General features: G+C 58.5%; 51 protein-coding genes (2 of these 51 only partly in view). 28 read left to right on the forward strand and 23 right to left on the reverse strand.

Annotated features, from left to right (window positions below):
* From NTD87_RS05075 to NTD87_RS05105, 7 genes are all read left to right on the forward strand, one after another.
* Positions 1-9, forward strand: partial view of a SycD/LcrH family type III secretion system chaperone gene (locus NTD87_RS05075; RefSeq protein ID WP_262112313.1) — the final stretch only. Its footprint begins 558 nt before the window's first position; only the last 9 of its 567 coding nucleotides appear in the window; its start codon lies beyond the left edge, outside the window; it ends in the stop codon at positions 7-9.
* A 14-nt stretch (positions 10-23) separates the two neighbouring features.
* Positions 24-1,496, forward strand: coding sequence for a type III secretion system translocon subunit SctE (sctE, locus tag NTD87_RS05080; RefSeq protein ID WP_262112316.1), 1,473 nt, complete (start codon positions 24-26; stop codon positions 1,494-1,496).
* 69 nt (positions 1,497-1,565) lie between these two features.
* Entirely contained in the window at positions 1,566-2,099 is a 534-nt protein-coding gene (locus tag NTD87_RS05085; RefSeq protein ID WP_262112318.1) for a hypothetical protein, read from the forward strand.
* A gap of 1 nt (position 2,100) precedes the next feature.
* Positions 2,101-2,532 (forward strand): hypothetical protein, encoded by a 432-nt coding sequence (locus NTD87_RS05090; protein WP_262112320.1) that lies wholly within the window; start codon positions 2,101-2,103, stop codon positions 2,530-2,532.
* 154 nt (positions 2,533-2,686) lie between these two features.
* Positions 2,687-4,216 carry an autotransporter outer membrane beta-barrel domain-containing protein gene (locus NTD87_RS05095; RefSeq protein ID WP_262112321.1) on the forward strand — a complete coding sequence of 510 codons (1,530 nt, stop codon included), beginning with the start codon at positions 2,687-2,689 and terminating at the stop codon, positions 4,214-4,216.
* Between the two features lie 226 nt (positions 4,217-4,442).
* Positions 4,443-8,093 (forward strand): transporter substrate-binding domain-containing protein, encoded by a 3,651-nt coding sequence (locus tag NTD87_RS05100; RefSeq protein WP_262112322.1) that lies wholly within the window; start codon positions 4,443-4,445, stop codon positions 8,091-8,093.
* A 91-nt stretch (positions 8,094-8,184) separates the two neighbouring features.
* A complete protein-coding gene (locus NTD87_RS05105) occupies positions 8,185-9,390 on the forward strand; it encodes an EAL domain-containing protein (RefSeq protein ID WP_262112323.1) in 1,206 nt (401 codons plus the stop codon).
* Between the two features lie 39 nt (positions 9,391-9,429).
* On the opposite strand, the gene NTD87_RS05110 is transcribed toward NTD87_RS05105, so the two are convergent.
* Together NTD87_RS05110 and NTD87_RS05115 are read right to left on the reverse strand one after the other, a co-directional pair.
* On the reverse strand, positions 9,430-10,077 hold the full coding sequence (locus NTD87_RS05110; RefSeq protein ID WP_262112325.1) for a response regulator transcription factor: 648 nt from the start codon (positions 10,075-10,077) through the stop codon (positions 9,430-9,432).
* A 236-nt stretch (positions 10,078-10,313) separates the two neighbouring features.
* On the reverse strand, positions 10,314-10,697 hold the full coding sequence (locus NTD87_RS05115; RefSeq protein WP_262112326.1) for a hypothetical protein: 384 nt from the start codon (positions 10,695-10,697) through the stop codon (positions 10,314-10,316).
* A 665-nt stretch (positions 10,698-11,362) separates the two neighbouring features.
* Between NTD87_RS05115 and NTD87_RS05120 the strand changes: the two genes are divergently transcribed.
* The 4 genes from NTD87_RS05120 to NTD87_RS05135 all read left to right on the forward strand — a co-directional run bounded on the left by NTD87_RS05120 (position 11,363) and on the right by NTD87_RS05135 (position 17,094).
* Positions 11,363-13,318: a patatin-like phospholipase family protein gene (locus tag NTD87_RS05120; protein WP_315975275.1), complete on the forward strand. Its 1,956-nt coding sequence runs from the start codon at positions 11,363-11,365 to the stop codon at positions 13,316-13,318.
* A 6-nt stretch (positions 13,319-13,324) separates the two neighbouring features.
* Positions 13,325-13,690 carry a CesT family type III secretion system chaperone gene (locus tag NTD87_RS05125; RefSeq protein ID WP_262112330.1) on the forward strand — a complete coding sequence of 122 codons (366 nt, stop codon included), beginning with the start codon at positions 13,325-13,327 and terminating at the stop codon, positions 13,688-13,690.
* 260 nt (positions 13,691-13,950) lie between these two features.
* The gene (locus NTD87_RS05130; protein ID WP_262112332.1) at positions 13,951-15,990 is read left to right on the forward strand and encodes an NADPH-dependent 2,4-dienoyl-CoA reductase; all 2,040 of its coding nucleotides are present in this window, start codon (positions 13,951-13,953) and stop codon (positions 15,988-15,990) included.
* A gap of 174 nt (positions 15,991-16,164) precedes the next feature.
* Entirely contained in the window at positions 16,165-17,094 is a 930-nt protein-coding gene (locus tag NTD87_RS05135) for a 1-aminocyclopropane-1-carboxylate deaminase/D-cysteine desulfhydrase (RefSeq protein ID WP_262112334.1), read from the forward strand.
* Here the strand turns inward: NTD87_RS05135 and NTD87_RS05140 are convergent.
* The 3 genes from NTD87_RS05140 to NTD87_RS05150 form a co-directional block, all read right to left on the reverse strand.
* Positions 17,081-17,638 (reverse strand): cytochrome b, encoded by a 558-nt coding sequence (locus NTD87_RS05140; protein WP_262112336.1) that lies wholly within the window; start codon positions 17,636-17,638, stop codon positions 17,081-17,083. The genes NTD87_RS05135 and NTD87_RS05140 overlap by 14 nt on opposite strands.
* Positions 17,639-17,835: 197 nt before the next feature.
* On the reverse strand, positions 17,836-18,663 hold the full coding sequence (phnX, locus tag NTD87_RS05145) for a phosphonoacetaldehyde hydrolase (RefSeq protein ID WP_262112337.1): 828 nt from the start codon (positions 18,661-18,663) through the stop codon (positions 17,836-17,838).
* Positions 18,664-18,762: 99 nt separating this feature from the next.
* On the reverse strand, positions 18,763-19,872 hold the full coding sequence (locus tag NTD87_RS05150) for a 2-aminoethylphosphonate--pyruvate transaminase (RefSeq protein WP_262112338.1): 1,110 nt from the start codon (positions 19,870-19,872) through the stop codon (positions 18,763-18,765).
* A gap of 111 nt (positions 19,873-19,983) precedes the next feature.
* On the opposite strand from NTD87_RS05150, the gene NTD87_RS05155 reads away from it, so the two are divergent.
* On the forward strand, positions 19,984-20,850 hold the full coding sequence (locus NTD87_RS05155; RefSeq protein WP_262112339.1) for a LysR substrate-binding domain-containing protein: 867 nt from the start codon (positions 19,984-19,986) through the stop codon (positions 20,848-20,850).
* Positions 20,851-20,895: 45 nt separating this feature from the next.
* Here NTD87_RS05155 and NTD87_RS05160 read toward each other — a convergent pair whose 3' ends face one another.
* Positions 20,896-21,273 carry a DUF6124 family protein gene (locus tag NTD87_RS05160; protein WP_262112340.1) on the reverse strand — a complete coding sequence of 126 codons (378 nt, stop codon included), beginning with the start codon at positions 21,271-21,273 and terminating at the stop codon, positions 20,896-20,898.
* A gap of 525 nt (positions 21,274-21,798) precedes the next feature.
* Positions 21,799-23,580 (reverse strand): type VI secretion system Vgr family protein, encoded by a 1,782-nt coding sequence (locus tag NTD87_RS05165; protein ID WP_262112342.1) that lies wholly within the window; start codon positions 23,578-23,580, stop codon positions 21,799-21,801.
* Between the two features lie 218 nt (positions 23,581-23,798).
* Here NTD87_RS05165 and NTD87_RS05170 point away from each other — a divergent pair, with 218 nt between their 5' ends.
* Positions 23,799-24,503 carry a YebC/PmpR family DNA-binding transcriptional regulator gene (locus NTD87_RS05170; RefSeq protein ID WP_123426356.1) on the forward strand — a complete coding sequence of 235 codons (705 nt, stop codon included), beginning with the start codon at positions 23,799-23,801 and terminating at the stop codon, positions 24,501-24,503.
* Between the two features lie 123 nt (positions 24,504-24,626).
* Here NTD87_RS05170 and NTD87_RS05175 read toward each other — a convergent pair whose 3' ends face one another.
* Both NTD87_RS05175 and zapE read right to left on the reverse strand, forming a co-directional pair.
* A complete protein-coding gene (locus NTD87_RS05175; protein ID WP_262112345.1) occupies positions 24,627-25,952 on the reverse strand; it encodes a leucine-rich repeat-containing protein kinase family protein in 1,326 nt (441 codons plus the stop codon).
* An 87-nt stretch (positions 25,953-26,039) separates the two neighbouring features.
* Complete coding sequence (zapE, locus tag NTD87_RS05180) at positions 26,040-27,176, reverse strand: cell division protein ZapE (protein WP_262112346.1); 1,137 nt, start codon at positions 27,174-27,176, stop codon at positions 26,040-26,042.
* Between the two features lie 294 nt (positions 27,177-27,470).
* Here zapE and NTD87_RS05185 point away from each other — a divergent pair, with 294 nt between their 5' ends.
* The 7 genes from NTD87_RS05185 (at position 27,471) to NTD87_RS05215 (ending at position 33,979) form a co-directional block, all read left to right on the forward strand.
* Positions 27,471-27,998 (forward strand): spore coat U domain-containing protein, encoded by a 528-nt coding sequence (locus tag NTD87_RS05185; RefSeq protein WP_410017463.1) that lies wholly within the window; start codon positions 27,471-27,473, stop codon positions 27,996-27,998.
* Positions 27,999-28,104: 106 nt separating this feature from the next.
* Positions 28,105-28,641 (forward strand): spore coat U domain-containing protein, encoded by a 537-nt coding sequence (locus tag NTD87_RS05190; protein WP_262112347.1) that lies wholly within the window; start codon positions 28,105-28,107, stop codon positions 28,639-28,641.
* Positions 28,642-28,661: 20 nt separating this feature from the next.
* The gene (locus NTD87_RS05195; RefSeq protein WP_262112349.1) at positions 28,662-29,204 is read left to right on the forward strand and encodes a spore coat U domain-containing protein; all 543 of its coding nucleotides are present in this window, start codon (positions 28,662-28,664) and stop codon (positions 29,202-29,204) included.
* 5 nt (positions 29,205-29,209) lie between these two features.
* Complete coding sequence (locus NTD87_RS05200; RefSeq protein ID WP_262112350.1) at positions 29,210-29,710, forward strand: spore coat U domain-containing protein; 501 nt, start codon at positions 29,210-29,212, stop codon at positions 29,708-29,710.
* A 95-nt stretch (positions 29,711-29,805) separates the two neighbouring features.
* Positions 29,806-30,543 carry a molecular chaperone gene (locus NTD87_RS05205; RefSeq protein ID WP_315975278.1) on the forward strand — a complete coding sequence of 246 codons (738 nt, stop codon included), beginning with the start codon at positions 29,806-29,808 and terminating at the stop codon, positions 30,541-30,543.
* A gap of 89 nt (positions 30,544-30,632) precedes the next feature.
* Complete coding sequence (locus NTD87_RS05210; protein WP_262112416.1) at positions 30,633-32,990, forward strand: fimbria/pilus outer membrane usher protein; 2,358 nt, start codon at positions 30,633-30,635, stop codon at positions 32,988-32,990.
* Complete coding sequence (locus NTD87_RS05215) at positions 32,987-33,979, forward strand: spore coat protein U domain-containing protein (protein WP_262112352.1); 993 nt, start codon at positions 32,987-32,989, stop codon at positions 33,977-33,979. The genes NTD87_RS05210 and NTD87_RS05215 overlap by 4 nt, the downstream gene beginning before the upstream one ends.
* 34 nt (positions 33,980-34,013) lie before the next feature.
* Here NTD87_RS05215 and NTD87_RS05220 read toward each other — a convergent pair whose 3' ends face one another.
* On the reverse strand, positions 34,014-34,766 hold the full coding sequence (locus NTD87_RS05220) for an anti-sigma factor family protein (RefSeq protein WP_262112354.1): 753 nt from the start codon (positions 34,764-34,766) through the stop codon (positions 34,014-34,016).
* Positions 34,763-35,269, reverse strand: coding sequence for an RNA polymerase sigma factor (locus NTD87_RS05225; RefSeq protein WP_262112355.1), 507 nt, complete (start codon positions 35,267-35,269; stop codon positions 34,763-34,765). Before NTD87_RS05225 ends, NTD87_RS05220 begins: the two co-directional genes overlap by 4 nt.
* A gap of 158 nt (positions 35,270-35,427) precedes the next feature.
* Here NTD87_RS05225 and NTD87_RS05230 point away from each other — a divergent pair, with 158 nt between their 5' ends.
* Positions 35,428-36,519 (forward strand): catalase family peroxidase, encoded by a 1,092-nt coding sequence (locus NTD87_RS05230; protein ID WP_262112356.1) that lies wholly within the window; start codon positions 35,428-35,430, stop codon positions 36,517-36,519.
* The gene (locus tag NTD87_RS05235; RefSeq protein ID WP_262112358.1) at positions 36,516-37,058 is read left to right on the forward strand and encodes a cytochrome b; all 543 of its coding nucleotides are present in this window, start codon (positions 36,516-36,518) and stop codon (positions 37,056-37,058) included. Before NTD87_RS05230 ends, NTD87_RS05235 begins: the two co-directional genes overlap by 4 nt.
* On the opposite strand, the gene NTD87_RS05240 is transcribed toward NTD87_RS05235, so the two are convergent.
* Positions 37,052-38,266 carry an MFS transporter gene (locus NTD87_RS05240; RefSeq protein ID WP_262112360.1) on the reverse strand — a complete coding sequence of 405 codons (1,215 nt, stop codon included), beginning with the start codon at positions 38,264-38,266 and terminating at the stop codon, positions 37,052-37,054. The genes NTD87_RS05235 and NTD87_RS05240 overlap by 7 nt on opposite strands.
* Before the next feature lie 102 nt (positions 38,267-38,368).
* Here NTD87_RS05240 and NTD87_RS05245 point away from each other — a divergent pair, with 102 nt between their 5' ends.
* Positions 38,369-38,815 carry a winged helix-turn-helix transcriptional regulator gene (locus NTD87_RS05245; protein WP_262112362.1) on the forward strand — a complete coding sequence of 149 codons (447 nt, stop codon included), beginning with the start codon at positions 38,369-38,371 and terminating at the stop codon, positions 38,813-38,815.
* Positions 38,816-38,859: 44 nt separating this feature from the next.
* On the opposite strand, the gene NTD87_RS05250 is transcribed toward NTD87_RS05245, so the two are convergent.
* Positions 38,860-40,011 (reverse strand): M14-type cytosolic carboxypeptidase, encoded by a 1,152-nt coding sequence (locus NTD87_RS05250; RefSeq protein WP_262112364.1) that lies wholly within the window; start codon positions 40,009-40,011, stop codon positions 38,860-38,862.
* Between the two features lie 523 nt (positions 40,012-40,534).
* Positions 40,535-40,876 carry a DUF6124 family protein gene (locus NTD87_RS05255; protein WP_262112366.1) on the reverse strand — a complete coding sequence of 114 codons (342 nt, stop codon included), beginning with the start codon at positions 40,874-40,876 and terminating at the stop codon, positions 40,535-40,537.
* Between the two features lie 129 nt (positions 40,877-41,005).
* On the opposite strand from NTD87_RS05255, the gene NTD87_RS05260 reads away from it, so the two are divergent.
* A complete protein-coding gene (locus tag NTD87_RS05260) occupies positions 41,006-41,671 on the forward strand; it encodes a LexA family protein (protein WP_262112368.1) in 666 nt (221 codons plus the stop codon).
* 185 nt (positions 41,672-41,856) lie between these two features.
* Here the strand turns inward: NTD87_RS05260 and NTD87_RS05265 are convergent, their stop codons facing one another.
* The 4 genes from NTD87_RS05265 to NTD87_RS05280 are packed head-to-tail and all read right to left on the reverse strand — an operon-like array spanning position 41,857 to position 47,421.
* On the reverse strand, positions 41,857-43,806 hold the full coding sequence (locus tag NTD87_RS05265) for an acetyl/propionyl/methylcrotonyl-CoA carboxylase subunit alpha (RefSeq protein ID WP_262112370.1): 1,950 nt from the start codon (positions 43,804-43,806) through the stop codon (positions 41,857-41,859).
* On the reverse strand, positions 43,806-44,621 hold the full coding sequence (locus NTD87_RS05270) for a gamma-carboxygeranoyl-CoA hydratase (RefSeq protein WP_262112372.1): 816 nt from the start codon (positions 44,619-44,621) through the stop codon (positions 43,806-43,808). The genes NTD87_RS05265 and NTD87_RS05270 overlap by 1 nt, the downstream gene beginning before the upstream one ends.
* A 17-nt stretch (positions 44,622-44,638) precedes the next feature.
* The gene (locus NTD87_RS05275; RefSeq protein WP_262112373.1) at positions 44,639-46,246 is read right to left on the reverse strand and encodes a carboxyl transferase domain-containing protein; all 1,608 of its coding nucleotides are present in this window, start codon (positions 46,244-46,246) and stop codon (positions 44,639-44,641) included.
* Positions 46,247-46,257: 11 nt separating this feature from the next.
* Positions 46,258-47,421 carry an isovaleryl-CoA dehydrogenase gene (locus tag NTD87_RS05280; RefSeq protein WP_262112375.1) on the reverse strand — a complete coding sequence of 388 codons (1,164 nt, stop codon included), beginning with the start codon at positions 47,419-47,421 and terminating at the stop codon, positions 46,258-46,260.
* 250 nt (positions 47,422-47,671) lie between these two features.
* Here NTD87_RS05280 and NTD87_RS05285 point away from each other — a divergent pair, with 250 nt between their 5' ends.
* Positions 47,672-49,369 carry an AMP-binding protein gene (locus tag NTD87_RS05285; protein WP_262112377.1) on the forward strand — a complete coding sequence of 566 codons (1,698 nt, stop codon included), beginning with the start codon at positions 47,672-47,674 and terminating at the stop codon, positions 49,367-49,369.
* Between the two features lie 670 nt (positions 49,370-50,039).
* Here the strand turns inward: NTD87_RS05285 and NTD87_RS05290 are convergent.
* The 3 genes from NTD87_RS05290 to NTD87_RS05300 all read right to left on the reverse strand — a co-directional run bounded on the left by NTD87_RS05290 (position 50,040) and on the right by NTD87_RS05300 (position 52,536).
* Positions 50,040-50,939, reverse strand: coding sequence for a hydroxymethylglutaryl-CoA lyase (locus tag NTD87_RS05290; protein ID WP_262112379.1), 900 nt, complete (start codon positions 50,937-50,939; stop codon positions 50,040-50,042).
* 164 nt (positions 50,940-51,103) lie between these two features.
* Positions 51,104-51,502 carry a MerR family transcriptional regulator gene (locus NTD87_RS05295; protein WP_123426380.1) on the reverse strand — a complete coding sequence of 133 codons (399 nt, stop codon included), beginning with the start codon at positions 51,500-51,502 and terminating at the stop codon, positions 51,104-51,106.
* Between the two features lie 98 nt (positions 51,503-51,600).
* Positions 51,601-52,536, reverse strand: coding sequence for a LysR family transcriptional regulator (locus NTD87_RS05300; protein WP_262112381.1), 936 nt, complete (start codon positions 52,534-52,536; stop codon positions 51,601-51,603).
* Positions 52,537-52,712: 176 nt separating this feature from the next.
* Here NTD87_RS05300 and NTD87_RS05305 point away from each other — a divergent pair, with 176 nt between their 5' ends.
* On the forward strand, positions 52,713-53,942 hold the full coding sequence (locus NTD87_RS05305) for an acyl-CoA dehydrogenase (RefSeq protein ID WP_262112382.1): 1,230 nt from the start codon (positions 52,713-52,715) through the stop codon (positions 53,940-53,942).
* Between the two features lie 86 nt (positions 53,943-54,028).
* On the opposite strand, the gene ftrA is transcribed toward NTD87_RS05305, so the two are convergent.
* Positions 54,029-55,006 carry a transcriptional regulator FtrA gene (gene ftrA, locus NTD87_RS05310; protein ID WP_262112385.1) on the reverse strand — a complete coding sequence of 326 codons (978 nt, stop codon included), beginning with the start codon at positions 55,004-55,006 and terminating at the stop codon, positions 54,029-54,031.
* Between the two features lie 100 nt (positions 55,007-55,106).
* Between ftrA and NTD87_RS05315 the strand changes: the two genes are divergently transcribed.
* Positions 55,107-55,541, forward strand: a complete 435-nt coding sequence (locus NTD87_RS05315) for a rhodanese-like domain-containing protein (protein ID WP_262112387.1) — start codon at positions 55,107-55,109, stop codon at positions 55,539-55,541.
* Between the two features lie 167 nt (positions 55,542-55,708).
* Here NTD87_RS05315 and NTD87_RS05320 read toward each other — a convergent pair whose 3' ends face one another.
* Entirely contained in the window at positions 55,709-56,362 is a 654-nt protein-coding gene (locus tag NTD87_RS05320; protein ID WP_262112389.1) for a type 1 glutamine amidotransferase, read from the reverse strand.
* Between the two features lie 280 nt (positions 56,363-56,642).
* Here NTD87_RS05320 and NTD87_RS05325 point away from each other — a divergent pair, with 280 nt between their 5' ends.
* Positions 56,643-56,860: the 5' end (the start) of an ABC transporter substrate-binding protein gene (locus tag NTD87_RS05325; RefSeq protein WP_262112391.1), read on the forward strand. 562 nt of this gene lie beyond the right edge of the window; 218 of the gene's 780 nt are visible here — the first part of the coding sequence; the start codon lies at positions 56,643-56,645; the stop codon falls past the right edge of the window.

Raw genomic sequence — 56,860 nt, forward strand, 5'->3', positions numbered from 1 at the left:
TCAGCATGACCGTTACGTTGAATATGCGCCCACAGGCCGCGACACAAACCGAATCATTGCTCGCGCTGGACCCAAAAAGATCTGCCAGTGAGGTACGCGGTAGCGCCAGTGTTTTGCGTGGTACCTCGAATGTGTTCGGCGATGCTTTGAGTCAGCAGCATTCGCGGGTGAACACACCGCCCGCAGCGAAGCTGCTGGTCTCGCAACTTGAAGCAATGAAGGCCCTGGACCGGATCTTTGCGAACGTCGAAGTGAAGGGTGAAAACGGCGCTTCGGTCAGCCTGAAAGACATCGAAAAAATCCCTATGGATTCGATCATGCTGGCGTCGACGCTGCTTTCCAGCGAGATCCTGGGAAGTACCGCCGTGGCGAAGTCCAAAGCCATGGCGATCATGACCGACAAGCAGGAAAAAATTCGCCAGCAAGAAATTGTCGATTTTCGCGAGCAGATGGACAAAGCCATCGAGCAACAAGATAAAGCCAAGAAGGCCGGCATATTCGGGGTGATCTTTGATTGGATCATTGCCGCCGTCGAAGTCGTTTCGGGCATTGCAAAAATCGTCGGGGGCGCACTGACAGGCAATGTCATGCAGGTTGCCGGCGGCGCCATGGATCTGTTGGCAGGGGTTGCCGGTGTCGTCAAGGCGACAGCCAATACCCTGGCGCTGATTGACCCCGACAACGCCGAGAAATACAAGGCGGTCGCCGATGTGGCGGGAACCGTCCAGCTGAGTTTTGAGATCGCCGGTGCCGTCGTCGACGTGACGAGCGCTGCGCGCAATATGTTGGTGACCAAGGTGATCCCTAAAGTGGCGGGCACTGTAATGAAGGAGGGTGCCGAGCAAGCGCTGGTCGCCGGGATCAAGGCCGGTAGCAAGGGCGCGGTCGATCAGACGGCGAAGATGGTCGGCAAGGAAGTGGCGTCGCAGGTTTCGGGACAGATCGCCCAGAGTCTTGGCAAGGCGACGTTGGAGGCGTCCAAGACTGCGGGTAAAGAAGCGGCACAGAAAGCCGTGCAGCAGCTCGGTGTAAACCGAATGCTGGAAAAATTCTCCCAGGAAGCGATCGAACAGCTCGTGACGAAAGCAGTGAAGAAGGTTGGCCACGGCGCGATCGACAAGGGCGTTGAAATGACCGCCAAGGAAGTGACCAAGGCGGTGACCAAAGAGATCAATCGCGAAGTAATGCGGGTTGCGCTCAAGGCCTCGACTTACGCTGCGGTCAATATCACGCGTGGGGCTGTCGCCGGGGCCAGTCAGATCACCTCCGGAGCACTGGCTGTGGATCGCGCCAGATTACAGAAAGAGATCAGCCAGTTAATTCTCGATCAGCAATGGCTGCAGTCGTTTTTCGCTTTCTATAAAGAGGAGAAAGATGCCGCCATGAAGCGCATGGGCGAATTGATTGAGGGTCAGGGACAAGCGGTTCAAGAGGGTAGCAAGGTAATGGCTCAAGCCGGAGCGGTGCAGGTCCAGATCGCCTCGGCAATGGTTTGACATCAGGAGAAAAAAACGATGACTACAGTTAATAGCAAACCGTTGGTGGCGTCAGCGCCGATGCAGGACATGGGGATCACTCGGACTTCTGACACGGGTGATGGTGCTTTCTCGCGGATCAACGAAATCATCTTGCTGATGAAGAAAATGAATATCGAGATGCGCGATACCCTGCGCGGGTTTCACGACGATATGCAGCAAACTGCATTCGCGAAACAAATGACCTCGATGGAGACCAAGCAAGAGGCGATCGAGCTCACTTACAACGCGGCGATGACAAACGCAGTCAGTCAGATTGTGTCTGGGGTCGTCAGTTTTGGCGGTGCTCTGACGGGTAGCCAATTGGCCTCCTCGGCCACCACCGGATTGGGTAAAGCTACTGAAGGGGCTGGCGCAGTTGCGGCTGCGGGCACTAGCCGTGAGGCTCAGCAGGCACAGCTGTTGGGTGAGTTTCAGGCCAATGCCGCGGATAATTTCGCGAAAACCCTTGCGGCCACCGCTGACCGTGCTGCCGAGGCTTCACGTCAGTTGCGCGATGCAACGCGCGAGCTGGTCGGGCTCTATGAGCGCATGGCGAACGCAGTGCAAATGAGGGCGAGGTGACATGCAGGCACTTAAATCTGTTGATCCCGTCACGCAGTTTCTAAGGTCACAAGGCTTGCAACCAGAAGTCGCCTATTTTGAAAGCAGCGACTTCGTCATCGGCTGGCGGGTTTGCCTGGGTGATCTGGAACTGGTCTACCGGCTTGAAGAGGATACGTTGATCGTTTGCGATTTCACCGCCAAAGAGGGGGCTCAAGGGACGAGTGGAGCGGTCGCTCAGTTCGTCCATTTGATTCACCGGATCGAGCGCAACGTCCAGCAACTGCACGCGGTCCGAGGGATGTTCATTGAGAGCGTAGCGAACCCGGAGCTCAATCGGGTTCGTGAGCGGCTTGCCAGTGTTCTGGAGGCGAAAGGTGCGTCGTGGCAGGAGGTCGATGGCAAGCCCTGGCTGGTTTATCCGTTGATATCGAAGCGATCAGTGTCGGAGTAAGGGATCGGGTTTAGGGGTGGGGATATAAAATGCCTGCCCCTTTTTTTGTTCATAAAGTTATTCGCATTCGGACTTGTCTTAAGTTCATGCTGCCAGCTTTTCCCTATGATTCGGCCATCAGTTATTTTGTCTTGGCTAATTAGAGGGAAATACTTTGAAGTTCCGTAAAACACTGATCGCACTTTCCATTGTTACGATTTCGATGCCTGCTCTTGCTGCTTCTACTGGCTCGATAACCCCGGATGCTAAAGTGTGGACACAATATAGCCATGTTGAGTTGGCGCAGTTTCGTAAGCATAAATTCGAGCTGGATCAACACATTAAAAAGCTGAATAAAGACATCGGTAATAGCCTGCTTGGATCGTTACAAGCTAAGGAGCTGCTCCGGGCAAAAGCATTAACTGAAGTTCAGCGCAATAACATTGTAGACAAAATAAGATTTCTTGAAAACGCAAAGCGTGAGCACGCTGAGTTGAAGCAGGATATACAGATTCCAGTAGCTCCAGTGGTTCCGGTGGTTTCACTAGATCCTGTAGCTGCAGTAGACCTGGTAGTACCAGCAGAGCCGGTTACAGACAATATCAATAGCGAGCTAAGTCAGTTCCTGGCTGAAAATAAAGGCACCAATATCGGGGCCGCTGTGCGCGCATTGGCCCACGTGGCCGAAACTAACGATGAGGTGGCTGACGCGTTTGGACTACAGCTGGAAGGTAAAACCTCCGCCGAGATGACGGCTATCGCCAAGGAGCTGTTGCCAGAAGTGAATGGTGCAGCAGCTCTGGCGGCGATGTCGGTGCAAAAACTCACCAGCGGTGCGATTGGTGCCCGTAGCAGTGGTCTGCGCCGTGGTCTGTCTTCGGGCGAGGGTATGGGTGGAACCGGCGTTTGGGTACAAGCGCTCGGCAGCAAGGCTGACCAGAATCAGCGTGCCGGCATTGCCGGTTTCACGGCTGACAGCCGAGGCATTGCTGTTGGTGTCGATGGCAAGTTGGGCGAAGAGGTAACGCTTGGCCTGGCATTCAGCAGCGTAAACACCGATGTTAAAAGCGAAAATGGCAACTCCACCCATGTCAGTGGTCAGGCGCTGACCCTGTATGGTGGTTATGAACAGGACGCATTTTTCGCGGATGGCAGCATGACCTTGGGGCGTAACTCGAATGACTCCAAGCGCCATGTCGTGGGCAGCCTGGCAAAGGGCAGTTATGACAGTGACCTGTTTGGCTTGAATGTGATGGCAGGTTACGGTTTTGATCTGGCCCCCGGACTGACGCTCGAACCTCGCGTTGCTGGCCGCTACAGCCGGGTAGCGCTCAAGGGGTTCACGGAAAGGGGTGCACCGTTGGCGTTGAATACCGGGGGCCAGAACGTCGAAGCGTTGGAACTGGGGACCGGTGTTCGACTGCTGGGGAGCTTCGCACTGGGCCGGGGTACGCTTGAACCGCAAGTCACCGCGATGGCCTATCACGATTTTGCTGCCGATACCGCCAGTGTCAACTCCACCTATGTGGTCGGCGGTCCGTCATTTGTGACCACCGGTGCCCAGCAGGCGCGTAACAGCTATGAAGTGGGTATGGGCGTGGGCTACCGTCTGGGCGCGGTCAACTTGGGCTTGAGCTATGACTATCAGGCCAGGCAGGACTTCAAGGCCGACACTGTCCAGGCAAAGGTTCGTTACGACTTCTAAAGTAGTTTGCTCCTAGGTTTTGGCCCGCTTCGGCGGGCTTTTTTTCAGATTATCTTTATCTGTCATGCTGAACGTCGTGCCAGTTAAAATAGAAAAATGACCGGCGTGTTGCTCACCAATGCAAGTAAATGGCTTCAACTTTACTTCGATCGTATGAATATCAAGCACTTGTAGCCGCGATTCATGTTGTTTTTCCGGTCATTCGGGTGAAATTCAAGGGGGATCAATGAGCAGGTTGAACACGGAACGTTTGGTAGGCGGCCTGGTCCGAACGGTATTGACACTGCTATCGATCCTGAGTGGATTGCTCATGCCGTACGCCCATGGCAAGGAAGCGCAGCTTCTACTAAGGGCGCAAGCGTACCCTCATGTTGAGTACACGGTTTCCCTGAGTCCGGATGATTCGGCGTGGCTGAAACAGCGTGGTCAACTACGGGTCGGGGTGGTCGGGTCAGACTATGCGCCGATCGATAACGTCAATGATCTAGGAGAGTGGGAGGGTATAGGGGCGGACTATTTGGGGATCATGAGTCTGGCGCTTGGATCTGAAGTAGTGGTGAAGGGCTTTGAGTACCAGCGGGATGCCATCAAGGCATTGCAAGCGGGCAACATAGATATCTTGGCAACGACCACAGGATTCGAACGACAGTTCAAGGATCTTCGCTTTACCGAGCCGTATGTAAGAGAGCAGCCAGTGATGATTGGCAGGGCTGGTGATTCGACGCTGAACATCGATATGAATGGAAAGAAAATAGTCATCCTTGATGACTACGCTGACCTTGAAGTGGTTAAGGCTCATTATCCTCATAGTGAGATTTCCGTTGTTGATGATGTCTCCCAGGCTTTTGATCGACTGGCCGATGGGACAGTCGATGCACTGATCGACGATGAGATTTCGGCCAGTTTGTTTATTGCCAGCAACCCATTTCTGGATGTGCAGATAAAATGGGATGCGGATTTACCCGTGCAGGGTTTTGCTTTCGCCACTCGTGCCGCGGATGAGCGCTTGTTGACGTTACTCGATAGTGCGCTTGAGCGTATTCCCGACAGGGTCCGGCAAGACATTCTCCGGCAATGGACTTCGGGCGTTGGCTTGAAACTTTTGGATGACACGCTGAGCTTAAGTCAGCGAGAGTCCGCCTGGGTTAAAAACAATACCGTTGTACCGGTCGTAATATCAGAACACCCACCCTATGCTTATAAAGATGAGGCCGGACACTGGGTAGGCTTGCATATAGAAATATTGAATGCAATTACGCGAAAGACAGGGCTGCATTTTTCTTTCATTGAGGGCGTGTCTGTCAAACAACGTGAGGAACAGTTGCGTTCAGGCAAAGCCAAGATGGTGACCACATTTGTCTCCACGCCAGGACGTAAGAACTACCTGGACTTCAGTCACTCTTTCGGCTCGCAAGGTTGGATGTTTGTGGTGAGGGCTGATGAAAAAAGCCCGGTTGACCTGGCTGAGCTGATAGGCAAGCGAGTAGCGTTGTCAAAGGGGCATGCTCTTGAGGCGAGGATTCGCGAACACTTTCCGCAAATCACCTTGCTTCCCGTGCCGTCCACCCGGGACGGTATGGATATGGTTGCCCGAGGCCAGGCGGATGCAGTCATCAGTTCGCAGGGGCCGGCGTACTTCTTTGTCAATCGCTATTACAGGGGGCAGCTTAAAGTTGGGCGAAGTGTCGATATCAGGCCCGCCCCTTTGCAATTCGCGGTTGTAAAGGGTGAAGAAGAGTTATTGAGCATCTTGAATAAGTCGCTCGACTCATTGTCGATCACTGAACTACGTGCCATTCAGGTTAAATGGCTTAGCAAGGCCGGCATACTGTCTTCTGTCTGGCAAAGAATCCCTTTGTGGGTGTACCAGACAGCAGCCCTTGTGCTCCTGATGGCGCTGCTCTCCATACTTTGGAACAGGCGCTTGCAGTACCAGATCCGAGAGCGTCTCAAGGTCGAGTCCCGTTTACAGGATCAACTGGCCTTTCAACACTCCTTGCTTGATGGGATTCCCAATCCTGTTTATGTGAGAGATCGGGAAGGGTGCCTGCTCAGTTGTAATCGCAGTTATGAAGCCAGTCTCTCGATGTCTCTAAATGAACTATTGGGAACGCGAGTGCTTGACCTTGAGGCTCTGTCACCTGTGGCTGCTCAGCAGATACATGCGGACTACCTACGGTTACTGGAGCAGGGGGAGGAGCAATTCATCGACCGGCAACTGGAGTTGCATGGTGAAACCATTTTTACCTATCAATGGACGGTTCCGTTCTACAGTGCCGACGGACAGTTGCAAGGATTACTCGGCGGGTGGATCGATATTACCGAGCGTAAGCGACTCGAAATGGAGCTGCAGCAAGCACAAGTCAAGGCCGAACAGGCCAGTCGTGCAAAAAGCGATTTTCTGGCGACCATGAGCCATGAGATACGAACGCCGATGAATGCAATTATCGGTTTGCTGGAGCTGGAAATCGAGCAGGCCGCCGCTGAGGGTCACACGAGCTCAGAGTCTCTGCAGGTGGCACATGAGTCCGCCCAGACTCTGATCGGACTGATTGGTGACACTCTGGATATTGCCAAGATTGAAGCGGGGCATTTGGAGCTGACTCTCGTGCCGACGTCCTTGCAGCCTTTGATTGAAGGTGTAGTCAATATGTTTTCGGGCAAGGCGAAGCAAAAAACGCTCAAGCTCGAAATGCATTTTGCTACGGCAGCGAAAGGTTGGTATTTGCTTGACCCTCTGCGTTTGCGTCAGGTGCTGCATAACCTGGTGGGTAATGCCATCAAGTTTACCGAAGAAGGCTTTGTGCGGATTCGTCTGCAGATGCTGGCGTCGGAGGCCGGGCATTGTCGATTGAGTATGGCTGTCGAGGACAGTGGTATTGGCATTTCGACAGTCACTCAAGAAGAGATTTTCAAGCCCTTTGTCCAGGCCAGCCGGATGACTGCCCAGGAATATGGAGGGACTGGACTGGGGTTAAGCATCTCTCGTCATTTGATCGAGTTGATGGGGGGCAAGATACGAGTCCACAGTGAGCCGGGGTTAGGGACGCGGATTTTGATCGAATTGGAGCTTGAGCGTGTTTCTTCTCCAGGCCTGCTGTCTGGCGCGATCCCGGTACAGCGCCCAACTGTTCGGGGGCTGGATGTGCTCATTGCCGATGATTTTCCCGCCAATCGTCTGGTGCTGGCTCAGCAGCTCAAGTTCCTCGGGCATGACGTAACGGCCGTGGAGGACGGGGCCAAGGCCTTCGAGGCGTGGCTCCAGGGCGACTTCGATGTGGTGATAACCGATTGCAATATGCCCGTCATGAATGGCTACGTTCTGGCGCAAACCATCCGAAAGCGCGAGGGTGATGAACGCCGCGTGGGGCTTTGCCCTATCGTTGGTTTCACGGCTAACGCTTTGGCTGATGAAGAGTCCAGGTGCCTTGAAGCCGGGATGAATAAACTTCTGGTCAAGCCCGTCACGCTTAATCAGTTGTCGCAAACATTGGCGGCCATGTTGCCTGAAGAGCAGTTGCCGAATGAGTTTGATCTCGAGGAAGTCCGTCAGTTGACTCAGGCTGATACCGAGATTGCCACACAGTTACTGACAGAGCTGCGTAAGAATATCCGCGATGAAATCGAGCATCTGACGGATGCTCTTGCCAAGAATGACCGATTGGGTATTCAGGACTCACTGCACCGTCTCAAGGGCGCTGCTTGTCTGGTCAATGCGGTTGCTGTCGCCCAGGCCTGCGCAAAGATGGATACACAGGCCAGACTGGTTGCCTCGGAGCTGAAGCCATCTTGGGATGCTTTGTTGAGCGCTTTGCAGAAGCTGGATGCGGGGATCGCCCGTCATCTGCAGGCGCAGCGGATCAACAACCTTGATTAGGACTTATCCTATCCGTTCTATAGTTGGGTATCGGTAAAGTAAGAGCGCTTCCCCCTTGATATTGGATGCGCGCGCGTGCACGAGTGTTCTTATGAAATCGCTTAAAGTGTTGCTTCTTGAAGACCAACCCTTCCAGATGATGGCCATGTGTCGGATGTTGAACTCCATTGGTGTTTCCAATGTGCTCATGGCCGACAGCGCAGACAGCGCAACTCAACTGTTGGAGCGGCATCGCCATGTGGATATCACAATCTGCGATTTGCAGATGAAGGGCGCCGATGGGCTGGACTTCATCCGATATTTGAGCGAGACCGACTACGCGGGTGCTCTGATTATCGTCAGTAGCTCTGAAGTGGGCATCCTTTCCTGCGTGGCGCGTATGGCGCATGAGTCTGGTATATCTGTGCTGGGCTACCTGGAGAAACCCGCTTCCTCCTCGCATTTTCGTGTGTTGTTCGACAAGTTCATGGCGCAGCCCCGTCCACAGGAGGATCTTCGGTCTGCGTTCTATTCACAGAAGGTGGTTACGGTGCAGGAAGTAACCAAGGCGCTACAGGAGAGCGAGCTGGTCGCCTATTTTCAACCGAAAGTTGCCATGAATGGTTTGGTTGTGGGAGTGGAGGCACTGGTGCGTTGGCCGCATTCGACGTTGGGTATGTTATCGCCGGCTCAATTTTTGCCCGTCATTGAAAGCGCGGGACTTTCTGATCAGTTAATGTGGTTTATGCTCGAGCAAGCGTTGAGTGTTGCGGCTCGTCAAGAGTTACAGGATGGTTCGGCATTGCCGGTTGCTGTTAACATTTCGCCTGAAGTGCTTCTTCAGCGCGACTTTTCCAGGCGAGTCCTGGCGTTAGTCGCTAAATACGCTCTTTCGCCCGAAGTGCTGACACTCGAAATTGTCGAGAGCGTATTCTCGACCTCTTCACCCGCACGGATCGAGTCGCTGACACGGTTACGGATGAGCGGTTGCAAAGTGGCTATCGACGATTTCGGCACGGGGGCTTCGAATATGCAGCGACTGTTTGAACTGCCCATTTCAGACTTGAAAGTACCTGCTGAATTCGTGACGGGTATGGGGCGTGACGTGCGTTTGAGGGCCATTGTCGAGGGGGCGCTTATCATGGCTAGGCGGATGGGACTCACGGTGACAGTCGAGGGCGTTGAGAGCCTGGATGATTACCAGGCTCTCAGTTTGCTAGGTGAGCCATGTGTACAAGGCTACTTTATTGCGCGTCCGATGAGCGAGAAGAACTTGGCGCAGTGGTTGATTCAACATGCTCAGGCTTTTCCAGGGTAGAAAGCCGCAGGGTTGTTAATGTCCGGGTGATTCTCCTTGTCAGGAGAGCAGGCCGTGCTCCTGAGCATAAATGAAAAATGCAGCATCATTAGTGATCCCCAGCTTGCGCATGGCACTGACTTTTTGCGCACTAACCGTCTGTTTACTACGATTGAGCAGCTTGGCAATTTCCCTTGAGGCTAACCCCGAAGCTAGGAGCCGTATGACTTCGAGCTCTCGAGGCGAAAGTTCTTCTTTCTGAACGAGATGATCCGCGCCGCACCCACCGACCATCTCGATAGCATTTTTCACGGATTGGGCGATATATAGCCTGCCCACACTGGCAGCCTTAATGGCTGTGGGCAACTCGTGGGAAAGACTGGACTTGCTCAACAAGCCTTTGACACCCAGCGCCAGGATTGAGGTGAACAGTGCTGGATTATGGAGCATGGTAACGACAATGATTGGAAGTGTCGGGTGTAGCCGCCTGACTCGCTCAATGAGCCTTAGCCCATCATTCTGGTTGTCAGCCGGCATCATGAAGTCGGTTACGAGCAGGTCGCAGTCCTCTTGAGCGAGTAACTCCAATAACTCTTTAGGCGAAGTGGCTTCTCCAACTATAAAAAAGTCCTTGCTTTTGCTCAGGACAGCACCTAGTCCAAGTAAAAAAATAGGATGATCATCGGCCAGAATTATGCGTAATGACATGTGAGGACCCTTTTTTAGATTGCTCAAGTCTAGGGGCGAGGGCGAGATCAGTAAAGTAGCTTTTCGTCATGGATGTGATTTTATAAAGATGCGCAATGGAGGGCGCCTGGAAACATATGTATTGTTCTGGTGTCATAGATAGCGCGGTAAAGAGTCAACACTGGCGTAACGATACCCTTTGAACAGTGCGAACTCATCCATCATCAAGCACCGTGGTCGCGCTTTTGGCTGAGCGCCTAAAAGTAGCCTGCAAACAACGACGCTTCAGTAGTCGCGCGGTGCTCCAATGCAGGGTTGGAGGCCGCTCGCAGGCTTGGGTAACAGGTCGGCCAGGCAGGCATAGTGATCCAGCCAGCTGACTGCTTCCATTCGTTTGCCATAGTCACGACAGCAAACGCGCCGAACACGTTGAAGCGTACCGGACGGCCAAGAATGGGCAAATCACGAACGACTCGCTCGCAATACTCATGGGTCGTCGAACAAGGCTTGTGGCAGCCGCCACAGGCAGGGAAGCGTGTGGCATGAGGCGTCAGATCGACCCGTAGAGCGTTACCATCAGGCTTGATCGTGACGACAGAAAAGCCATCCAAAAAAGGAAGAAAAGTATTAGTGTCTGGCATAAGAGCGCCGGTTTATTAGATGTGTTTGTTCGCACGAACAGCATCAATCAAATCGGCGTTCTTGTTTCTGTGTTTTCCGGGACTCCCTGAAGAGCCAAAAAGAGAGAGGGGGCAATTGAACGAATACAGTGTCAGTCATAGCCGCTCGGATGTTGAGCGCTACAAACTATAGGTATACTTCTGTTCGAGCTGACGCTTTTTCAGTACATAGACCTTCATGTTGATTTCCCCGAGAATTAATTGATTATCCAGCGCACTCAACTCTCGCTTCATCAAACGATCGACGTGAGCTTTGGTCGCTTGAAAGTTGATGGATTCGGCCTCCCGATAACCGCTAACTGGATCCCACATCATTGACAGAGGCCAACTCAGCAGAAGGCGTATGGCGCGATCATCGATGCCAGCATCGATGGCAAGTTGGCCGCGTTGAAACCGGGGTGGACACCGGTCTGGTGAGCTCGACCCCGGTTAACACCTTCTAAATTAATAAGAATGCGTCCAATACTAAAAGAACCTGAAGGGCGGCTCCTCTAGCATTTGCTCCAAGAAAGAACATGGGTTCTACAGGAGCAGACATGAAAGTTCAGTCATCAGTCAGTCCACTTACCGGTCTGGATCAATCGCTGGAAGTCGCTCGTGCCCGGAGTCAGCAGGCGACCAAGGCGGTGCTGTTCGCTGACCTGCCAGGGCAGAGTTTGAGCGCGGCTCTGAAAAGTACGGTCGGCATTGCCATCAGCCGGCAACTTCCCGATATCGGCCATGCCCGTCTGGTAACGCCGCAGCCTCAGGGGCAGGCACGGGTTCTTGCAGACCAGGCAGGGTCGCGCCAGCTCACCCTGCGCCATTTCGACAATGGCGTTGCACAGCTCGAGCTCAGCCGTCCGCCTTTGACCAGCCTGGTACTCAGTGGCGGTGGGGCCAAGGGGGCGGCTTACCCGGGAGCGATCAAGGCGCTTGAAGACAAGGGCGCGCTCGACGGTATCCGCACCATGTCCGGTTCGTCTGCCGGTGGCATCACAGCAGCCTTGCTGGCGTCAGGTATGGGGGCATCGGCCTTTAAGGCGCTCTCTGACGCAATGGACTTGATCTCACTGCTGGATAGCTCCAACAAGACACACAAATTGTTCCAGCATATCTGCACCGAAGTCGGTGCCTTGGCTCAGCCCCTTCCTGTGGTGGGCGGATTTACTCAACTATTACTCAACGTGTTGCCGCGAATCCAGTCCGAAGCCGTTCCGCTGGAAAAAGTTTTACGGGAGGAGTCGAGCAAATCCGTGCTCAATCAGATCGCGGCTAACCCGACCGTCGGGCGTGAGCCTGCTGTCGTCGCCATCGCGCAAAAACTGGAGAAGGGAGGACCTGTGACCTTTGGCGATCTGGACTTGCTCAGTCAGCGCATCCCTCAGATCAAATCGCTGAACATCACCGGTACGGCGATGTTCGAGGGACGACCGCAGATGGTCGTGTTCAATGCGAGCTTGACGCCAGATATGAGCATCGCTCGTGCCGCGCACATTTCGGGCTCCTTTCCCGGGGTGTTCAAGCAGGTCAGTGAACAGGACCAACCCTTTCAGGCACAAGGCGAGCGCACGTTTTTCCAGGACGGCGGCGTCATGTTGAATGTGCCGGTGCCCGAGATGTTCGATCGACAATTTTCGAACAGTCCTTTGCGCCAATCCGACAACCTGATTCTCAAGTTTGAAGAGGCAGAGACCGCCGTCAGCGATCGCGGCACAAAAATCCAGGCGGCTGTGGATTGGGTGGTGGGGGCGCCCGTTGCCGCGCGCGGAGCCTTACAGCAAGAAGCACTGGAGGCATTTACGGATCAGACAGTTGTGGTGCCGCTGAAGACGGAGAAAGGAGACTTCAGTACTACGCTCGGCGGAACCCTGAACTTCAGCATGCCGGATGACATCAAGAACCACCTGCAGGAGCGTCTGCAACAAGCAGTCGATGCTCATCTCGACAGTCGCGCTCAGGCTCGCGAACAGTACAATTTTGCCTCAGTGGAAGAAGCGTTGATGGCTCTGGATGACGAGATGCTTGAAAGCATCGCGGCTCAGCATCCAGGGGGCACGGATGCCGTGATCGGGTTTCGCCTGGCGGCCCGCGAAGGTCTCTCGCAACTGACGGCTGCCATCGTCTCGGGTAGCGAAGCTGCGGGACGACTGCAATTGACAGGCGAGATGCGTGACGCGCTCACCCAGCTGGATGCGCTGGCTTGCACCCCGATTCGTCAGGAGTGGCTGGTCAAGGAGCTCAATCGCGCTGACAACGCGAATTACCAGCAGTTGTTGGGGACGATGCGTGGTCAAGCCGTCGAGTCGTCGGTGCTGAAGGCTGCCGACAGCGAGATGCAAAAACGCGATATCGCGGTGATTGCCGAGAACATACGTAAAGAAGTCATCGTCCCATCCTTATATCGTCCCGGACAGCCTGATTCCAACGTGGCACTGCTACGCCGCGCGGAACACAACCTGGCACGGGCCACCACATCGGTCCAGGTCAATCAGGTGCTGGACGATATCGTCGACAATTATGCGGCGCGCAATAAACCCTGGAGTAAGCCCTTGCACTCCACAACCATTGAAATGGCCCAGGCCTGGCGAGTAGCGGAGTAAGAACTTATGACGATGCAAAAGTGGTTGGAGCAGTGGAACCTGACGTTACCTACTTCGTATGTGGAGGCCTGCCGGTTACAAGTGGCGGACGGTCCCGAGCTGGTGCTGGAGAAGATGCAAGGTGGATGGTTGATGGCGATGCGCGTGGGAGCTTTACCGCACCCCTTGCAGCAGGGTGTTTTGTTGCAGCTCCTTCAGGTCAACAGTCCGTTCTCGCCACTCTATCCTGTGCGATTGACCGCTGATGGGGCGGGTGAACTGGTGCTTTGGGTGGAGGCACAGGAGGGGCAGGTAGACGTGCCTACGTTGAATGAGTGGTATGGCAAGCTTTGCCAGGGATATACCGTTCTCAGCCCTCAGCCAGTGTCTTGAGCGTGTCATCCGGTTGTCTAAAGGGCCTGAGCATATCGGTAGCTACTTCAGACTTGTCCCAGTGAAAAGTCATGCAGGGTTCGCCGACCAGGGTAGGCTCCATGTCGATGAATGCCAAGCGGTGCTGCGCATTTGGATCAATAAGTTGTCAGTTACGGTCATTGAGCGATGACGAGCCTGCTCTTAGTCTGTGGCACATAAACGATGGACGCCAAAGAGCGCCCGCACTTTTTCCGTGATTGTTCGTTGTGGAGCTACCAATGACCGCCGCTCATTACCCGCACCTGTTGGCCCCGCTGGACCTGGGTTTTACCACGCTGCGCAACCGTACACTGATGGGTTCGATGCACACTGGCCTTGAGGAAAAGCCCGGTGGTTTTGAACGCATGGCGGCGTACTTTGCCGAACGTGCTCGCGGCGGCGTTGGCCTGATGGTGACCGGCGGTATTGGCCCGAACGATGAGGGTGGTGTTTACTCCGGCGCAGCCAAGCTGACCACCGAGGAAGAAGCGCTCAAGCACCGGATCGTCACCCGTGCGGTGCACGAGGCCGGTGGCAAGATCTGCATGCAGATCCTCCACGCCGGGCGTTATGCCTACAGTCCGAAGCAGGTTGCGCCGAGTGCGATCCAGGCACCGATCAACCCGTTCAAGCCCAAAGAACTGGACGAGGAAGGCATCGAGAAGCAGATCAGCGACTTCGTCACCTGTTCGACGCTGGCGCAAACAGCCGAGTACGACGGCGTCGAGATCATGGGCTCCGAAGGTTATTTCATTAACCAGTTCCTCGCCGCCCACACCAACCACCGCACCGACCGCTGGGGTGGCAGCTACGAAAACCGTATGCGCCTGCCCGTGGAAATCGTCCGTCGAGTACGCGAAGCGGTGGGCCCGAACTTCATCATCATCTTCCGCCTGTCGATGCTCGATCTGGTGGAAGGTGGCAGCAGTTGGGAAGAAATCGTTCAGTTGGCCAAGGCCATCGAGCACGCGGGCGCAACCATCATCAACACCGGGATCGGCTGGCATGAAGCGCGGATTCCGACCATCGCCACCAAGGTTCCACGTGCTGCGTTCAGCAAGGTCACGGCCAAGCTGCGTGGTTCAGTGAATATTCCGCTGATCACCACCAACCGGATCAATACCCCGGAAGTCGCCGAGCAGATCCTTGCCGAAGGTGATGCCGACATGGTGTCGATGGCGCGGCCGTTCCTCGCCGACCCGGAGTTCGTCAACAAGGCCGCTGCCGGTCGCGCTGATGAAATCAATACCTGCATCGGTTGCAACCAGGCCTGCCTGGACCACACCTTCGGCGGCAAATTGACCTCGTGTCTGGTGAACCCGCGGGCGTGCCATGAAACCGAACTCAACTACCTGCCGGTGCAGCAGATCAAGAAAATTGCCGTGGTCGGCGCCGGTCCCGCCGGTTTGTCCGCGGCAACCGTGGCTGCCGAGCGTGGTCATCAGGTGACGCTGTTCGACTCCGCCAGTGAAATCGGCGGCCAGTTCAACGTCGCCAAGCGCGTGCCGGGCAAGGAAGAGTTCTTCGAAACCCTGCGTTACTTCAAGCGCAAGCTGCAGACCACGAATGTCGAGGTGTGCCTGAACACGCGGGTCGATGTCGCGCAACTGGTGGACGGTGGTTATGACGAGGTGATTCTGGCCACCGGTATTGCGCCGCGTGTGCCAGCGATTCCGGGCGTCGAGAATGCCAAGGTGTTGAGCTATCTGGACGTGATCCTCGAACGCAAACCGGTCGGCAAGAACGTCGCGGTGATCGGTGCTGGCGGTATCGGTTTTGACGTTTCGGAATTCCTCGTGCATCAAGGCGTCGCCACCAGTCAGGACCGTGAAGCGTTCTGGAAGGAGTGGGGCATCGATACTCACCTGGAGGCCCGCGGTGGCGTCGCCGGGATCAAGGCCGAACCTCATGCACCGGCACGCCAGGTGTTCCTGTTGCAGCGCAAGAAATCCAAGGTTGGCGACGGTCTGGGCAAAACCACTGGCTGGATTCACCGTACTGGGCTGAAGAACAAGCACGTACAGATGCTCAACAGTGTCGAGTACCTGAAGATCGATGATGAAGGCTTGCACATCCGCATCGGCGAAACCGGTGAACCGCAGCTGCTGGCGGTGGACAACATCGTGATCTGCGCCGGCCAGGACGCGTTGCGCGAGTTGCACGACGGCCTGGTGGCTGCCGGGCAGAACGTGCATTTGATCGGTGGTGCGGACGTGGCGGCCGAGCTGGATGCGAAACGCGCAATCAATCAGGGTTCGCGTCTGGCTGCCGAGCTCTGATAGTGATCGCAGGTTAAGCGTGCCAATGGCTATCGCGAGCAGGCTCGCTCCCACAGGATTGACGTTGTTCACCGAATGGTGGTTCAACTCTGAACCCCTGTGGGAGCGGGCCTGCCCGCGATGGCGTCCTGTCTGCTGCTAAGATGCCGGCTCTTTCCCAAAGAGCCGGCATCAATGCTTTCTCCTTCCAGCGACTGGCTGCCCCAGCCCCCCCTCGAACCGCTTCATCTCGACTGGCTCACCAACGCCGGTATCGACGTGGCGGTACTGCGTCTGGACCGGATCGACCCGCTGATCTCTGGCAACAAGTGGTTCAAGCTCATTGATCATCTAAGGGTGGCCCGTGAGGCCGGTGCCGAAGGTGTGATCAGTCTGGGCGGCGCCTGGTCCAATCATCTGCATGCGCTGGCGGCGGCGGGCAAACGCTTTGGTTTTCCTACCGTCGGCCTGCTGCGCGGACATCCACAAGACACTCCGACCGTCCAGGATTTGCAGGCGTTTGGCATGCAATTGCACTGGTTGGGTTACGGCGGTTATCGCGCGCGACACGAACCGGGTTTCTGGCAACCCTGGCAGGCGCAATATCCGCATCTGCATCCGATCCCTGAGGGCGGCGGTGGTTTACTCGGTGCGCGTGGTTGTGGGCAATTGCTGACACTGGTCCGTGAACAATTGAGCGAATTGGATTGGAACGACCATGATGGCTGGTGGCTGGCCTGCGGAACGGGCACCACGCTGGCCGGGCTGGTGCTGGCCGAGGCAGGAAGGCATCCGGTGTATGGTGTGCTGGCCGTGCCCGATGATCATGGCGTGGCGCAGCAGGTTGAAGCGATTCTCGGCGAATGCGGTTTGCCGGACGGGGGATATGCGCTGTTCGACGGCAGTCGCGGCGGCTTCGCCAACGTCGACCCGCTGCTGCTGGAGTTTATCGAAGGTTGCGAGCAGGCCAGCGGTATCCCGCTGGAGCCGCTGTACACCGGCAAGGCGCTATTGACGCTCAAGGAGCAGGTCGAAGCCGGGCGTTTTGTTCGCGGTACGCGCTTGATATTCGTGCACACCGGCGGTTTGCAGGGCCGCCGGGGAGCGCCTTTCAGTCAGGGCTGATGCGCTTGGGCATCATCCGCAGCAGGGTGTTATCGCGTACCACGTAATGATGATACAGCCCGGCCGCGGCATGCAGGCCGATCAACCAATAGCCGATGGTGCCTGCGAGTTGATGCCAGCCCTGGATTTGCTTGGCCAGCGGTTTGTCTTCCCCGATCAGCAACGGCAGGTCAACACCGTAGAACATCACTTGCTGACCTTTGGCGCTGGTGACCAGCCAGCCGAGAATCGGCGTGGCAATCATGAAAATATACAGCGCCCAGTGCATCAACCGGGCGAGCACGGTTTGCCATGGGGGCGATGCCGGGAAAATTTTCGGAGCGCTTCCCAGGCTACGGGCGAACAGCCGTAACCAGACCAGCACGAACACCGTGAGGCCGAACATGAAGTGCGCTTCCGTGATCAGGGTTCGGCCGCCACTGCCCCTGGGAAACATCCCCCGCAGTTCGATACAGGCGTAGACCACTGCCAGCAGTACCAACATCAACCAGTGCAGCGCGATTGATACGGTGCTGTAGCGTGATTCGGAATTCTTCCAAGGCATACGGTTTTCCTCGCTTTTCAGGTCTGAAGTCTCCGTTCTTATGCGACGGAGTGCCTTAACTGTAATCCTGTTTGCGTGGATTTGCCTGAGTCAGGTCAGGCTTTCTGCCTCAACGAACGCTCTGCGACAGACTATTGGGCAGCAATAAGCGCCAGCCCCGTTCAAGGGCCGGCGCTTTTTGCTACGCGCTGCGCCAATTAGCTGCTTTGTGGCATCTCACCGTTGGCCAGACGCTTGTTAATGTCGGCGATAACCTGCGGCAGGTCGGTGATGGTGTCGATCATGTAATGCGGGCGTGAACCTTCGAACAACCCGTGAATGCGTTTGCGTTCGCTGGCGAGGGTGTCACTGCCCAGCGCGCGATAACCGTCGTAGGTCAGTCCCAGCGCGTTGCCCGAGCAGATCAGCGCGACGGTCCACATGCCGGCACGGCGACCTTCGAGAATGCCCGGCACGGTGTCGTCGATCTTCACACACGCAGCGACGTCGTCGATGCCCAGGGCGATCACGTTGGCCAGGGCCTGAGCCGGCCATGGGCGGCCATTCGGCACTTCGTCGGTGGCGACCACGTGGTCAGCCACGTAGCCGTTGGCGGCAGCCAGTTCGACGACTTTGTCCATGACTTGCTTCGGATAACCGGAGCACGAGCCGATCTTTATCCCTTGTCGGCGCAGGTTGGCGATGGTGTCCAGAGCGCCAGGAATCAACGCAGAGTGCTCGGCGATTTTTTCGATTTGCAGTGGCATGAAGCGTTTGTAGATGGCGGTCACGTCATCGTCGGTCGGCGCACGACCGAAGACCTTGCGATAACGCTCGGCCACTTCAGGCTGATCGCAGAGCGTGCGGATGTGGTCCCACTTGCCCATGCCCATCGGCCCGCGGGCTTCTTCGATGGACACCCGGACGTCGAATTCGGCAAAGGCTTCGACGAAGATCTGGGTCGGTGCGAAAGAGCCGAAATCGACCACGGTGCCGGCCCAGTCGAGGATGGCGGCTTGCAGTTGAGTTGGGTTGTTGTAGTTCATGTTTCAAATCCTGTAATGGGGAGAATGATGAGCGAAGCCATGACTCGATCCGTAGCAGCTGCCTCGCGGGCTCGACAGCTGCTACGGATCGGTGAAAAGTCAGATATCGAGGACTTCCATTTCGCGCAGCACTTGCGCGATGGCAGCCACAGCCGCTCGCATCTCGGCCTGATTGACGTGGCCGATGCAGCCGACGCGGAAGGTTTCGACCTGGGTCAATTTGCCCGGGTAGAGGATGAAACCCTTGGCTTTCACACGTTCGTAGAATTCTTTGAATTGGTAGCGCGGATCTTTTGGCGCATGGAAGGTGACGATGATCGGCGCCTGGATCGCGGCCGGCAGGAAGCTGCGCAAGCCGAGTTTGGCCATCTCATCGAGCAGTACCTGACAATTGTTTGCGTAACGCTGATACCGCGCCGGCAGGCCGCCTTCTTCGTTGTATTGCAGCAGCGCTTCGTGCAGCGCTGCGACCACGTGGGTCGGCGGGGTGAAGCGCCATTGACCGGTCCTGGCCATGTAGGTGTATTGGTCGAACAGGTCCATCGCCAGCGAGTGGGAGTTGCCGGCGGCATTCGCCAGGGCGGACTTGTTGGCGAAGACGAAACCCATCCCCGGTACGCCTTCCAGGCATTTGCCGGAGGCTGCGATCAGTGCGTCGAACGGCACGTATTGAGCGTCGATCGGCAGCGCGCCGAAAGAGCTCATGGCGTCGATGATCAGACGTTTGCCATGTTGGGCGATGACCTGGGCGATTTCCGGCAAAGGATTCAGAATCCCGGTGCTGGTTTCGCAGTGGATCAGCGCCACGTGGGTAATGCTGCTGTCGGCGCGCAGCAGGCGGTCGACGTCGGCGGCGGTGGTCGGTTCGTCTTCAGCAGTTTCGAAGGTGCTGAAGGCGCGACCGAGCACTTCACAGATTTTCGCCAGGCGTTTGCCGTAAGCGCCATTGATCAGCACCAGCACTTTACCGTCGCGGGGCACCAGAGTGCCGATCGCGGCTTCGACGGCGAAGGTGCCGCTGCCCTGCAAAGGCACGCAGTGGTGGCTGTCGGCCCCGTTGATGATTGCCAGCAGCTGTTCGCAGAGGCTGGCGGTCAATTGGTTGAAACGGTCATCCCATGAACCCCAGTCCATCATCATTGCCTGACGGGTGCGTTGCGACGTGGTCAATGGGCCGGGGGTGAGCAGGATGGGTTCGGCAGTACTCATTCGGGTGTCCTCGCAATCAGTGGGATGAAACTGCGGGAGATAAATTGCAATTTGGCGAGTCATCAATCAAATTGTTTGTTGTTATGCCAGCCATCAGTAAGGCCGATAGCTATGAACCTGTTCCAACTCCGCGCATTTGATGCCGTGGCCCGTGAAGGCAGCTTCACCCGTGCTGCTGCCCGTTTGTTCATCAGCCAGCCGGCGGTCACCGGCCATATCAAGGCCCTGGAGGAGCACTATCAGATCACCTTGCTGCGGCGCACCGCACGGCGGGTCGAGCTGACGGAGGAGGGCACCAGGCTTGCGGCGATTACCCGGGCGATGTTCGGCCTGGCTGAAGAGGCGCAAGTGATGCTTGAGGCCAATCGGCAGTTATTGACCGGTCGTTTGGAAGTGGCGGCGGATGGTCCGCACCTGGTCATGCCGATGCTCGCCAGCCTGCGTGCGCGGTATCCGGGGATCACCGTGAACCTGCGGCTGGGCAATGCCCAGGAAACCCTGGCAGCGTTGTTGTCCGAGCACGCCGACGTGGCGGTGCTGACCGAGGTCGAGCCACGCAAGGGCCTGCACCTGCAAGCCTTGAGCGAGTCACGGATCTGCGCGCTGGTGCCGGAGGGACACCCATGGTCGACGCAGCACGAAGGGATCGCGCTCAAGCAACTGGATCAAGTGATCATGGTGTTGCGCGAGCCGAGTTCGATCACCCGGCGCACCTTCGATGACGCCTGTGCTCAGGCCAGGATCAATCCACGGGTGCTGCTGGAGCTGGACAGCCGTGAAGCCGTCACCGAGGCGGTGGCGGCCGAGTTGGGGGTGGGCGTGGTGTCTTCGGTGGAAGTCAGCCACGACCCGCGCGTGCGGGCCGTGCCGATTATTGGCGAAGGGCTGGTCAACCGGCACCTGATCGGTTGCATGGAACGGCGGCGGGATTTGCGCTTGATACAGGCGTTTTTCGATCTCGCACCGAACTCTGTGTAGCTGCCGCAGGTTGCGATCTTTTGATTTCGTTTTTAAAAGCGAAGATCAAAAGATCGCAGGCTCAGGTGGATCGAGGTGATCCAGTGCCCGATTCACCGCCAACTCGGCCAGAGAAATCATCTGCTGAATCGCCAGTGCTGTATTGCGCTTGGGGCCTTCGAGTTCAAACGCCAGATCGCTGGCCATGACATTGGCCGAGGCGAGGGTTTCGCAGGCGTGGGCCAGCAGGGTTTCACTGTCGACGTCGGGGGCAATGACGAAAATGCAGCCGGGACGGCGGTCGGCCAGCAATGCCTTGGTCTCCGGCAACACCAGGTAATGATCGAGCGCACGGTGTGCGGCGGCGTGTAGCTCTTTTGAATCGAGGGAGGCGTAGGGAGAAACCGGGTCGGTTTCTGGAGGATTCGGCGTAGGTTTGAACATTGGGGGTCATCCTGTAGTAGGGTTGCAACCATTGCGCTACTAAACGAAAGGGTGGCAGCTGTGCGCAAGTTAGTAGACCGGCTAACCCACCAAATCCGGCGCGCCCGAGGGCGCCATGCGCACAGCCACCATAAAGTACAGGCAGAAACCTGACTGGATGACACTCATGCAACCGTTGGAAAGTTAACGCGGGCTACTAAACCCGATCACTGATAGTCAGTGACACGGAAACAATAGAGGCGACGACCAAGACGCACAAGCCGGCGGATTCTGGCGCAGGTGTAGGGCACGACGCAAGGCGCTGTAGCCCGCGACGAAGGCTGAGTCGGCAAGTATAAACACCCGTAGCAGCTGTCGAGCCCGCGAGGCTGCGTTCGAGGACGAAGTCCTCGCAAATCCTGCGTACGCGGTTTACCTGACAGAACGTGTTGCTTGATTTTACGACCGCTTCGCGGCCGAACGCAGCCTCGCGGGCTCGACAGCTGCTACGGGCGCGGCCCTGTAATCACCAAACGCCAATAGAACCTAGGGAGTAGCGTCCGGACGGTTCACCAACCAGTCGAACAGCAGGCGGGTTTCAATGCTCTGGCGCTGAGCGCTGGCGGGTTTGCCGCTGTTGATGAAGCTCAGGCGCTGTTCGCTGTTCCAGTACTGCTGGAAGTAATCGGCCAGCGCCACGCATTGCCCCGGATACAGCAGGCAGAGTTGTTCGGGAGTACGGGCGAACTCGCTGGCCAGGTGCTGTTTCTGTTCATTCGTCAGCGACAGGTTGCCCAGTGCCCGGCTTTTACCGGTCATCACCACATCGTCACGGTTGAGGTTCCCCAGCTCCTTGAGCCCGGGACGCGGCATGCGCACGATGTACCACGTGGTGTCGGCCAGCCGCTCAGTGGTGGCGGGAGGCCGTTCGAACAAATAGATCTCGCCGCTCCAGCAGGTCGGTGGTGGCTCCGGTTCAGCGGCAACGGTGTCGGTGGTTTCTGCGGGCAGGCGTTCGTCCGGCTGTACTTCTGTGAAGCCTGCGCAGAGCACCGGCCGATCTGGATCACCGTCGAGGAAACTCACGTGGACCTTGCTGCCGGCCAGGGGCAAGGTCGGGCATCCATTCCCGGAATGGGCAATGGGCAGCCGAATACCGAAGCGGTTTTGCTGGTCCGGCCACAGACAGATTTCGATGTGCCCCTGTGCGTCGAGAGGCGAGGGCTTTCCTGGCGGGCCAAGAACCCGGCCAATCTGGTAACCGGTGATGTTTGGCTTGGGAGATTTCAGGGCCGGCCGGAACTCGGTTGACCAGGGAATGGCCTTGAACTGGTTGCAATAGCCTTGCGCCTCGGTGCGCGTCTGGTCGCCCTTGTGCAGCACTTCGCTTAACAACCATTGATCGTTGAATGGCTGGATCGGATGCTCAGTGATTTGCAGAATGCGCCCGCTGAGCAGTTCGGGTTGAGTGCTTTGGCCCTGGATCAGCCGATGCTGGCTGCGCAGGCGCTCAAGCTCACGACGGCCGAGTTGATCGCGACGGGCTTGCGCGGGGGTGGTTCGACTCGATAGGTGCAGATTGTCGAGGGAGGTATGGTTGGCGGCGTCTTTGGGGTTGGGGGAGGCAAGGTCTGCGCTGGCGCGTTCCTTGACAACCGTTTGCGGCCCTGTGATTGGCCGGCCATGGCAATGAAAGAGCTGGCTGATCAGCGGCTGTTCGGTAGGGCGTGCGACAGGGTCAAAAGCGGTCATGATCGGCCGCTGTGCAAAGCTGTCACTGTCATCGGCGAACACCAGCACATGCCCCTCGCGTTGGTGTTCGAAGTGATAGTGGATGCCTTCCTCTTCGCACAGTCGTTGCAGCAGGTTCAGATCGGTTTCATCGTACTGGATGCAAAACGGGCGCTGCGGATACTCACCGTTCGGCAATTCAAAGCGGTAGCCATCGGGTGGCAGTCGATGCTCCTCCAGCAATTGGCGCAAGAGATCGGGCACGCTCAATGGCTGGAATACCCTTCGACAGCGGTGCTGCTCCAGCGCCAGCAGGCGAGGGACGAGGCTCAGGCTGTAGCCGATCTGCTGCGCACCGAAGTACTGCAAGCCGGCGCTGTGGATGATGCCGTGGATGCCGGTGTTGTGGCTCAGGCGCAGGAATGCCGGTTGATGCAGCAGTTGATCCAGATTCATTGCGGGCTGCGGGCCAAGCATTTCGATGTCGAATCGATAGACCTGATTGAGGGCTTCGCGACCACTGAACTTTCGGACCTCAAAACTCAAGGCGAGCTCGGTGAGCGTCAGGGTGAAGGGACTTTCCTTGTCGTTGTGCATCAAACACTCTTCTGCCATGAAGTACGGGCACAGAGGTTACGAAACACCGACGTCCAATAGGCACCGTAAACCTGCTTTTCAGAAAGACCCTACAACAGGTTGTGAAGATGTCGATCACTCACAACACTTTTTGGTCGATTGCCAACTTTTTGCCGTATAAACTTGCGCAAAGCGTCGGCCAATAGATGTCTCGGCGCCACAGATCAAGAGAGTGAGTAATGGGCGCACAGTGGAAGGTTAAACACAAAGAAGCGGCAGCCAACGCCAAAGGCAAGATCTTCGGCAAACTGGTGAAGGAAATCACTATTGCTGCACGTAACGGCGCTGATATCAGCACCAACGCGCACCTGCGACTGGTGGTGGAGCAGGCCAAGAAAGCCTCGATGCCGCGTGAAACCCTGGAGCGTGCGATCAAGAAAGGCTCGGGCCAACTCGGCGAAACCGTGCAGTATCACCGCGTGACTTATGAAGGCTTCGCCCCGCATCAGGTGCCGCTGATCGTTGAATGCGTGACTGACAACATCAACCGTACCGTGGCGGAAATCCGCGTAGCCTTCCGTAAAGGGCAACTGGGTGCGTCCGGCTCCGTGGCTTGGGACTTCGACCACGTTGGCATGATCGAAGCGTCCCCGGACACCCCGGACGCTGATCCGGAAATGGCGGCTATCGAAGCAGGCGCTCAGGATTTCGAGCCGGGCGAAGACGGCGCGACTCTGTTTATCACCGAAGCTACCGATCTGGACTCTGTGCAGAAAGCCTTGCCTGAGCAGGGTTTCACCGTATTGTCGGCGAAGCTGGGCTACAAACCGAAGAACCCGGTCAGCGGTTTGACCGACGCGCAAATGGAAGAAGTCGAAGCCTTCCTCGAAGGCCTCGATAACCACGACGACGTGCAGGACATGTTTGTCGGGTTGGCGGGTTAATTTGTGACCTGACCTGTGGCGAGGGAGCTTGCTCCCGCTGGACGGCGAAGCCGTCCCAACAACGACGGCTGCTGCGCATCCGAACGGGAGCAAGCTCCCTCGCCATGGGTTTTGTACGTGCCGCTAGTGATTTGATTGGCAGGCGGCCAATTCCTGCATGATCTCGCTGAATCCTGGTCGCGCCAGCACATCCGGCTGACAGCAACGGTCTTGCAAATCCATCAAGCGCTCGCGGCGTTCAACGCTCAAGCCTGAGTCGATCCGCTCCAGCAACTCGCCTAGCAGAATCCCGAACGCCCGCACTTCGATGCGTTGCAGCGCGCGGGTCTCAAGCGTGTCTGATGTGGCATGGAAGGATGCGGCACCAAAGTCGCCCAACAGGCAATCGCCGTGCTCATTCCACAGCGTATTGTGGCCATACAGGTCGCCGTGGGTGATGCCCTGCTGATGCAGGTGCGCGGCGGCCGAGGCAATGCCGCTGGCGATCCGCAGCGCCACCGTGGCACTGAAACGCGTGTCTGGTGCGTAAACATCGCGGCTGCAAGAGGCCAGGCTCGGCAAGGCCGCCAGGTTGCGATAGCTCGGCTCGATCAAGTGCATGACCAGGCCCGCCTGAGCCTGTGGATGCCCGACGATCCGCCCCTCGACCTTGATCAGGTTGGGGTGAATGCCGGCGGTAATGCAGGCATTCATTTCATGCAGTGGCGAGCCGTCGCTGGTCATGTGCCCTTTGTAGAGTTTCACCGCGACCTTGCGCTCTGGCTGCGACGGCTGCTCCCACAACGCCTGATGAATCACCCCGGACGCGCCTTCGCCCAGTTGTTGCTGCACGTGCAACTGCGACCAGGGGATGTTCGCCGTGGCTTCGAGGGCGGCGGCATCGGCCTCGGTTTCCAGCGGGTTGCCGGCGTAGGCCAGCCACGCCAGCCCCGGCAGTGTCAGCAGCCACTGCGGTAACTCGGTCATGCGGTTGGCGGCGATGCGGATCAGTTCCAGTTGATGGCACTGGCTCAGGCTGGCCGGCAGACTTTGCAGGTGGTTGCCGGCCAGCATCAGTTTTTGCAGGTGGGGACGTTCGCCCAATTCGCTGGGCAACTCGCTGATGCAGTTGTCGGTCAGGATCAGCCAGCGCAGCAGCGGCGGCAGCGCAGCGGCCGGGACTCGCTCGAGTCGATTGGCCTTGAAACCGATCATCGTCAGTTGTGCGCATTGACCCAGGCAGGTCGGCAGTTCGCGGAACTGATTGTCCGAGCAAAACAGCACCCGCAGACGCGTCAGGCGATGCAGGTCATCCGGCAAGCTGCTCAAGGCATTGCCGCTGAGGTTGAGCACCTCCAGCGAGTCCGCCAGATCGAAGATTTCCGAAGGGAACTCAGTCAGGCCGCACGACAGATCCAGGCGTTTGAGCCCCGCAAGCGCGCCGGCTCGCAGTTGTGCAAGGGTATGCATGAACACATCCAACAAATGAGAAGAGAACGGCGTGTAGCCTTGAAAAACGCCGCCATGATAACGGCAAAACCTGGCGCACTGGACGCTTTATAGCGTTGGTCCGACGTCCATCAGTTGCCCCAGTCGACTGCGGGTGCGCGCCAGGTCGATGGCGTCGCCGCCCAGGTGTTCGCGCAACGGTCGTTCGCCGAGCAGGATCAGGCGTTTGTCCTGGTCGTAGAGCACGTCGATCAGGTTGATGAAGCGCTGTTGAGTGGCGATTGGACAGTCCGCCAGATCCGGCAGTGCGTCGATGATCCAGGTGTCGAAGCGTCGGCACAGCTCCAGGTAATCCATGACGGCCGTGGGTTGTTCGCACAGGTCGTTGAAGGTGAAGGCGATGGTTCGATCCTCACACCGCCGGGCCTGAAGCTGGCGAGTGCCGACCGGCAGGACGATGGCCGAAGTGTCCTGTTGCGCCAGCTTCAAGGCCTGACGTTGCAACGCGGTGGTTGGCCAGATGTATTGGCCCTGGGTGAACACCTGTTGCGAATGGGTTCGCACCTGGCTGCGGTAGTCGTGGGGACCGCCGACTTCCATGACCTGCATGCGCGCATTGATCAAGTCGATGACCGGTTTGAAACGCGCATGGTAGAGCGGGTTGGGCAGCAAGCCCTGAGGCGGATAGTTGGAGGTGACCAGCAGCAGGACGCCGCGCTGGAACAGCGCTTTGAACAAGCGGGTGATGAGCATCGCGTCGCCGATGTCATGGACGTGAAATTCGTCGAAACACAGCACGCGGCAATCCTTCAGCAGTTCATTCAGGGTGCTCGCCAGCGCATCGGTCTGCGCCCGTTGGCGGAACATGCCCTGATGCAGTTGCGCAAAAAAGTCGTGAAAGTGCAGGCGTTGTTTTTCGGCAACCGGCAATGCCTGGAAAAAACCATCGAGCAACCAGCTCTTGCCTCGGCCGACCGCGCCATGCAGATAAAGGCTTCGAGGAGCCCGGGCAGTGGCGCGACTGCCCAGCAGTGCGCTCGCCAGTTGCGCCATGCAGTCGATCACCCGCTGTTGGCTGTGACTGAGGGTGTAGCCCTGGCCATGGGCCTTGTGGTGAAAGTAATCGTGGATCACCTGGCCGTTAGCGCCGTTGTTCGCGGAATCGACGAAGGGCCTGCCAAGGAGCCTGCGCAGGGCCGGCCAGCGTGGTTTGAGTCGTGAACGGTTTGGCGGGATAGCGGCCAAGTGTTGTCCCCCGTGTTCTTTTTGCCCGCTCCCCCTGAGCGATGGCGGTGCAATTCTAACCAGACGGTGAATTTACCTTCCACCGGTGTCGATGAAAGTCACGAATTGTTCGACAAAAATAGACGGTCGGTACAGCTTTTTGCCTTTGAAAACCGCTGCAATCGTAGCCGGTTTTTATGTAAGGAAATGAGCTGAACCTGGCCAATCCCCGGCCTGACTGGCGGATTCGTGGGGCGTTGCTAACCTGACCTTAAGTAAATCACCCTCAAAAGGATTGAGGCTGTGAAAGGATTGATGACAGTCCCCGGGATGTTGGCAGTCATGAGCCTGATGTTCAGTGCGACAGCATTGGCCGCGGAGCTCCAGGTGGAGGTGCGGGTCAATGTGCAGCGTGGTTGTCAATTGGTGGGGCAACAGCGCGTCGCCGGCATCGAGCAGCTCGGTGTGCTGGACTTCGGCAGCACCGCGCGCCTGGATGACCCGGCCGGCCCCCTGAGCGCAGCGTTGGTCAGCGGCCGTTTGCCCCGGCTGGAATGCAATCCCGACACCCCGTATCAATTACGCGTCGACGGTGGCCTGCATGGCGGCGTTGGCGAGGTGCGCTATCTGGCCGCCAGTGCCGAACACGGCAAACCCATTCCTTATCGACTGTATCAAGACGCCGCCCGGCAAGTGCCGCTGCCGGTGAATGTGCCGTTGAGCGGGCGTGTGCCGGACTCAGGTTCGGTGGATTTACCTTTGTACGGGCGCATTGAGCGGCTGGCCGAGGTGCCACGGGTCAGCCGTTATTCCGATCTGGTGAAGGTCACGGTCACCTGGTAGCAACGTTTGAGCATGACCTGCCCGGTGGACCTGGGCAGTGCAGGGACGGGCCCTTCGCAGGCGAAGGGTCACTGGTTTCAATCCTGATGGAATTAGGATCGGTGCGATGAAAAAACAAAACCGGGTGTTTCTCAGCGTTGGCGCGCTGCTATTGCTGGCTGATAGCGCACACGCGGCGATCAGCGGGCAGATTCACGCGCGGCTGATCATCATCGCGGGCTGTGAAGTGACCAAGGGCGTCATCGACCCTGGTAGCCCGGCCAGCAGCTCCGGTTTGCTGGATTTCGGCGAGCACGGACCGACCTGGAGCAACTCGCTCAAGGCCGGCCTCAACGACGCCGGTAACAGCAATCTGAAAATTGCCTGTAACCCTTCGGTCAACGGTTTCACCGTGACCATCGATGGCGGCGCCCACGGCGACGGCTCCACTCGACGTCTGAGCAACGGGCGTCAGACCATTCCTTATCGATTGTTTCTCGATGCCGCTGGCAGCGACAGCTACAGCATCGGGCAGCGTCGCAATTTCGCCGTTACCCATGGAACGCCGATACCGATCCCGGTGTTTGGCTCGGTGGTCGCGATTACCAGCGCATTACCGGCAGGGGTCTACACCGACACCCTGACGGTCAGGCTGGATTGGTAAATCTCAAGAGGACGAACGTCATGCACGTGTTTGTATCAAGGATTGCCTTGTCGTTGCTCGGTCTGGCGCTGGCCGCCAGTGCCCAGGCTACCACCACGGTCACTGGGCAGATTTCTGCCAATCTGACCCTCACCTCCGCTTGTCAGGTCAATGGTGCCGGTACGGGGGCGGGGACGGGCATCAACTTCGGGACCTTGAGCTTCGGTACCGCGACCAGTCTGTTTACCGAAGCCGATGGCCAGGTGCTGGGTGGCGGTGGCGGGGCGCTGTCGATTCTGTGCTCCAGCGGCACCACGCCTTCGGTGACGGTGTCGGCAGGCAGCCATGATGGACTCTCCACCGGAGGGACACGGGCACTGGCCGACGGGGCCGGTAACTTTGTGCCGTACGACCTGTACACCGACTCCGGTCATACGACGCTGTTGGCGATTGGCGGGGTGATCAATCTTGCGGCCAGCACCGGGGTGGCGCAGACGGTAAACATCTATGGCAAGGCGGTTGGCAAGGCTGGCCTGCCAGCGGGAACCTACACCGACACTGTTACTGTCAGCCTGACGTTTTGAAGTTAATGGCTCGGCATGGCATTGCGTTGTGGCTTGTGCTTGGGGCCAGCAGCCTGCCGATGCCGGTGTCGGCGGTGACCAGCGAGAGCTTTCAGGTCAGTGCGACGATAGTGGCGGGGTGTCTGGTGGTAGGCGGGGTGTCCAACTACGGCAGCCTCAACTTCGGCAGCAGTTCTGCACTGGCCACCAGTACCGTGCAGGTCGCATTGACCAGTGGCGTGCAATTGCAATGCACACCGGGCGTCACCCTGAACATGACAGTCGATGGCGGGTTGTACAACAGCGGTGGTCGGCACATGCAGCTCAATAGCGGCAGTGCCCGGGTGGCCTATTCGCTGTTCAGCGATGCGGCCTACAGCCAGAGCCTGGGGATCAGCCAAAGCGTGGCCGTGGCTTACAGCGATGCGAACAACATCAGCTTGCCGATTTATGGGCAAGTGCAATTGCCGGGCAATCAGCCTGGGGGGACGTACAGCGATGTGCTGCAGGTGCAGCTGTCGTGGTAACGCGGCGTTTTTGATCAGGCCCGTGAGGCATAAGGAGTAGGCGTATGTGTTTACCGTCGCAGTGGCTCAGTGCCACGCGTTGCGCAGTGTTGGTCATGTTGATGCTGGGCACGGTCACGGCACAGGCCGCCAGCTCGGTGCTGATCTGGCCAATCGACCCGGTGCTGGAAGCCGACCAGCAGGCCAGCGCGTTGTGGCTGGAGAATCGTGGAACCGAAACCGCCAACCTGCAGATCCGGGTGTTCGCCTGGAGCCAGAGCGGCTTCAACGATCAATACCAGAACCAGCGTGACGTGATTGGCAGCCCGCCGGTGGCAAAGATCGAACCTGGCCAGAAACAACTGGTGCGCCTGACCCGGACCCGTGATGTGCCACCCGGCCAGGAACTGGCCTACCGCATCATCATCGATGAAATCCCCTCGGCCGCACCACCCACGGCTGAAGCGGGCAAGACGGCGGCGGCGATTCGTTTCCAGATGCGTTATTCGGTGCCGTTGTTCGCCTATGGGGCAGGTTTGTGGAGCAAGGAGGACACCACCCGCCAGCGCGATCCGAAAGGTGTCGGGGTGCCTGATCTGAGTTGGCGCAAAGTCGCCGTGGACGGTCGCTCCTATGTGGAAGTGCGCAATCAGGGCGCGGTGCATGCGCGCCTGACCGATGTGGCCTTCAAGCAGGGCAGCCAGATCCGGCCGCTGGCTGAGGGGTTGCTTGGCTATGTGTTGCCTGGCGCGATCATGCGCTGGCCGGTGTCCGAGGCGCTTGCAGGTGACCCGGCGTTACAGGTGCGAGTCAACGGCGCACCGCAGGTGCAGAGCATTACTCCGGCGCGTTGAGGTGACACGCCGTAGAAGGAGGCGGCGGGTCGATAGCAGGGAAGCCCGCGGCACGGAGGGAGATGTCCATAGATGGACGTAAAGCGTTGATGAGCCAGGATAAGGCTCGCAGTTTCCAGCGTCTGTCGTGGGCTGTGAGCGGGTTTTGCTGGCTGGTATTTGTTCCTCACAGCACGGCCGGTGATTTGCCACCACCTCCCAGTGGCATGGAGGCGGTGGCAGATGCGCAGTTATTTCTGGAGTTGGTGGTCAACCAGATGAATACCGGACGGGTGGTGGCGGTCGAGCAGCGGGCCGGGCGGTTGTACCTGTCGGCCACGGTATTGCGCGAGACCGGCATGAAACTGCCTGAGCATCTGAGCGCGGAAGTTGATCTCGACGGCCTGATGGGCCTGCACAGCGAGTACGACAGCCAGGGCCAGCGCCTGCTGCTGAGCGTGCCGCCGGACTGGTTGCCGGAGCAATTTGTCGGCAACCGCGAGGCGTATCCGCGCACTCCGGCGCTGAGCAGTTTCGGAGCGCTACTCAACTACGATCTTTACCTCAACGACACCGATGAGGGCGGCACCTACCTGGCGGCCTGGAACGAAGTGCGGTTCTTCGATAGCTGGGGCACGCTGTCCAACACCGGGCAGTACCGACGGACGATGTCCGGTGTAGCGAGTAATACGTTGAACAACGGGTATCTGCGTTATGACACCACGTGGCGCTACTCCGATGATGATCGGTTACTGACTTACGAGGCCGGTGATCTGGTCAGCGGCGCGTTGCCCTGGAGCAACTCGGTGCGTCTGGGGGGCGTGCAACTTTCGCGGGATTTCGGCGTGCGACCGGACCTGGTGACATACCCCTTGCCACAGTTTGCCGGCGAGGCGGCGGTGCCTTCTTCGGTCGACCTGTTCATCAACGGCTACAAATCCAGCAGTGCCGATCTGCAACCTGGCCCTTACACCCTGACCAACATTCCGTTCATCAACGGCGCCGGTGAGGCGGTGGTGGTGACCACCGATGCGCTGGGTCGGCAGGTTTCAACCACCGTGCCGTTTTACGTGACCAGCACCCTGCTGCAAAAAGGTCTGGCGGATTATTCGGTGGCGGCGGGGACCTTGCGTCGTGACTACGGGATCCGCGATTTTGGCTACGGTCCCGGTGTCACCTCCGGCAGCCTGCGTTATGGCCTGACGGACAGCCTGACCCTGGAAAGTCATGCCGAAGCCTCGAACTCGCTGACCCTCGGCGGCGTTGGTGGCAACGTGCGGCTGGGCAACTTCGGCGTGCTCAACACCGCGGTCAGTCAAAGTCGGTTCGATGGCACCAGCGGTCAGCAATTGAGCGTGGGTTATCAGTACAGCAGCCAGCGTTACAGCCTGTCGTATCAGCGCATGCAACGTCGTGATCAATACGCTGACCTGACGGTGGTCGACAGCCCCTACACAACCCTCAGCCAGCGCAGCGAACAAGTGACGCTGAGCCTTAACCTCGACACCTGGGGCAGTTTGGGGGCCGGTTATTTCGATGTGCGCGCCGGCGATGACTCGCGCACTCGATTGCTCAACCTGACCTGGAGCAAACCGCTGTGGCGCAACACCAGTTTCTACCTGTCAGCCAACCGCGAGATCGGCGACAGCAACTGGGGGATACAGGCACAACTGGTGATTCCGTTCGACCTGCGCGGCAGCCTCGCCCTGAGCACCGAACGCAGTAAAACCGGCGAAAACCGCCAGCGGGTCAACTACAGCCAGGCCGTGCCCACCCAAGGCGGACTGGGCTTCAATCTCGGATACGCCCACGGTCAGGGCCCGGATTACCGTCAGGCTGACCTGACCTGGCGTCTGCAATCAGTGCAGTTGCAGGCCGGCGTGTATGGCAGCAGCGACGCCGAGACCCGTTGGGCCGACGCCAGCGGCTCGCTGGTGTGGATGGACCGTCAGCTGTTTGCCGCTAACCGTATTGACGACGCTTTTGTGGTGGTCAGCACCGAGGGCTTTGCCGGCATACCGGTGCGCTACGAAAACCAGCTGGTCGGCCAAACGGACAGCAAAGGCCATCTGCTAGTGCCGTGGAGCAGCGCCTATTACCGCGGCAAATACGAAATCGATCCGCTGAACCTGCCGAGCAATGTGCAAAGCCCGAATGTCGAGCAGCGTGTCGCGGTCCGGCGTGGCAGCGGGTATCTGCTGGAGTTCCCGTTGACTCGAATCATCGCCGCCAGCGTGGTGCTGGTGGACGCTCGACAACAGGAGTTGCCGCTGGGCAGCAACGTGCTGCACGAGCAGAGCGGGGCGAGGGCGGTCGTGGGGTGGGACGGTCTGGTGTACCTGGACAACCTGCAAGTGCAGAACACCTTACGCGTGACCCTGGCCGACGGGCGCACTTGCGGGGCGCAGTTCAATGTGGACATCAAACAGGAACAGGTGCCGTTGATCGGGCCGTTGGTGTGTCAATGACCAGTCATACAAGTCGATGGATCAGCAGTGGGGTCGGGTGGCTGGCGCTTGCCCTGTCGGGGCATGCCTGGGCGCTGTGCTCGGTGGTCAGCACCGCACCTGCCGGCTTCGGTTCGGTCAGTTCGATCACGGTACGGACCACTTCGCAGCCCAGCTCCACCACCAACGCCGGGTTGAGCTGCACCGGATCGCTGGCGTCGCAGCTGACGGCCAGCGACCATATATACGCGACTTTTACTTCAGCGACTTCAGGATTGGTCGGCCCCACCGGAGACGTGATCAGCTACACGCTGTATGGCAATAACAGCACCAGTTATCCGATCACACGCGGCACGGCGTTCGACTTCGCCCGCAACTCGATCGCCGATAATCTGGGGTTGCTGAGCAGCCCGACGGTGGCCAAGACGGTGCCGATCTATCTGGACAGCATCGTCGGCAGCAATGTCGCGGCCGGTGTGTATTCGGAGACCCTGAGCGTTGCCTGGAACTGGAACTATTGTTACCTCCTGAGTGTGGGGAGTCTCTGTGCTTTGCGCGACATCAACAGCGGTACGACCAGCCTGACAGTCACGATGACGGTCACTAACGATTGCCTGATCACCGCACCCAATATCAGTTTCGGCAGCGCCCCGGTTATCAGCGGGTTCGCGGCGGTCACCAACCAGACGGTCAATCTCACGTGCACCAAGGGCAGCGCCTACACCGTTGGCCTGGACGATGGCCAGCACGTCGTCAGCGTCGGCGGGCGGCGGCGGATGATCTCGGGCAGCAATTACCTGGCCTATGACATTTTCAAAAGTGCCGGCACCACCCGCTGGGGCAGTGTCAGCAGCGCGCGACGGGCCAGCTCCGATGCCGAGGTCAATCCTGGCAACGGTCTGGGGACCGGCAGTCAGATCTTCAACTACAACGCGAAGATCTATACCGATCAGACCACCCCACCGGCCGGCACCTACCTGGACAATGTGGTGCTGGATGTGGGGTTTTGAGCAGAGACAGGAGGTATCACTCAGCTTTCAAGCGTTAAAACCTCTGCATCTGCTTGAGCATCTGTGCTGCCGGATCCCGGGCTTCGCTGACCATCGCATAGTTGTACCCAGGCCCGGACCAGTACTCGGCCTGCAACTCGCCATCGCTGCGACTGCCGCGTGGCAGCAGGTTGTTCTTCGGGCCCGGCGGACGGATGTAGAAGCTGATCTTGCGGCCGTTATGGTCCTCGTACATCACCATCGCGGCAGGCCCCTGTTCGGTGCTCAGCAAGCGTGCGCTGACCGGTTTGAACCCCGAGTTGGCGAGGTCCGGCAAGCGATTGGCCTGGGCGAAGTAACGGTCGAGCCAGCTCTGCATATCGCGGTCATCGGTGACCTTGTAATCGGCCGGCAGGATGCCTTGCTGGGCGAACATCCGGTAGGCCTGCATCGCGTCGGTCATCGGTGGTGTCACGCCTGTCATGGTCATTTCCCGCGCTTGCCAGCCGCTCAAGCCACCGACACTGACTGCGATCAGCAGCACGGCGGCGCTGGCCAAGTGGCGGCGAGACCGACGTTTCAGGCGTTGGCGAATCACGCTTGGGTCGAGTGCCGGGTTGGGCGGTTGCTGCAAGGCGCCGCTCAAGGCTGCACGCAGTTGCTGGGCGTCCTGCTGCCAGGCTTGAACCTGCTCGGCAACGTGCGGATTGGCCGCCAGGTACGTTTCCACCAGGCGCCGGTCCACGTCGTTGAGTTGATGGTCGACGTAGGCGTGCAGGTCATTAATGCTTGGGGGCATGCTGATCATTTGAGTATCCGCAAAGCTGGGCTGGTGATTTCGCCGTCGCTGAGCTGGCGCAAGGCCTGGCGGGCGCGGGACAGGCGAGACATCACGGTGCCGGTAGGGACGTTGAGGATCTCGGCGACCTCTTTATAACTCAAGCCTTCCACCGAGACCCAGAGCAACAGCGCGCGTTGCTCGGTGGTCAGTTTGTCGAAGGCTTGCAGTGTCGATTGCGCTAACACCGTGCGCTCGACCGACGGCTGTGCATCGTCGCGACCGGTGAAAAACTCGAGCATTCGTGCATAACGCCTTGAGCGTCGATGGGCATCGAGAAACTGCCGATACAGAATCGAAAACAGCCAGGCGCGCAAATCGCCGTCCGGGTGTTTGTCGCCCCAACCCGACAGCGCCCGCTCCAGGCACGATTGCACCAGATCGTCAGCATTGCTGGGATTGCGCGTCAGCGACACGGCAAAACGCCGCAGCCTGGGGATGAGTTCACGTAACGGTTCGTCGAGATCGTTCATGGAATGCTGGCTAGTCTTTACGCGGTGGACTAGGGAGACGCCCGGCATTGGAGGTTATTCCAGCGTTGGAAAAATAAAAACCGGGCCATGGAATAAACCTGCGTGGGCTTCGTCTGATTGATCCTTCCCACCGGTGGCCCTCGGCCCTGGAGATGTTCATGGTTGATCGTTCACCACCGTCAAGGCCCGATAAAATTCCCCTCAGTAGCGTGAGCCTGGCCTTGCGTCTGGCCGGGATCGGCGCGGTAGTCGCCGCACTGGCCGGGGCCTTTGCCTACGTCAATGGCACGTTTGACCCGCAGCGCCTGACGCCAAAAGCGCTGGTCGATGTGTTGGAGAAAAATAACGGCGTACACCCGGGGTTTCGGCGCAATCACGCCAAAGGCGTGTGCGTGGTCGGGTATTTCGAAAGCAGCAACGAGGCGCGCCCGTATTCAACCGCCCAGGTTTTCAGCGCGGCGCGAACGCCGGTCGTGGGACGTTTTGCGCTGCCCAGTGGCAATCCCTACGCGCCGGACAGTAGCGTACCGATCCGCAGCCTGGCGTTGCGCTTCAAGCAGGCCAACGGTCAGCAATGGCGCACAGGGATGAACAGCATGCCGGTGTTTCCGGTGGGCACACCCGAGGCGTTCTATCAGTTGCAGCAGGCCCAGACTCCCGATCCGGCCACCGGCAAACCCAATCCTGCCAGCGTGCCAGCGTTTTTCGCCGCACACCCGGAAACCGCGCCTTTCCTGCAATGGGTCAAGACCGCCAAGCCGTCGGCCAGTTACGTGACCGAGACTTACAACGGCATCAATGCTTTTTACCTGGTCAACGCGGCGGGCCAACGTCAGGCGGTGCGATGGAGCGTGGTCCCCGTGGCGCAAGACGCGGCCGGCGCCAGTGCCCCTGAAGGCGCGGACTTCCTCGAAAAGGATCTGCTCCAGCGCTTGAAGGCCGGGCCGTTGCGTTGGCAGCTGAATCTCGCGCTGGCCACGCCCGCTGACCCGACCAACGATGCCAGCAAGGCCTGGCTGGGTGAGCGCAAGGTCTTGAACGCCGGGACTCTGGTGCTGGAAAGCACCCAGGTGCAAAACGATGGCGAGTGCCGCGACATCAACTACGACCCACTGGTATTACCGAGCGGTATCGAGGGCTCCGATGACCCGTTGCTGGCTGCACGTTCGGCGGCTTATGCCCGTTCTTACCTGCGTCGAACCGGTGAAACCGACCCGTTGCCCACCGCCAAACAGGAGTCGCCACAATGAGCGCGCACCCTCATCATTTCGCGCCACTGGCGCGGCTGCTGCACTGGCTGATGGCGTTGATGATCATCGCCATGTTGTTTATCGGTGCCGGTATGGTCGCCTCGGTGTCCGAGCGCCATGAATGGCTGATCCATCTGCACAAGCCCTTGGGCATCGCAATTTTGCTGCTGGTGATTGTGCGGCTGTTCGTGCGGTTTACAACCAGCCAACCGCAGTTGCCAACTGACTTGCCCGCCTGGCAAGTGCTGGCGGCCAAGGCTTCCCATGTGTTGCTTTACACCTTGATGCTGGTTCTGCCGGTGCTTGGCTGGGCAATGATTTCGGCGGCGGGGGACCCGGTGATGCTCGGCAATGCCTTACAACTGCCGTCGATTGTGCCGGCCAATGCATCGCTGTTTGCCTTCCTGCGCAATGCCCACGGTTATCTGGCGTACTTGCTGTTTCTGACCGTTCTAATGCATCTGGCGGCGGCGTTGTTCCATGGTTGGGTGCGTCGCGATGGTGTGCTGCAAAGCATGCTGCGCAGCAAGGATCACTGACCGACCTGCACGGCGCATCGCTCAGGTGCGCTGCTTTTCAGTGTCAGCAGCCAATACACCAGCGCCACGGCGTTGATCGCAGCGCCCAACCAGCAGACGCCCAGCCAACCGGCCCAGGCGTAGATGGCCGTCGAGCCGATGGAGCCCAGTGCGCTGCCTATCGAGTAGAACAGCATATAGCCTGCGGTCAGTCGACTTTGAGCTTCGGGCCGCACGCTGTAGATCATGCTTTGGCTGGTCACGTGCACGGCCTGCAAGCCGAGATCGAAGGTGATCACACCCAGCAACAATGCCCAGAGTGACGATTGGGTCAGACCGATCGGCAGCCATGAGGCGAGCATCAGCAGCAGTGACAGTCCGCTGGTCCAGTGGCCCAGGCCCCGGTCGGCCAGATGTCCGGCGCGGGCGGCGGCCAAGGCACCGGCGGCACCGGCCAGCCCGAACAAGCCGATTTCACTGTGGGACAGTGACAGCGGCGGTTCGCTCAGCGGCAACACCATTGGCGTCCACAGCACCATGGCGCTGGCGAACGTCAGCAGCGCGAGAGTGGCGCGCTGGCGCAGTACGACTTCCTCTTTGAACAGACTGAACACCGAGCCAATCAGTTGCCAATAGCGGCTGTCCGGTTGGGCTTGTTCGCGTTTGGGCAGCACCTGAAACAACAGCAGCGCCATCAGCAGCGTCAAACCGGCTGACAACACATAGATCGAGCGCCAACCGGCCAGATCAGCCATCGCGCCGGAAACCGTTCGGGCCAACAGAATGCCGACCACGATCCCGCTGGTCACCACGCCCACCACCCGGCCACGCTCATCAGGCGCCGCCAGTGTAGCCGCGTATGCCACCAGCACCTGAGTGACCACCGCCAGCAGGCCAGTCAGGGCCATACCGATCAACAGCCAGAGGCTGTTCGGTGCCAGGGCGATCATCAGCAAGGCGATGGACGAGAGCAGTGTCTGAGTCACGATCAGACGTCGGCGGTTGAGCAGGTCGCCCAGCGGCACCAACAATAGCAAGCCGAGGCCATAACCGACTTGGGTCAGGGTCACGACGATGCCGATAGTCGCCGGGTCGATGTCAAACGCTTGGGCCATGGCGTCCAGCAGTGGCTGGGCGTAATAGACATTGCCGACCGCCAGCCCGCAGGCGATGGCAAACAGTAGAACGACGCCGCCGCTGAGGTGCGTAGAAGAACTGGAGGATTTCATACCGGGCTCCGAATGAGGTTTCAAATTAAAACCAGTTGTACGGTAGAGATCATGGTTTTATATTGCAACCACATTTTCTGCTGACAGCTTGCGAGCTCAATCATGGTCAAACGCACAACCTTTGCTGACAACGAGTGCCCGGTCGCTCGTTCGCTGGACGCTATTGGCGACTGGTGGTCATTGCTGATCGTGCGCGATGCCTTCGACGGTATTCGGCGTTTCGGCGAGTTCCAGCGCAGCCTCGGCATGGCCAAGAACATCCTGTCTGCACGTTTGCGCTCGCTGGTGGCCCACGAGATCTTCGAGGTGGTCCCGGCATCGGACGGCAGTGCTTACCAGGAATATGTGCTGACGGAGAAAGGGAAGGGCCTGTTCACTCTGATCATTGGCTTGCGACAGTGGGGCGAGGCGTTTTTCTTTGAGGCGGGGGAGCCACATTCACGGATGGTGGATCGGGAGAAGGGGCAGCCAATCAGGCCTTTGGAGTTGCGTTCGGAGGATGGGCGGTTGCTCGGGCCTGAGGATTGTCGGCGTATCGCCGCCGAGTGAAAAAATGGCTGCATGCCGTTTGGGCACGCAGCCATCGAGAGGCATCAGCGCAGGCTGCCGACCATCTCCGCAATCGTCGACAACACATCCTTGCCCAACTGCATCGAACGTTTGCCGGACCAGCCGGTGAGCGCATTCGGTGCGTCGTTGTTGTCCTTGAATGGCATTTCCAGGGTCAGCGACAGGCAATCGAACTTCTCGCCGACGCTGTTGCAGGCCAGGGTCATGTTGGCCTTGCCTGGCTCGTCGCGGGTGTAGCCGTGGGTAGTCTGGAAGTCGCGAGTCAGGTGTTTCAGGTGGCTACGGAAGTGCTCTTCGAGTTTTGCGATTCGCAGCGTGTAACCCGGGTTGCCTTCGCAACCGGCGGTGAACACGTAGGGGATTTCTTCATCGCCGTGGATATCGAGGAATAGGTCGACGCCGTACTCTTCCATCTGTTGTTGAACGAACAACACTTCCGGGCTGATCTCCTGACTTGCACTCTGCCAGGCGCGATTGAGGTCCTGGCCCATGGCGTTGGTACGCAAGTGACCATGGAAGGCGCCGTCCGGGTTCATGTTCGGCACCAGGTACAGGTCGGCACTGGCCAGTAGTTTGATCAGCTCAGGGTCATTGTGCTGTTGCAGACGCTCGATGACGCCTTCCATGAACCACTCGGCCATGTGTTCGCCAGGGTGCTGCTGAGCGATGATCCATACCTTGCGCTGGCCTTCGGCACCGCTGCCTTTGCGCAGCAGTTGAATGTCGCGCCCTTCGACGCTTTTACCGGTGGCCAGCAGCTCGGTGCCAGCCTTGCTCAGCGCTTGCTCGATCAGCCAGTCGTGGCGTCCGCGGCTGTAGGGTTCAAAGTAGGCGAACCAGGCGTGAGTTTCGGTGGCTTCGAGGCTGAAGCGCAGGCAGTCGCCTTCAAAGATCGTCGGTACACGGAACCAGTTCACGTGGTCATACGAGGCCACCGTCTGGTATCCATCCCATGCCTTGTTGTAGGAGGATTTACTGGCGTTGTTGAGGCGAAACCAATGTTCCTGGCCGACGTGCAGACCACTGGCCTTGAAGTGAAACCACTGGAGATGCTGACTGCGGGTGTCGGGTTTGATGGCCAGCAATGCCTGCAACGGATTGCTGAGGTCCAGCACCTCAATGTTGCCGCTGTCGAAGTTGGCAGTGATATCAAAGGAGCGGTGAGCCACGGTCATAATCTATTCCTGAGTATGATTTTTATGGCTGCTACTTTACACGCAAGGATGGGGAAAACTGAGGGTAATTTACGCGGGATAAAGCGGGGGGCGTCGTCCTTGACGCAGCAGCAGCTTAGTGTTTATGCGATTGGTTCTCAAGTGCTATTTTCTGCTGCTTATAGCCTGTGTTTGAGCGGTTTGTTGCAAAAAGATGCTCTTTTGATATCATCCGCGCCATCGAATTTAGCAACACCAGTCTTCATTAGCCTGAAGCCATAGCCAGAATAACTGGCAAAAAAAAGACCCGGCAAAAAGCCGGGTCAAAAACCGTGATTAGCCTGATGAGGAGATATTCCAGGAGTCCGACCTAAGGTCTCTTGGTCTATCGACCGATCTCGCGATCAGTTGCTTGCAATAATAATCATTATCATTTGCAAATCAAATGTTTTCATCAGCCTTATTGGAAATATTTTTCCTGTGGCTTTCCCAAACGTCTGCAACGCGACTCAAATCGCAGCGTTCACTTCGCTTTTTTTCCTGTTCAATCTTTCTGGTCTCCGTCCAGGGACCTGTCCACCATGGCCTTGGCCATGTCGATCATGTGTACCACTGAAAACGCCAGGTCGCGGCTTGCACCATGCAGGTTGTCCGCCGACTCATAAGCGGTCGCTGCTGCACAGCGCAGCAAGTCCGACGCATGGACCAGAGCCTCTTCGCTGCTGATGTTACGGTTTACATCGAAGAATCGTTCCGCGACTTCGAACTCTGAAACAGTTGGTTTCAAGTAATAGTCGAGGGCGCGCTGGGCCGCTGCACAGCCCTTGAGCGAAGTGAAGTTCGCGTCGATTTCCTGTTCTGTCGAGTCTTTGCGGGTGATATCCATGCTGGGTAATGCTCCGTAGGTGGGGCGAATGAGTAATCTGAATCCTAGTACCAATTGTATTTATGACGAGAAATTAAATACTACAATATGTGTGTTGAGGGTCCGTCTACGCGAAGTATTGTTCCGCCCATGGATAAATGGATTGAATTGGTCAAGGCCAAGATGAGTGAACTCAAAATCACTCAGGAAAAACTCGCAGAGCGTCTCGGGATGTCTCAGGGCGGTATCGGCCATTGGCTGAACAAGCGTCGTCAGCCCAGCCTTGAGGACATGAACCGGGTGCTTCAGGAACTGGGATTGGGGTTTCTCGAAGTTGCCCTGGTGATCAGGGAGCCTGAGGTTGCGCAAGACGATGCCGAAGCGGATGACTACGAAGTGTCGTTGGCGCAAAAGTACAACCCGTACTTCCGCTACCCGGTCAGTGATTGGCGCGGTATTGGCGAAGTGCGCGAGCCTGCGCCGGCCGCTTATGCCAAGGGCCGCTACGAGTTATCGGATTATCACGCTCAAGGTCCGGCGTTCTGGCTGGTCGTGGTCGGCGATGCGATGACTGCGCCGAGCGGCATCAGTATTGCGCAAGACATGCTGATTCTGGTCGACCCGGCGGTTGAAGCCGTGCCCGGCAAACTGGTGATCGCGCAATGGCCTGACAGCGCCGAAGCGACGTTCCGCAAGCTGATCGAAGAGGGCGGCCAACGCTATCTCGTGCCGCTGAATCCGACTTACCCGAAAGCCCTGTTTACCGACGAGTGTCGAATCATTGGTGTAGTGGTGCAGGCAACTGCCAAGTTCTAGGCTCTGTACGAAAGCTGCCTGCGCGTCGACCAGACTGCGTTAAAAACAGGCTCGAAATGCTCATTTAGGGGCCTAAACTCCGCTTTCTCGCCTGTTTTTGCCTTGCCTGATCGCCGCTCGGCGAGTTTTCGTACAGACCCTAGTCAGACAGGTCCTACGGCGTAGGACCTGTCATCAGACCGCGACTACTCCAGCTCCACCAGCACGCTGCCTTCGTTGACCATCTCGCCTTCCTGGCAATACAAGGCTTTGACCACGCCAGCATGGGGTGCACGAATGCTGTGCTCCATTTTCATGGCTTCCAGTACCACCAGTTGTGCCCCGGCTTCGACTGTTTGCCCCGGCTCCACCACTATACGGACGATACTGCCATTCATTGGAGCGGTCAGGCCGCCGTGATGACTATGGCTGGCTTCCACAGCGGCGATAGGGTCGTAAGGCTTGATGCAGCGCAGCTCACCTTCCCATTCCAGGTAGAGGGTTTCACCGTGACGGATTGCACGATGTTGACGGCGCAAGCCCTGATGCTCAAGCAGCAATTGTTCACCGTTGAGCTCGGCGTTACGCGTGTCGGCTGGCGCCAGGGTGAATGCTCGGTCTTGCCCTTCGCAACTCAAGTGCAGCGTGGTTTCTGCTGGCAGCCCGGCACGGAAACCACTGCCAACGGCCCAAGGTGAACTCGGGTCATCGGTGCGTACGGTGTGTGCCTGGCTTTGCGCAAAAGCCTGAGCGGCGGCTTGCCAGAACTCATCGCTGAGTTCGCTTGGTGTTGGCAGCAATTGTTCCTGATAGCGTGGGATGAATCCGGTATCCAGTTCAGCCGCCGCGAAGGCCGGGTGACCGACGATTCTGCGCAGAAAGCTGATGTTGGTTTTCAGACCGCCAATGGCGAACTCATCGAGCATGCTCAGCAGTCGCAGCCGTGCCTGTTCACGGTCCTCGCCCCAGGCGATGAGTTTGCCGAGCATCGGATCGTAGAACGGCGAAATGCTGTCGCCTTCCTCGACACCGCTGTCAACGCGCCGTCCGGGACCTGCGGCTGGCTCACGGTACAGCGCCAGGTGTCCGGTGGCTGGCAGGAAATCATTGCTTGGGTCTTCAGCATACAAGCGCACTTCAATCGCATGGCCGAGCAACGGCACCTGCGCCTGAGTCATTGGCAGCGGCTCGCCTTGGGCGACGCGAATCTGCCAGGCCACCAGATCGAGGCCGGTGATGGCTTCCGTGACCGGGTGCTCGACCTGCAAACGGGTGTTCATCTCCATGAAGAAGAACTCACCACGTGAATCCAGCAGAAACTCTACAGTGCCGGCGCCGACGTAACCGATGGCCTGCGCCGCACGGACTGCCGCGTCCCCCATGGCCTTGCGCAGTTCCGGGCTCAGGCCGGGCGCAGGTGCTTCTTCGACGACTTTCTGGTGGCGACGTTGAATCGAGCAGTCGCGTTCGTTGAGGTACAGGCAATGGCCATGCTGATCAGCGAAGACCTGGATTTCCACATGGCGCGGTTTGAGCAGGTATTTCTCCACCAGCATCCGCGAATCGCCGAACGAAGACTGGGCTTCACGCTGGGCCGAGGCCAGGGCTTCGGCCAACTGGCTGACGTCCTCGACCACTTTCATGCCTTTACCGCCACCGCCGGCAGTCGCCTTGAGCAGCACCGGATAGCCGATGCGCTCGGAAGCTTCGCGGAAGGTTTCCAGGTCCTGGGCTTCGCCGTGATAACCCGGCACCAGCGGTACGCCAGCGGTTTCCATCAAGGCTTTGGCGGCGGATTTGCTACCCATGGCGTCGATGGCCGAAGCGGGTGGACCGAGGAAAATCAACCCGGCGGCTTCAATCGCGCGGGCGAATCCGGCGTTCTCCGAGAGGAAGCCATAACCTGGGTGAATCGCCTGGGCGCCGCTGGCCTTGGCTGCCGCGAGCAGTTTGTCGATTTGCAGGTAGCTGTCAGCGGCTTTGCTGCCACCCAGGTCGACGCGAATGTCCGCTTCGCGACTGTGCCGCGCGTCACGGTCGGTGGCGCTGTGCACGGCCACGGTGGTCAGGCCCAATGCCTTGGCGGTGCGCATCACTCGGCAGGCGATTTCGCCACGGTTGGCCACCAGCAAGGTGGTGAGAACAGGGGCGCTCATCAACGCGGCTCCTTGGTGGTGATTTCAGGCTGCCAGCTCGGCGGACGTTTTTGCAGGAACGCCCGCAAGCCTTCCTGACCTTCAGGGCTGACACGAATTCGGGCAATGGCGTTTTCGGTATAGCGACGCAGCGCCGGGGTCAGCTCACCGTTGCCGACTTCGCGTAACAAGTCCTTGCTGGCGCGCATGGCCTGAGGGCTGTTGAGCAGCAGATTACTGATCCAGCGCTCGATCTGCGGCTCAAGCTCAGTGGCCGGATAGCTTTCGCTGAGCAGGCCGATTTCTTGAGCGCGTTGACCGCTGAAGCGTTCTGCGGTCAGCGCATAGCGACGTGCTGCTCGCTCGCCAATGGCTTGCACAACGAACGGGCTGATCACCGCCGGTGCCAGCCCGATGCGTACTTCCGACAGGCAGAATTGCGCGTCATCGGCACCAATCGCCATGTCGCAGCAACTGATCAAACCGAGTGCGCCGCCATAGGCCGCACCTTGTACCACCGCCAGCGTCGGGATCTTCAGCTTGGCCAGGTTGTACATCAGCTCTGCCAGCTCGCGCGCATCGTCGAGGTTGGTGTGGTAATCGAGTTCGGCCGATTGCTGCATCCAGGCAAGATCAGCGCCAGCGCTGAAATGCTTGCCGCGCCCACGTACCAGCAGAAAGCGCAGGCTCGGGTTGCTCTGAACCTTGTCCAGCGCGAGGATCAGTTCGCGGATCATTTCGGCGTTGAAGGCGTTGTTTTTCGCTTCGCGACTCAACCACAGCGTGGCGAAACCACGTGGGTCGGTCAGCAGTTCCAGGGTATTGAAGTCGCTCATGGTCGTCTGGCTCCAGATTACATGCGGAACACGCCGAAGCGGCTCGGTTCGATAGGTGCATTCAGCGATGCGGACAAGGCCAGGGCCAGCACGTCGCGGGTTTGCGCGGGGTCAATGACGCCGTCGTCCCACAACCGGGCGCTGGAGTAGTAGGGGTGACCCTGCTCTTCGTACTGGTCGAGGATCGGTTGTTTGATCTCGGCTTCCTGCTCGGCGCTGAAGCCTTGGCCACTGCGCTCGGCTTGTTCGCGCTTGACCTGCACCAGCACGCCTGCGGCTTGTTCGGCGCCCATCACGCCGATTCGCGCGTTCGGCCACATCCACAGGAACCGCGGATCGTAGGCCCGTCCGCACATGCCGTAGTTACCGGCGCCGAAGCTGCCGCCGATGATCACGGTGAATTTCGGTACTTTGGCGCAGGCCACGGCGGTGACCAGTTTTGCGCCATGCTTGGCGATGCCGCCGGCTTCGTATTTCTGACCGACCATGAAGCCGGTGATGTTTTGCAGGAACAGCAATGGAATCCCGCGCTGGCACGCCAGTTCGATGAAGTGCGCGCCTTTCTGTGCGGCCTCGGCGAAGAGGATGCCGTTGTTGGCGAGAATTGCGATCGGGTAGCCGTGCAGATGCGCGAAACCGCAGACCAGCGTCGTACCAAACAGCGCCTTGAACTCATCGAACACCGAGCCGTCGACCAGGCGGGCGATGACTTCACGTACATCGAACGGCTGCTTGGCATCGGCCGGCACTACGCCGTACAGCTCATCGCTGGCGAACAGTGGGGCGATCGGTGTGCGTTGCTGCAATTCGCCGAGCTTGCGCCAGTTGAGGTTGGCGACGCTGCGTCGAGCCAAGGCCAGCGCGTGTTCGTCGCTGTCGGCATAGTGGTCGGCCACACCGGAAATCTTGCAGTGCACATCGGCACCGCCGAGGTCTTCGGCGCTGACCACTTCACCGGTAGCAGCCTTCACCAACGGCGGGCCAGCGAGGAAAATCGTTGCCTGCTGACGGACCATGATCGCTTCATCGGCCATGGCTGGCACATAAGCACCACCGGCGGTGCAGGAGCCCATGACCACGGCAATCTGCGGGATGCCCATGGCGCTCATGTTGGCCTGGTTGAAGAAAATCCGCCCAAAGTGTTCACGGTCCGGGAACACTTCATCCTGACGCGGCAAATTGGCGCCGCCAGAGTCCACCAGGTAGATGCATGGCAGGCGATTCTGCTGGGCGATGGTCTGGGCGCGCAGGTGTTTTTTTACCGTCAGCGGGTAGTACGAACCGCCTTTCACCGTGGCGTCGTTGGCGACGATCATGCATTCGACGCCTTCGACTCGGCCGATGCCGGCGATCACTCCAGCGGCGGGAACGTCCTCACCGTAAACCTGGTACGCGGCCAGTTGGCTGATTTCCAGAAAGGGCGAACCTGGGTCGAGCAGGCGATTGATCCGCTCGCGGGGCAGCAGTTTGCCCCGTGAAGTATGTCGTTCCTGAGCCTTGGCGCCGCCGCCTTGCTGGACCTGGGCGAGCAGGGTGTGCAGGGCGTCGACCTGGGCAAGCATCGCCGCGCTGTTGCTGGCGAACTCCGCCGAACGTGGGTTGAGCTGGGTGTGCAGGATTGCCATGGACAGCTCCGTTAGCGGGTTTCGTTGAAGAGTTCGCGGCCGATCAGCATGCGACGGATCTCACTGGTGCCCGCGCCGATTTCATACAGCTTGGCGTCACGCAGCAGACGGCCAGCCGGGAATTCGTTGATGTAGCCGTTGCCGCCCAGAATCTGGATCGCGTCGAGGGCCATTTGTGTGGCGCACTCGGCGCTGTAGAGGATCACACCGGCAGCGTCCTTGCGGGTGGTTTCGCCACGCTCGCAGGCCTGAGCTACTGCGTACAGGTAGGCGCGGCTGGCATTGAGTTGGGTGTACATGTCGGCGACTTTGCCCTGGATCAACTGGAATTCGCCGATGCTCTGGCCGAACTGTTTGCGGTCGTGGATGTACGGAACGATGAGGTCCATGCAGGCTTGCATGATCCCGGTCGGGCCGCCGGAAAGCACCACGCGCTCGTAGTCGAGGCCGCTCATCAGCACTTTCACGCCACCGTTCAGGATGCCGAGGATATTTTCTTCCGGGACTTCAACGTCGTCGAAGAACAGCTCGCAGGTGTTCGAACCGCGCATGCCGAGCTTGTCGAATTTGTTGCTGCGGCTGAAGCCTTTCCAGTCGCGTTCGACGATAAAGGCGGTGATGCCATGCGCACCCTTTTCCAGGTCGGTCTTGGCGTAGATCACATAGGTGTTGGCGTCCGGACCGTTGGTGATCCAGGTCTTGCTACCGTTGAGCACGTAATGGTCGCCGCGTTTGTCGGCGCGCAGTTTCATCGAAACCACGTCGGAACCGGCGTTCGGCTCGCTCATGGCCAGGGCGCCGATGTGCTCGCCGCTGATCAGCTTGGGCAGGTACTTGGTTTTCTGTTCGTGGTTGCCGTTGCGGTTGATCTGGTTAACGCAGAGGTTGGAGTGAGCGCCGTAGGAAAGGGCGACCGAGGCCGAGCCGCGGCTGATTTCTTCCATGGCCACCACGTGCGCCAGATAGCCCAGGCCGGCACCGCCGTATTCTTCTGGAACGGTAATCCCCAGCAACCCCATGTCGCCGAATTTGCGCCACAGGTCAGCAGGGAACAGGTTATCGATATCGATCTGTGCTGCGCGCGGGGCGATCTCTTTGTTGACGAAGGCGCGCACCTGGTCACGCAGCATGTCGATGGTTTCGCCGAGGGCAAAGTTCAGGGTCGGATAGCTCATGGGGCACCTTCAAACTTGTTTTTATAAATGGAGAATCGGCCTGCAAAGTACGCCGAATCGACTGTCACCTTTACGTTAACGTAAGCCTGTGACGAATGGCTGTCAATCACCCTTTACGTTAACGTCAACTTGAGCGAGAGTAGAGGCAGTTTCGAGGTTGAAAATAGAACCGATTACGAAGGAACAGGTAAGCCTGGTACCTGCAAAGGTTCAACCGTCTCACCCACTAAAAAAGACAATAGGGGTCGTCATGGATCAACACAGTGCTCACCCACAGCACAGCTACAGCCGTGGTTCGCAGGACAAAGCCTTGCTGGCGATGACCATTGGTCAGGCATTCGATAACACTGTCGCTAAGTACCCCCAGGGCGAAGCTTTGGTGGTGTGCCATCAGCAACTTCGCTACAGCTGGGCGCAATTGGCGCAAGTCGTCGATTTGCACGCCAGAGCACTGCTGGCGCTGGGCTTGCAGACGGGGGATCGTCTCGGTATCTGGGCACCCAACTGTGCCCAGTGGTGCATCAGCCAGTTCGCCAGCGCGAAGATCGGGGTGATTCTGGTCAACATCAATCCGGCTTACCGCAGTTCCGAACTCGAGTACGCACTGAAACAGTCCGGCTGCCAATGGCTGGTGTGTGCCGGGTCGTTCAAGACTTCCGATTACCACGCGATGTTACAAGGCCTGGTGCCGGAACTGGCCGAACAATCCATCGGCCGTTTGCAATCTGAGCGCCTGCCGGATTTGCGCGGTGTAATCAGCCTCGACGCGCAGCCGCCATCAGGTTTCCTGCCGTGGTCGCAGCTGGCGGACCTTGGCGCCGGGGTGCCGGTCGAACAGCTCAAGGCACGCCAAAACAGCCTGCATTTCGACCAGGCGGTGAACATTCAATACACCTCCGGCACCACCGGTTTTCCCAAAGGTGCGACCCTTAGTCACTACAACATCCTCAACAACGGTTACATGGTCGGCGAAAGCCTCGGGCTGACCGCCAATGACCGTCTGGTTATCCCGGTGCCGCTGTATCACTGTTTCGGCATGGTCATGGGCAATTTGGGTTGCGTCACCCATGGCAGCACCATGATTTACCCCAACGACGCTTTCGATCCGTTACTGACGCTGACCACCGTTGCACAAGAGAAAGCGACCGCGTTGTACGGTGTGCCCACCATGTTTATTGCCATGCTCGATCAACCGCGCCGTGCTGAGTTCGACCTGTCGACGTTGCGTACCGGGATCATGGCCGGGGCGACCTGTCCGATTGAAGTCATGCGCCGGGTTATCAGCGAGATGCACATGAGCGAAGTGCAGATTGCCTACGGCATGACGGAAACCAGTCCGGTGTCGTTACAGACTGGTCCGTCAGACGACCTGGAACTGCGCGTCACCACCGTCGGCCGTACCCAGCCACAACTGGAAAGTAAAATCATCGATGAAGCGGGCAATCCGGTTCCCCGTGGCACCATCGGCGAGCTGTGCACTCGCGGTTACAGCGTGATGCTCGGTTACTGGAACAACCCGCAGAGTACGGCCGAGGCGATCGATCAGGCTGGCTGGATGCACACGGGTGATCTGGCGACCATGAACGAAAATGGCTACGTCTGCATCGCCGGGCGTAACAAGGACATGATTATTCGCGGTGGTGAGAATATTTACCCGCGTGAGCTGGAAGAGTTCTTCTTTACCCATCCGGCAGTGGCAGATGTGCAGATTATCGGCATTCCCAGCGAGAAGTACGGTGAAGAAATCGTCGCCTGGATCAAATTTCATCCCGGTCACAGCGCTAGCGAACTGGAGCTGCAAACCTGGTGCAAGGCGCGCATTGCGCACTTCAAGACGCCGCGTTACTTCAAGTTCGTCGAGGAATTTCCGATGACCGTGACCGGCAAGATCCAGAAGTTCCGGATGCGTGAGATCAGTATCGAGGAGTTGAAGGTCAACAAGGGCTGACCACAACCCTGTGGGAGCTGGCTTGCTCCGGGCGGCGATCCAACGAAAGCGGTCTATCCGTCACATCAATGCTGGATGTGACGCCCCCTTCGCGAGCAAGCCCGCTCCCACAGGATAAGCGGCTAAAAACCCAAATGCCAGACAGCACAAAGGGGAGCCGAAGCTCCCCTTTAATTTTTTATTGCGTGCTCTTTTTTTATTATTAAGGGGCGGTCTGTTGTTGTTTTTGGCAACCGTGACCCTTTACAGCTGTTTTGGGCGACCCCCATCCGGGGTCAAGAGCAAACGTATTTTTTTGAGCGCTGACCTGCTTTTTCGCCAAGCGATCCAACCAGTTCGGGAGCTACCTGAAGGTAGTTTTATTGTTCTCTGCCCGGTTGCGGGTTACTGCAAGCAGCACCCTGAAAAGCACACCTTCTCCAAAAAAATCTGTTAGCTGCGTCTCTGCCGTGTTGTTCTTGTTATGTCAGAGTCGTTACGTCTTATTTTTATTTGGTTTGCTGCTTTTTATTCTTGTTATGCCATAGAGATAGCAGAAGCCGTGCCAAGTTTAAAAAATCCTTTAAAATCAAGTAATTAACATTTTGTAGGACAAATCGTTCATAAAAATTCGGTCAGATTGTTTCCGTGTTACTCGTTTTGTTGCGGGGGCGGTAACACCCCCGACACATCACTTCGCGCTGCGGGCCTTCGCCACACGCGAACCGGTAGTGCGGCCCAGCACGGTGCAGATCTGCTGGCCGGCCAGGATCAGTTTTTCCATGTCGACGCCGGTCTCGATGCCCAGCCCGTTGAGCAGGTACAGCACGTCTTCGGTGGCGACGTTGCCGCTGGCGCCCTTGGCGTACGGGCAGCCGCCGAGGCCGGCGATGGAGCTGTCGAACACCGCGATCCCTTCCAGCAGGCTGGCGTAGATGTTGGCCATGGCCTGGCCGTAGGTGTCGTGGAAATGCCCGGCCAGTTTGTCCCGTGGCACGTCGGCTGACACCACTTCGAACATTTTGCGTGTTGCGCCAGCGGTACCGGTGCCGATGGTGTCACCGAGGGAAACTTCGTAGCAGCCCATGGCGTACAGCTCGCGCGCGACCAGGGCGACTTGTGCAGGCGCTACATCGCCCTCGTAAGGGCAGCCGAGTACACAGGACACATAACCGCGCACGCTGACCCCGTGTTGTTTGGCGGCGTCCATGATCGGTACGAAACGCTCCAGGCTTTCGCTGATCGAGCAATTGATGTTGCGTTGCGAGAAGGCTTCGGACGCAGCCGCGAATACCGCGACCTCCTTGACCCCGGCAGCGATCGCGTCTTCGAACCCGCGCAGGTTTGGCGCCAGTGCGCCGTAGGTCACGCCGGGTTTGCGCTGGATCTGCGCGAAAACCTCGGCCGAGCCGGCCATTTGCGGCACCCATTTAGGCGAAACGAAACTGCCGACTTCTATATAGCCTAGGCCGGCGGCACTGAGTGCATCGACCAACCGCACCTTGTCCGCGACACTGATGGGTTGGGCTTCGTTCTGCAGACCGTCGCGTGGGCCGACTTCGATCAGGCGTACGTGGGTGGGGAGGGACATGGCAATGGACCTGTTGTGATTATTTGAATGTTCAGAGAGCCTTGTGGGAGCGAGCTTGCTCCGGGCGGCGATCCGACGATGAGGGCGTGATATTCAACATTGATGCTGGCTGACAGTCCGTCATCGCGAGCAAGCTCGCTCCCACAGTGGATTGCATATACCTGCTAAACGACCTGCTGACTCTTGATCGTCTGTTCCAGCGCCTGGACGCAGCGCTCTTCGGCGGTGTCGAGTTCCAGTTTCATCTGCTCGATGTCCAGCAGTTGCTGTTCAAGCTGTTCACGGCGTTCGGTGATTTTCGCCAGCATGCTGTGCAGCTGTTTTTGATTACCGCTGGTGGGGTCGTAGAGTTCGATCAGTTCGCGGCATTCGGCCAGGGAAAAGCCGATGCGCTTGCCGCGCAGGATCAGCTTCAGGCTGACCTTGTCGCGTGGCGAGTAGATGCGTTCCTGGCCGCGGCGCTCAGGGCTGAGCAAGCCTTGCTCTTCGTAAAAGCGAATGGCGCGGGTGGTGATGTCGAGCTCGCGGGCGAGATCGGAAATGCTGTAGGTCTGGCTGCTCATGGGCGCGCTCGAAAAAGAGGTCATGACGCTAAGCTAATGTCAGGTTGACGTTAACGTCAAGGAGGAAAAGATCGCAGCCTGCGATCTTTTGATCTTTCTCAAGCCAACGGCTTATCCAGCTTCTTCTCATGCGCCGTCACCTGCTGGCACAACTCGATCATCTGCTCGCGCATCCAGCGGTTGGCCGGGTCCTGGTCGGTGCTTTCGTGCCAATAGAGGTGGGTTTCCACCGGCGGTACATCATTGACCGGCAGATTGAAGGCGTGCAGGTCATGACGGCGGGCGAAACGCTCTGGCACAGTCATCACCATGTCGGTCTGCTGCAACACCTGGGAGGCCATCAGATAATGCTGCGAACGCAGGGCGATCTTGCGCTGGATACCCATTTTGCCCAGCGCCAGGTCGACATAGCCCAAGCCGCTACGACGGCTGGAAATGTGAATGTGGGTCAGTGACAGGTAGTCGTCGAGGGTGAATTTTTCCTTGCTCGCCAGGGGATGGCCCTTGCGCATGGCGCACACGTAGCGATCTTCCATCAGTTTGACGTGGCGTACTTGCGGGTCAGTGTTGAGCGGTGCATCGACGGCAAAGTCCAGGCGGCCGGCGGCGAGCTCCTTGGTGGTCTCGCGGCGTTTGGACAGAAAACTTTCGATGATCACCGTCGGCGCCAGACGCCGCAGGCGCTGGAACAGCGGCGGCAGGATCACCGCCTCGGTGAGGTCGGTCATGCTGATGCGATAGGTCTTGACCGCCTGCAGCGGGTTGAAAATCCGGCTTTCCTGCACCGACACCCGCAGCAACGACAGGGCGTTGCGCACCGGGCCGATGATGTTTTGCGCCATGGGCGTAGGCACCATGCCCTGGGCCGTACGCACGAACAACGGGTCGTTGAAAGTCTCGCGCAAACGGGCCAGAGCGTTCGACACCGCCGGCTGGGTAATGCCGACAATCTGTCCGGCGCGGGTCAGGTTGGCTTCGGTGTAGATCGCGTCAAAGACGATGAAAAGGTTGAGGTCGACCTTGCTTAGATTCATGGCGTTTCGCTCTTGGCTTTTGTTATAGGAGCAGGTGGCTCGATCAGTCGATCATATATCGGTGATGAATGTTAATACACGCCGAGAATAGGCTAGGTAAATTATCAACGCTGATCTAGCATCGATTCATGACCTCAACAACGTCTTCAACACCTCGTCAAAAAAGGTAACCGCCCATGGATTTCGCCTATTCGCCCAAGGTTCAGGAACTGCGTGAACGCGTGACTGCGTTCATGGATGCTTATGTTTATCCAGCCGAAGCGGTGTTCGAACGCCAGGTCGCCGAAGGTGATCGCTGGCAGCCGACCGCGATCATGGAAGAGCTGAAAAACAAGGCCAAGGCCGAAGGCTTGTGGAACCTGTTTTTGCCGGAATCAGAACTGGGCGCCGGCCTGACCAACCTGGAATACGCGCCCTTGGCGGAAATCATGGGCCGCTCCTTGCTCGGGCCTGAGCCGTTCAACTGCTCGGCACCGGACACCGGCAACATGGAAGTGCTGGTGCGCTACGCCAATGAAGAGCAAAAGCAACGCTGGCTGGAACCGCTGCTGCGCGGCGAGATCCGTTCGGCGTTCGCCATGACCGAGCCGGACGTCGCCTCTTCTGACGCCACCAACATGGCCGCCCGTGCCGAGCGCGACGGTGACGAGTGGGTGATCAACGGCAAGAAATGGTGGACCTCCGGCGCGTGCGATCCACGCTGCAAAATCCTGATTTTCATGGGGCTGAGCAACCCCGACGCACCGCGTCATCAGCAGCACTCGATGATTCTGGTGCCGGTAGATACGCCGGGCGTGAAGATCGTCCGTCCACTGCCGGTGTTCGGCTACGACGACGCGCCTCACGGTCACGCCGAAGTGCTGTTCGAGAACGTCCGTGTACCTTATGAGAGCGTACTGTTGGGTGAGGGCCGTGGTTTCGAGATCGCCCAGGGGCGCCTTGGCCCGGGCCGGATTCACCACTGCATGCGTTCGATCGGCATGGCGGAGCGGGCACTGGAATTGATGTGCAAACGTTCGGTCAGCCGCACCGCATTCGGCAAACCGCTGGCGCGCTTGGGCGGTAATATCGACAAGATTGCCGACTCGCGGATGGAAATCGACATGGCACGGCTGCTGACACTCAAAGCGGCCTACATGATGGACACCGTGGGCAACAAAGTGGCGAAAAGCGAGATCGCCCAGATCAAGGTGGTTGCGCCAAACGTCGCCTTGAAGGTGATCGACCGGGCGATCCAGATCCACGGTGGCGCGGGGGTTTCCAACGATTTCCCGCTGGCCTACATGTACGCCATGCAACGTACGCTGCGTCTGGCCGACGGCCCGGACGAAGTGCACCGTGCGGCGATCGGCAAGTTTGAAATCGGCAAATACGTGCCGAAAGAAATGCTGCGCAGCGGGCACTGAGTCCCGATGTTGTACCTCACCCGCAAGCGCAGTGTTGCTGTGTTTGCGGGTGATCGCATTTCCAGCCGCTCTTCAATCGAGCGCGATCACACCGACAGCGCTTTCACCTCGCGGCCAAACCGCTCCCGATACACCGACGGCGGCAGCCCGACTACGCTGCGAAACGCCACGCGGAAACTCTCCACCGAACGGTAACCACATTGCAGCGCGATGGACTCGGTGTTGTGGGCGCTGCTTTCCAGCAACTCCCGTGCACGCGCCAGACGTTGCTGCTGCAGCCAGGATTTGGGTGAAGCGCCAGTGGCTTCGCTGAACCGTCGCAGAAACGTTCGCTCGCTCATGGCCGCCTGGCTCGCCAATTCGCGTACGCCCAGCGGTTCATGCAAGCGTTCGCGCGCCCACTGCATGACGCGCGACAGATCGCTGCGCGGCGTGCGGCTGACGGGGGCGGGAATGAACTGTGCCTGGCCACCGGTGCGTTGCGGCGACATCACCAAACGACGTGCTACCGAATTGGCGACTTGCGTGCCGAAGTCCCGCGCTACCAGATGCAGGCACGCATCAATGCCGGCGGCGCTGCCGGCAGAGGTGATCACCTGGCCCGAATCAACGTACAGCACGTCGGGGTCGACCAGAATGTTCGGGAAGCGTTCGGCCAGTTCCTCGGTATAACGCCAGTGAGTCGTTGCGCTCAGTCCGTCGAGTAGGCCGGTGGCTGCCAGCACAAACACCCCGGAACAGATCGAGAGCAGCCGCGCGCCTCGGGCATGGGCCTGGCGCAGGGCTGTGAGCAGCGCTTCGGGTATCGGATCGCTGCGACCGCGCCAGCCGGGGATGATGATAGTTCTCGCGGTTTCCAGCAGTTCCATGCCGCCGTCCGCCAGTACCTGAATGCCGCCCATGGCGCGCATCGGTCCCTGATCGACAGCGACGATCCGGTGTTCGTACCAGGGGAAATCAAACTCCGGCCGCGCCAGTCCGAAGATCTCCACGGCAATCCCGAACTCGAAGGTGCAGAGACCGTCGTAGGCCAGTATCGCGACTAATCCGGGTTCAGTGTGCATTTGGCGGAAAATTCCCAGTGAGTGTCTTGTGCGCCACTGTAGCGGTATCGGCGAGTTGGATACAGTCCTCTCACACCCACACACGCTTTGGAGAACACCCATGACCAGTCTGGTTCGCGAGATTCCTGCCGCTCCATCCGCCGTTGCCCTGATGCACTTCAGCAACCGCCTGACCTTTGAAACCGACTGTTCCGACGTTTTTGGCAGCCAGCAGGCGGGTGACGTGGATTTCGTTCTAGTGGATGTACGCAGTCCGCTGGCTTTCGAGCGCGGCCATGTGCCAGGCGCGATCAATATCCCGGGGCGCTTGATCACTGCTGATTTATTGGCGGCTTACCCGAAAACCACGCTGTTCGTGGTGTATTGCGCCGGCCCACACTGCAACGGCGCCAACAAGGCTGCGGTGAAGCTTGCGGCGCTGGAATACCCGGTCAAGGAAATGATCGGCGGAGTGACGGGGTGGCTGGATGAAGGTTTTGAGTTGAGCCGCCTGGCTGAGCTGTCAGCCAGTGCGGCAATCGGATGCGAGTGCTGAGCCTTTGATGCCCTGTAGCAGCTGTCGAGCTTGCGAGGCTGCGTTCGGCTGCGGAGCAGTCGTTGAATCAGGCAATGCGCTCTTCCAGGCAAACCGCGGGTTCAGGATTTACGAGGACTTCGTCCTCGAACGCAGCCTCGCAAGCTCGACAGCTGCTACAGGGTGTGTCAGGCCCCCGACGCGGCCGCACGCCACTCATCCAGCGTCGCCTGCAACCAGTCGAACACCTGGCGGTAAGCGGCGCTGTCGTCCTGATCCCGCGGCAGGGGCGACTCTTCGCCGAAGTGGGTGTTGAGTAGCGCGACCGATTCGGCATTCCATTCCGGGTGAAACTGCAATCCCACGTGGGTCGAGCCCACGGCGTACATCTGCTGTTCACACAGGGCGCTGCTGGCCAGCAACCGTGCGTCTGGCGGCAGATCAATCGCATCCTCATGCCATTCCAGCACCTTCAATGCGCGCCCATCGGCAAACGCCAGCGAGGTCCAGCCGGTTTCGGGCCGGGCCATTCGCCGTACGTTCCCACCCAGGCTCAAGGCCAGCAACTGCGCGCCCAGGCAAATGGCGAACACCGGTGCGCCCTGTGCGAGACTAGCGGCCAGCCACCGACGTTCCTCGGCCAGCCACTCGGGACCTGCGTTAGCTTCATAAGGCCCGCCCAGAATAATCACCGGTGCAGCGCCTGCGTGCGGTAACTGACCGAGGTCGGCGCGAAACACCTTCAGCGTCAGTCCCCGGGACTCGGCCCAATCGTCAATTGCGCCCGGGCCTTCGGCGGGGTGGTGCTGGATCAGGTTCAACGAGTTCGAGTACTCGGGCATGGTTCGGATCTCAGGTAGCGGTGAGTTGTACGGTCGGCTTTTTCCGTCGGAATGTGCGGCATCTTGACTGAAAGCGAGGCGTTTCTGAAGGCCGTTGTACCGCTCTGGCGCCTGCAATTACCGCGAGAAATACCTTCGCTACTTTTTTATAACTATTTGTCGCATATACACAATTTGCATCCTGGGTGCAGCTCTAGACTGCCGGCCACTTCGATAAATACTAGCCACAAGCTATCCATCGAATGCTGCCAATAAGAGTCTCCGCACACAGGAGTTATAAATGAAGAAGCTAGTGATGTTCGGTGCTCTGGCACTGTCCGTGTTGTCCCTGTCGGCCGTGGCCGAAGATGCCAAGCCGATCCGTCTGGGGATCGAAGCGGGCTACCCGCCATTTTCGATGAAGACCCCCGACGGCAAACTGACCGGTTTTGACGTGGACATCGGCGATGCGCTGTGTGAGCAGATGAAAGTGAAATGTACCTGGGTCGAGCAAGAGTT

Source organism: Pseudomonas sp. 6D_7.1_Bac1, assembly GCF_025465945.1.
Lineage (GTDB): Bacteria > Pseudomonadota > Gammaproteobacteria > Pseudomonadales > Pseudomonadaceae > Aquipseudomonas.

Coding starts and splice junctions, on each gene's coding strand:
- NTD87_RS05315 (WP_262112387.1), top strand. CDS start 55,107: ATGACCAGTCTGGTTCGCGAGATTCCTGCCGCTCCATCCGCCGTTGCC.
- NTD87_RS05190 (WP_262112347.1), top strand. CDS start 28,105: ATGAAAAAACAAAACCGGGTGTTTCTCAGCGTTGGCGCGCTGCTATTG.
- NTD87_RS05270 (WP_262112372.1), bottom strand. CDS start 44,621: ATGAGCGACTTCAATACCCTGGAACTGCTGACCGACCCACGTGGTTTC.
- NTD87_RS05085 (WP_262112318.1), top strand. CDS start 1,566: ATGGGGATCACTCGGACTTCTGACACGGGTGATGGTGCTTTCTCGCGG.
- NTD87_RS05160 (WP_262112340.1), bottom strand. CDS start 21,273: ATGTTCAAACCTACGCCGAATCCTCCAGAAACCGACCCGGTTTCTCCC.
- NTD87_RS05215 (WP_262112352.1), top strand. CDS start 32,987: ATGACCAGTCATACAAGTCGATGGATCAGCAGTGGGGTCGGGTGGCTG.
- NTD87_RS05165 (WP_262112342.1), bottom strand. CDS start 23,580: ATGCACAACGACAAGGAAAGTCCCTTCACCCTGACGCTCACCGAGCTC.
- NTD87_RS05170 (WP_123426356.1), top strand. CDS start 23,799: ATGGGCGCACAGTGGAAGGTTAAACACAAAGAAGCGGCAGCCAACGCC.
- NTD87_RS05240 (WP_262112360.1), bottom strand. CDS start 38,266: ATGAAATCCTCCAGTTCTTCTACGCACCTCAGCGGCGGCGTCGTTCTA.
- ftrA (WP_262112385.1), bottom strand. CDS start 55,006: ATGCACACTGAACCCGGATTAGTCGCGATACTGGCCTACGACGGTCTC.
- NTD87_RS05140 (WP_262112336.1), bottom strand. CDS start 17,638: ATGCCTTGGAAGAATTCCGAATCACGCTACAGCACCGTATCAATCGCG.
- NTD87_RS05150 (WP_262112338.1), bottom strand. CDS start 19,872: ATGAGTACTGCCGAACCCATCCTGCTCACCCCCGGCCCATTGACCACG.
- NTD87_RS05235 (WP_262112358.1), top strand. CDS start 36,516: ATGAGCGCGCACCCTCATCATTTCGCGCCACTGGCGCGGCTGCTGCAC.
- NTD87_RS05125 (WP_262112330.1), top strand. CDS start 13,325: ATGACGATGCAAAAGTGGTTGGAGCAGTGGAACCTGACGTTACCTACT.
- NTD87_RS05155 (WP_262112339.1), top strand. CDS start 19,984: ATGAACCTGTTCCAACTCCGCGCATTTGATGCCGTGGCCCGTGAAGGC.
- NTD87_RS05200 (WP_262112350.1), top strand. CDS start 29,210: ATGGCTCGGCATGGCATTGCGTTGTGGCTTGTGCTTGGGGCCAGCAGC.
- NTD87_RS05280 (WP_262112375.1), bottom strand. CDS start 47,421: ATGAGCTATCCGACCCTGAACTTTGCCCTCGGCGAAACCATCGACATG.
- NTD87_RS05290 (WP_262112379.1), bottom strand. CDS start 50,939: ATGTCCCTCCCCACCCACGTACGCCTGATCGAAGTCGGCCCACGCGAC.
- NTD87_RS05100 (WP_262112322.1), top strand. CDS start 4,443: ATGAGCAGGTTGAACACGGAACGTTTGGTAGGCGGCCTGGTCCGAACG.
- NTD87_RS05245 (WP_262112362.1), top strand. CDS start 38,369: ATGGTCAAACGCACAACCTTTGCTGACAACGAGTGCCCGGTCGCTCGT.
- NTD87_RS05275 (WP_262112373.1), bottom strand. CDS start 46,246: ATGGCAATCCTGCACACCCAGCTCAACCCACGTTCGGCGGAGTTCGCC.
- NTD87_RS05210 (WP_262112416.1), top strand. CDS start 30,633: ATGAGCCAGGATAAGGCTCGCAGTTTCCAGCGTCTGTCGTGGGCTGTG.
- NTD87_RS05255 (WP_262112366.1), bottom strand. CDS start 40,876: ATGGATATCACCCGCAAAGACTCGACAGAACAGGAAATCGACGCGAAC.
- NTD87_RS05295 (WP_123426380.1), bottom strand. CDS start 51,502: ATGAGCAGCCAGACCTACAGCATTTCCGATCTCGCCCGCGAGCTCGAC.
- sctE (WP_262112316.1), top strand. CDS start 24: ATGCGCCCACAGGCCGCGACACAAACCGAATCATTGCTCGCGCTGGAC.
- NTD87_RS05205 (WP_315975278.1), top strand. CDS start 29,806: ATGTTGATGCTGGGCACGGTCACGGCACAGGCCGCCAGCTCGGTGCTG.
- NTD87_RS05110 (WP_262112325.1), bottom strand. CDS start 10,077: ATGTCATTACGCATAATTCTGGCCGATGATCATCCTATTTTTTTACTT.
- NTD87_RS05260 (WP_262112368.1), top strand. CDS start 41,006: ATGGATAAATGGATTGAATTGGTCAAGGCCAAGATGAGTGAACTCAAA.
- NTD87_RS05175 (WP_262112345.1), bottom strand. CDS start 25,952: ATGCATACCCTTGCACAACTGCGAGCCGGCGCGCTTGCGGGGCTCAAA.
- NTD87_RS05090 (WP_262112320.1), top strand. CDS start 2,101: ATGCAGGCACTTAAATCTGTTGATCCCGTCACGCAGTTTCTAAGGTCA.
- NTD87_RS05305 (WP_262112382.1), top strand. CDS start 52,713: ATGGATTTCGCCTATTCGCCCAAGGTTCAGGAACTGCGTGAACGCGTG.
- NTD87_RS05195 (WP_262112349.1), top strand. CDS start 28,662: ATGCACGTGTTTGTATCAAGGATTGCCTTGTCGTTGCTCGGTCTGGCG.
- NTD87_RS05220 (WP_262112354.1), bottom strand. CDS start 34,766: ATGATCAGCATGCCCCCAAGCATTAATGACCTGCACGCCTACGTCGAC.
- NTD87_RS05300 (WP_262112381.1), bottom strand. CDS start 52,536: ATGAATCTAAGCAAGGTCGACCTCAACCTTTTCATCGTCTTTGACGCG.
- NTD87_RS05225 (WP_262112355.1), bottom strand. CDS start 35,269: ATGAACGATCTCGACGAACCGTTACGTGAACTCATCCCCAGGCTGCGG.
- phnX (WP_262112337.1), bottom strand. CDS start 18,663: ATGAACTACAACAACCCAACTCAACTGCAAGCCGCCATCCTCGACTGG.
- NTD87_RS05285 (WP_262112377.1), top strand. CDS start 47,672: ATGGATCAACACAGTGCTCACCCACAGCACAGCTACAGCCGTGGTTCG.
- NTD87_RS05185 (WP_410017463.1), top strand. CDS start 27,471: ATGACAGTCCCCGGGATGTTGGCAGTCATGAGCCTGATGTTCAGTGCG.
- NTD87_RS05130 (WP_262112332.1), top strand. CDS start 13,951: ATGACCGCCGCTCATTACCCGCACCTGTTGGCCCCGCTGGACCTGGGT.
- NTD87_RS05265 (WP_262112370.1), bottom strand. CDS start 43,806: ATGAGCGCCCCTGTTCTCACCACCTTGCTGGTGGCCAACCGTGGCGAA.
- NTD87_RS05250 (WP_262112364.1), bottom strand. CDS start 40,011: ATGACCGTGGCTCACCGCTCCTTTGATATCACTGCCAACTTCGACAGC.
- NTD87_RS05135 (WP_262112334.1), top strand. CDS start 16,165: ATGCTTTCTCCTTCCAGCGACTGGCTGCCCCAGCCCCCCCTCGAACCG.
- NTD87_RS05115 (WP_262112326.1), bottom strand. CDS start 10,697: ATGCCAGACACTAATACTTTTCTTCCTTTTTTGGATGGCTTTTCTGTC.
- NTD87_RS05230 (WP_262112356.1), top strand. CDS start 35,428: ATGGTTGATCGTTCACCACCGTCAAGGCCCGATAAAATTCCCCTCAGT.
- NTD87_RS05105 (WP_262112323.1), top strand. CDS start 8,185: ATGAAATCGCTTAAAGTGTTGCTTCTTGAAGACCAACCCTTCCAGATG.
- NTD87_RS05320 (WP_262112389.1), bottom strand. CDS start 56,362: ATGCCCGAGTACTCGAACTCGTTGAACCTGATCCAGCACCACCCCGCC.